The 57,671-nt window shown below is 38.9% G+C and carries 43 protein-coding genes and 1 riboswitch (1 of these 44 running past the window's edge); of the genes, 23 read left to right on the top strand and 20 right to left on the bottom strand.

The annotated features are described in order from the left end of the window. Positions 1 to 1,642, bottom strand: the 5' portion of a protein-coding gene (gene katG, locus H4J52_RS16270) for a catalase/peroxidase HPI (RefSeq protein WP_182225181.1). Its footprint begins 533 nt before the window's first position; the window shows 1,642 of its 2,175 coding nt (coding positions 1-1,642); its start codon is at positions 1,640 to 1,642; its stop codon lies off the left edge, out of view. 470 nt (positions 1,643 to 2,112) lie between these two features. On the opposite strand from katG, the gene H4J52_RS16265 reads away from it, so the two are divergent. From H4J52_RS16265 to H4J52_RS16245, 5 genes are all read left to right on the top strand, one after another. After that, the gene (locus H4J52_RS16265; protein WP_182178828.1) at positions 2,113 to 4,899 is read left to right on the top strand and encodes a hypothetical protein; all 2,787 of its coding nucleotides are present in this window, start codon (positions 2,113 to 2,115) and stop codon (positions 4,897 to 4,899) included. A gap of 161 nt (positions 4,900 to 5,060) precedes the next feature. Then, positions 5,061 to 7,769 (top strand): TonB-dependent receptor domain-containing protein, encoded by a 2,709-nt coding sequence (locus H4J52_RS16260; RefSeq protein WP_182225179.1) that lies wholly within the window; start codon positions 5,061 to 5,063, stop codon positions 7,767 to 7,769. A 294-nt stretch (positions 7,770 to 8,063) separates the two neighbouring features. Further along, a complete protein-coding gene (locus tag H4J52_RS16255) occupies positions 8,064 to 9,032 on the top strand; it encodes an alpha/beta fold hydrolase (protein ID WP_220461107.1) in 969 nt (322 codons plus the stop codon). Positions 9,033 to 9,188: 156 nt separating this feature from the next. Then, a complete protein-coding gene (locus H4J52_RS16250; RefSeq protein WP_182178833.1) occupies positions 9,189 to 9,815 on the top strand; it encodes a DUF998 domain-containing protein in 627 nt (208 codons plus the stop codon). A 72-nt stretch (positions 9,816 to 9,887) separates the two neighbouring features. After that, the gene (locus H4J52_RS16245) at positions 9,888 to 10,529 is read left to right on the top strand and encodes a DUF998 domain-containing protein (protein WP_182178835.1); all 642 of its coding nucleotides are present in this window, start codon (positions 9,888 to 9,890) and stop codon (positions 10,527 to 10,529) included. A gap of 72 nt (positions 10,530 to 10,601) precedes the next feature. On the opposite strand, the gene H4J52_RS16240 is transcribed toward H4J52_RS16245, so the two are convergent. Further along, positions 10,602 to 10,964 (bottom strand): DUF3718 domain-containing protein, encoded by a 363-nt coding sequence (locus H4J52_RS16240; protein ID WP_182178837.1) that lies wholly within the window; start codon positions 10,962 to 10,964, stop codon positions 10,602 to 10,604. A gap of 237 nt (positions 10,965 to 11,201) precedes the next feature. Between H4J52_RS16240 and H4J52_RS16235 the strand changes: the two genes are divergently transcribed. The 8 genes from H4J52_RS16235 to pntB all read left to right on the top strand — a co-directional run bounded on the left by H4J52_RS16235 (position 11,202) and on the right by pntB (position 19,572). Continuing rightward, entirely contained in the window at positions 11,202 to 11,993 is a 792-nt protein-coding gene (locus H4J52_RS16235; protein WP_182178839.1) for a DUF3450 domain-containing protein, read from the top strand. 11 nt (positions 11,994 to 12,004) lie between these two features. Further along, positions 12,005 to 13,399: a MotA/TolQ/ExbB proton channel family protein gene (locus H4J52_RS16230; RefSeq protein WP_182178841.1), complete on the top strand. Its 1,395-nt coding sequence runs from the start codon at positions 12,005 to 12,007 to the stop codon at positions 13,397 to 13,399. A 3-nt stretch (positions 13,400 to 13,402) separates the two neighbouring features. Beyond that, positions 13,403 to 13,933: a MotA/TolQ/ExbB proton channel family protein gene (locus H4J52_RS16225; protein ID WP_182178843.1), complete on the top strand. Its 531-nt coding sequence runs from the start codon at positions 13,403 to 13,405 to the stop codon at positions 13,931 to 13,933. A 26-nt stretch (positions 13,934 to 13,959) separates the two neighbouring features. Continuing rightward, complete coding sequence (locus tag H4J52_RS16220) at positions 13,960 to 14,373, top strand: biopolymer transporter ExbD (RefSeq protein WP_182178845.1); 414 nt, start codon at positions 13,960 to 13,962, stop codon at positions 14,371 to 14,373. A gap of 3 nt (positions 14,374 to 14,376) precedes the next feature. Next, positions 14,377 to 15,006: an energy transducer TonB gene (locus H4J52_RS16215; RefSeq protein ID WP_259366639.1), complete on the top strand. Its 630-nt coding sequence runs from the start codon at positions 14,377 to 14,379 to the stop codon at positions 15,004 to 15,006. A 10-nt stretch (positions 15,007 to 15,016) separates the two neighbouring features. Next, positions 15,017 to 16,366 (top strand): lipopolysaccharide assembly protein LapB, encoded by a 1,350-nt coding sequence (locus H4J52_RS16210; RefSeq protein ID WP_182178847.1) that lies wholly within the window; start codon positions 15,017 to 15,019, stop codon positions 16,364 to 16,366. Between the two features lie 255 nt (positions 16,367 to 16,621). Further along, positions 16,622 to 18,157: a Re/Si-specific NAD(P)(+) transhydrogenase subunit alpha gene (locus tag H4J52_RS16205; RefSeq protein WP_182178849.1), complete on the top strand. Its 1,536-nt coding sequence runs from the start codon at positions 16,622 to 16,624 to the stop codon at positions 18,155 to 18,157. 11 nt (positions 18,158 to 18,168) lie between these two features. Beyond that, the gene (gene pntB / locus H4J52_RS16200; protein WP_182178851.1) at positions 18,169 to 19,572 is read left to right on the top strand and encodes a Re/Si-specific NAD(P)(+) transhydrogenase subunit beta; all 1,404 of its coding nucleotides are present in this window, start codon (positions 18,169 to 18,171) and stop codon (positions 19,570 to 19,572) included. An 890-nt stretch (positions 19,573 to 20,462) separates the two neighbouring features. On the opposite strand, the gene H4J52_RS16195 is transcribed toward pntB, so the two are convergent. Continuing rightward, positions 20,463 to 21,479, bottom strand: coding sequence for a PEP-CTERM sorting domain-containing protein (locus H4J52_RS16195; RefSeq protein ID WP_182178853.1), 1,017 nt, complete (start codon positions 21,477 to 21,479; stop codon positions 20,463 to 20,465). Between the two features lie 642 nt (positions 21,480 to 22,121). Between H4J52_RS16195 and H4J52_RS16190 the strand changes: the two genes are divergently transcribed. The 3 genes from H4J52_RS16190 (at position 22,122) to H4J52_RS16180 (ending at position 25,598) form a co-directional block, all read left to right on the top strand. After that, positions 22,122 to 23,525 (top strand): sodium:alanine symporter family protein, encoded by a 1,404-nt coding sequence (locus H4J52_RS16190; protein WP_220460020.1) that lies wholly within the window; start codon positions 22,122 to 22,124, stop codon positions 23,523 to 23,525. Between the two features lie 78 nt (positions 23,526 to 23,603). Then, positions 23,604 to 24,923, top strand: a complete 1,320-nt coding sequence (locus H4J52_RS16185) for a DEAD/DEAH box helicase (RefSeq protein WP_182178855.1) — start codon at positions 23,604 to 23,606, stop codon at positions 24,921 to 24,923. 21 nt (positions 24,924 to 24,944) lie between these two features. Continuing rightward, on the top strand, positions 24,945 to 25,598 hold the full coding sequence (locus H4J52_RS16180; RefSeq protein ID WP_182178857.1) for a hypothetical protein: 654 nt from the start codon (positions 24,945 to 24,947) through the stop codon (positions 25,596 to 25,598). A 22-nt stretch (positions 25,599 to 25,620) separates the two neighbouring features. Here the strand turns inward: H4J52_RS16180 and H4J52_RS16175 are convergent, their stop codons facing one another. Then, complete coding sequence (locus H4J52_RS16175; protein ID WP_182178859.1) at positions 25,621 to 26,511, bottom strand: GGDEF domain-containing protein; 891 nt, start codon at positions 26,509 to 26,511, stop codon at positions 25,621 to 25,623. Between the two features lie 251 nt (positions 26,512 to 26,762). Between H4J52_RS16175 and H4J52_RS16170 the strand changes: the two genes are divergently transcribed. Further along, positions 26,763 to 28,730, top strand: coding sequence for a monovalent cation:proton antiporter family protein (locus H4J52_RS16170; protein ID WP_182225177.1), 1,968 nt, complete (start codon positions 26,763 to 26,765; stop codon positions 28,728 to 28,730). 31 nt (positions 28,731 to 28,761) lie between these two features. Here the strand turns inward: H4J52_RS16170 and H4J52_RS16165 are convergent, their stop codons facing one another. The 10 genes from H4J52_RS16165 to H4J52_RS16120 all read right to left on the bottom strand — a co-directional run bounded on the left by H4J52_RS16165 (position 28,762) and on the right by H4J52_RS16120 (position 39,503). Then, positions 28,762 to 29,913, bottom strand: coding sequence for a patatin-like phospholipase family protein (locus H4J52_RS16165; RefSeq protein ID WP_182178863.1), 1,152 nt, complete (start codon positions 29,911 to 29,913; stop codon positions 28,762 to 28,764). A 199-nt stretch (positions 29,914 to 30,112) separates the two neighbouring features. Further along, on the bottom strand, positions 30,113 to 30,472 hold the full coding sequence (locus H4J52_RS16160; RefSeq protein WP_182178865.1) for a DUF3718 domain-containing protein: 360 nt from the start codon (positions 30,470 to 30,472) through the stop codon (positions 30,113 to 30,115). A gap of 62 nt (positions 30,473 to 30,534) precedes the next feature. Then, positions 30,535 to 30,636: riboswitch (cyclic di-GMP riboswitch) on the bottom strand. Positions 30,637 to 30,887: 251 nt separating this feature from the next. Beyond that, entirely contained in the window at positions 30,888 to 31,544 is a 657-nt protein-coding gene (locus tag H4J52_RS16155; RefSeq protein ID WP_182178867.1) for a 3-oxoacid CoA-transferase subunit B, read from the bottom strand. Positions 31,545 to 31,565: 21 nt separating this feature from the next. After that, entirely contained in the window at positions 31,566 to 32,273 is a 708-nt protein-coding gene (locus tag H4J52_RS16150) for a CoA transferase subunit A (protein WP_182225175.1), read from the bottom strand. 65 nt (positions 32,274 to 32,338) lie between these two features. Continuing rightward, positions 32,339 to 33,259, bottom strand: a complete 921-nt coding sequence (locus H4J52_RS16145) for a hydroxymethylglutaryl-CoA lyase (protein ID WP_182178871.1) — start codon at positions 33,257 to 33,259, stop codon at positions 32,339 to 32,341. After that, positions 33,259 to 35,283, bottom strand: a complete 2,025-nt coding sequence (locus H4J52_RS16140) for an acetyl/propionyl/methylcrotonyl-CoA carboxylase subunit alpha (RefSeq protein WP_182178909.1) — start codon at positions 35,281 to 35,283, stop codon at positions 33,259 to 33,261. The genes H4J52_RS16145 and H4J52_RS16140 overlap by 1 nt, the downstream gene beginning before the upstream one ends. Before the next feature lie 34 nt (positions 35,284 to 35,317). Beyond that, positions 35,318 to 36,142, bottom strand: a complete 825-nt coding sequence (locus H4J52_RS16135) for an enoyl-CoA hydratase/isomerase family protein (RefSeq protein ID WP_182178873.1) — start codon at positions 36,140 to 36,142, stop codon at positions 35,318 to 35,320. A 10-nt stretch (positions 36,143 to 36,152) separates the two neighbouring features. After that, entirely contained in the window at positions 36,153 to 37,760 is a 1,608-nt protein-coding gene (locus H4J52_RS16130; protein ID WP_182178875.1) for a carboxyl transferase domain-containing protein, read from the bottom strand. 133 nt (positions 37,761 to 37,893) lie between these two features. Further along, the gene (locus H4J52_RS16125; RefSeq protein ID WP_182223397.1) at positions 37,894 to 39,063 is read right to left on the bottom strand and encodes an isovaleryl-CoA dehydrogenase; all 1,170 of its coding nucleotides are present in this window, start codon (positions 39,061 to 39,063) and stop codon (positions 37,894 to 37,896) included. A 26-nt stretch (positions 39,064 to 39,089) separates the two neighbouring features. Further along, positions 39,090 to 39,503, bottom strand: coding sequence for a MerR family DNA-binding transcriptional regulator (locus H4J52_RS16120; RefSeq protein WP_182178879.1), 414 nt, complete (start codon positions 39,501 to 39,503; stop codon positions 39,090 to 39,092). A gap of 297 nt (positions 39,504 to 39,800) precedes the next feature. Here H4J52_RS16120 and H4J52_RS16115 point away from each other — a divergent pair, with 297 nt between their 5' ends. Beyond that, positions 39,801 to 40,985, top strand: a complete 1,185-nt coding sequence (locus H4J52_RS16115; RefSeq protein WP_182178881.1) for an acetyl-CoA C-acyltransferase — start codon at positions 39,801 to 39,803, stop codon at positions 40,983 to 40,985. A gap of 584 nt (positions 40,986 to 41,569) precedes the next feature. On the opposite strand, the gene H4J52_RS16110 is transcribed toward H4J52_RS16115, so the two are convergent. The 6 genes from H4J52_RS16110 to H4J52_RS16090 all read right to left on the bottom strand — a co-directional run bounded on the left by H4J52_RS16110 (position 41,570) and on the right by H4J52_RS16090 (position 49,845). After that, positions 41,570 to 42,517 carry a GGDEF domain-containing protein gene (locus tag H4J52_RS16110; protein WP_259367874.1) on the bottom strand — a complete coding sequence of 316 codons (948 nt, stop codon included), beginning with the start codon at positions 42,515 to 42,517 and terminating at the stop codon, positions 41,570 to 41,572. 78 nt (positions 42,518 to 42,595) lie between these two features. Further along, entirely contained in the window at positions 42,596 to 42,817 is a 222-nt protein-coding gene (locus tag H4J52_RS20135; RefSeq protein WP_259367873.1) for a hypothetical protein, read from the bottom strand. Between the two features lie 591 nt (positions 42,818 to 43,408). After that, positions 43,409 to 44,305, bottom strand: coding sequence for an alpha/beta fold hydrolase (locus tag H4J52_RS16105; RefSeq protein ID WP_182178883.1), 897 nt, complete (start codon positions 44,303 to 44,305; stop codon positions 43,409 to 43,411). Between the two features lie 131 nt (positions 44,306 to 44,436). Then, positions 44,437 to 45,936: a winged helix-turn-helix domain-containing protein gene (locus H4J52_RS16100; protein WP_259366640.1), complete on the bottom strand. Its 1,500-nt coding sequence runs from the start codon at positions 45,934 to 45,936 to the stop codon at positions 44,437 to 44,439. 883 nt (positions 45,937 to 46,819) lie between these two features. Next, on the bottom strand, positions 46,820 to 48,616 hold the full coding sequence (gene recQ, locus H4J52_RS16095; protein WP_182178887.1) for a DNA helicase RecQ: 1,797 nt from the start codon (positions 48,614 to 48,616) through the stop codon (positions 46,820 to 46,822). A gap of 305 nt (positions 48,617 to 48,921) precedes the next feature. After that, complete coding sequence (locus H4J52_RS16090) at positions 48,922 to 49,845, bottom strand: AraC family transcriptional regulator (RefSeq protein WP_182178889.1); 924 nt, start codon at positions 49,843 to 49,845, stop codon at positions 48,922 to 48,924. A 193-nt stretch (positions 49,846 to 50,038) separates the two neighbouring features. On the opposite strand from H4J52_RS16090, the gene H4J52_RS16085 reads away from it, so the two are divergent. From H4J52_RS16085 to gmhB, 5 genes are all read left to right on the top strand, one after another. Continuing rightward, on the top strand, positions 50,039 to 53,419 hold the full coding sequence (locus tag H4J52_RS16085; RefSeq protein WP_182223400.1) for a methylmalonyl-CoA mutase family protein: 3,381 nt from the start codon (positions 50,039 to 50,041) through the stop codon (positions 53,417 to 53,419). Between the two features lie 112 nt (positions 53,420 to 53,531). After that, a complete protein-coding gene (locus H4J52_RS16080; RefSeq protein ID WP_182178893.1) occupies positions 53,532 to 54,566 on the top strand; it encodes an oxidoreductase in 1,035 nt (344 codons plus the stop codon). Positions 54,567 to 54,608: 42 nt separating this feature from the next. Further along, the gene (locus tag H4J52_RS16075) at positions 54,609 to 55,742 is read left to right on the top strand and encodes an enoyl-CoA hydratase/isomerase family protein (protein ID WP_182178895.1); all 1,134 of its coding nucleotides are present in this window, start codon (positions 54,609 to 54,611) and stop codon (positions 55,740 to 55,742) included. Positions 55,743 to 55,783: 41 nt separating this feature from the next. Next, positions 55,784 to 56,545 carry an SDR family oxidoreductase gene (locus tag H4J52_RS16070; RefSeq protein WP_182178896.1) on the top strand — a complete coding sequence of 254 codons (762 nt, stop codon included), beginning with the start codon at positions 55,784 to 55,786 and terminating at the stop codon, positions 56,543 to 56,545. Positions 56,546 to 56,663: 118 nt separating this feature from the next. Further along, entirely contained in the window at positions 56,664 to 57,200 is a 537-nt protein-coding gene (gene gmhB, locus H4J52_RS16065) for a D-glycero-beta-D-manno-heptose 1,7-bisphosphate 7-phosphatase (RefSeq protein ID WP_182178897.1), read from the top strand. Positions 57,201 to 57,671 lie beyond the last annotated feature (471 nt).

Genomic DNA, 57,671 nt, shown 5'->3' with positions numbered 1-57,671 from the left:
CGTCAAAGCCAGCCGCCTTTGCAGATTGCTCAATACCAACATTACCTGCTAAAACAATGACATCAGCAATACTTGCACCGCTACCATCTGCAATAGTTTCAAGCGACGCTAACACCTTAGCAAGACGCGAGGGTTCGTTACCTTGCCAATCTTTTTGCGGGGCAAGACGAATACGAGCACCGTTCGCGCCACCGCGTTTGTCAGAACCACGAAATGTTCGCGCGCTGTCCCATGCGGTAGAGACCATTTCGCTGATACTCAAACCACTTGCTGTTATTTTTTTCTTTACTGATTCAACATCATAACCAGTATCACCTGCTGGAACAGGGTCTTGCCAGATAAGATCTTCTTGTGGCACATCGCTGCCAATATAATTCGCTTTTGGCCCCATATCGCGGTGCGTAAGTTTAAACCATGCCCGTGCAAACACGTTAGAAAAGTATGCGGGGTCTTTAGAGAAACGCTCTGAAATCTCTCTATATGCCGGGTCCATTTTCATCGCCATGTCGGCATCAGTCATAATTGGATTTTGACGGACAGATGGATCTTCAACATCAACAGGTTTATGTTCTTCCTTAATATTTATCGGTTGCCACTGCCAAGCACCAGCAGGGCTATTTTTGAGCTCCCATTCGTGGTTGAGTAACATCGAAAAATAGCCATTGTCCCACTGAGTAGGATGTGTGGTCCAAGCGCCTTCAATACCACTTGTTATTGTATCGCGACCAACACCGCGTTTGGTTTTGTTGTTCCAACCTAAACCTTGTTCAGTGATATTGGCCGCTTCGGGCTCTTCACCTATTTGTGAAGCATCGCCATTGCCATGACATTTTCCTACGGTGTGACCACCGGCCGTTAGCGCAACGGTTTCCTCATCGTTCATCGCCATACGTTCAAACGTTACACGAATATCATGCGCTGTTTTAAGGGGATCTGGCTTACCATCAACACCTTCCGGGTTAACATAAATAAGGCCCATCATTACTGCCGCCAATGGGTTTTCTAAATCACGTTCACCCGAATAACGGCTTCCTTCACTGCCACTAGGAGCAAGCCATTCTTTTTCTGAACCCCAGTAGGTATCTTTTTCTGGATGCCAAATATCTTCACGACCAAAAGCAAATCCAAAGGTTTTTAAGCCCATAGATTCATAGGCAACAGTCCCTGCATAAGCAATTAAATCAGCCCAGCTCAGTTTGTTACCGTATTTCTTTTTAATCGGCCATAGTAAACGGCGCGCTTTATCTAAGTTAGCGTTGTCTGGCCAAGAATTAATGGGGGTAAAACGCTGATTACCTGTAGCTGCTCCGCCTCTGCCATCTGATATACGGTATGTCCCTGCTGCATGCCAAGACATACGGATCATTAGTCCACCATAATGTCCCCAATCAGCAGGCCACCAGTCTTGGCTATCGGTCATGAATGCGTGCATATCTTTCTTAAGGGCCGTGATATCAAGATCTTTTACGGTTTCTCTATAATCAAAATTGGCTCCCATCGGATTCGTTTTATTATCATGTTGATGAAGAATGTCTAGATTAAGCGACTTTGGCCACCAGCCCATATTAGACGTACTGCTTTGTGTGGCACCGCCGTGCATTACTGGGCATTTTCCACTTGTTGTTGTTTTTTTTTCATTCATATTCAATTTCCTTTTGTTAATCGGTACGGAACGGTCTTAGATAATAGTGAGAATAATACGATATGATGACGCTAAGTGATCACTTTGAAATACACCTAATCTTTTTAAAATACATCATAGTACATTCTGTAAAAACCGCATTTTTTCTTAGTGCGAGATGACTTAATAACGTATCTCATTCTGTTCGTTTATTAAACCTTATTTTTTCATAATTAAATGCGTTTATACCGGGTAAACATATGGGGAAAATGTTTCAGTTGTATGAAATGGGTTATTGGTTATAAAAGATAGTACGGCTTCTTCTTTATTATTTTATCTTTGCGGGTTATCCACGCATTAACACTTTTGCTTTGTAACACTTGTGTCATCTTTCTTAAATAAAAACTACATATTACTTCAACATTTCTGTCATTTAACCCCCGTAGGATAGCCGCAACTTTATTCTAATAATTTCTGCGGAGCAGACTAACATGCAAATGAATTCACTCTTTAAAATAAGTACGCTAGCTTGTGCTATTACTTTAGCCGGTTGTGGTGGTGGCGATATTAAACTCTCATCTGAAGTGAATAATTCAGTGGGTGATACGACTATTACTAACCCAACGCCTACCGATCCCGTAGTGACTGAATTACCGGGTAAGTCTAGTTCTGTGTTGGGACAAGATGTTTCAAATGCTTTAGGTTTTGATGTTGCTGTACAAGTACTTGATGGACAAATTAGCAGTGATATGACGTTAGTTGCCAGTGCCGACAGCAAGCCGGTATTTTATGCCATTAGTGGTGCATTAGAAGTGATGGCAGGAACAACGCTAACTGTAGAGCCTGGCGTTGTTCTTTTTGGACAATCAGGTGGTGATTATTTAGTTGTGCACCGCGATGCAAAAATAATGGCAGAAGGCATAAAAACTAAACCTATTATTTTAACTTCATTGCAAGATGTTAAAGGCGAAGAAACAACAGCAGGTCAATGGGGTGGTGTCGTTATTTTAGGTAATGCCCCTTCGAATAAATGTCCTACTGATGGCAGTGCATGTTCTCTTCAAATTGAAGGCGCAGAAGAAGGGGCTGTCTTTGGTGGCACAAACTGGGAAGACAATTCAGGTATTTTAAAATACCTTGTTGTTAAATATGCTGGGTTTGAAATTGCGCCCGACAACGAACTAAATGGTATAACGTTTGGTGGTGTTGGCTCAGGAACAACGGTTGATTATATTCAAGTACATTCAAATGCCGATGACGGCGTAGAATTTTTTGGCGGTGCGGTTAATGTTAAGCATTTAGTGTTAACAGCGAACAAAGATGACAGTATTGATTGGGATAATGGTTATAAAGGTATGCTGCAACATGTTTATGTAGAACATGCTAAAAATGCCGGCGAAGCAAACCGTGGTATTGAAGGTGATAACGATGGATCTTCTCCTGATAAAGAGCCACAGTCAGCGCCAATTATTGCTAATTTAACCATTGTCGGTAATAACTTTGACAGTGCAGATAAAGACTCAGAAGGTATTTACTTACGCGAAGGAACCGCAGCAAAAATATTTAACACGGTTGTAACAGGCACCAGTGAAATGGGTGAATGTTTAGAAATTGAAGGTGGTGCAACGAGCTCTGTAACCGTTAATAATGCTAACAGTGGTAAAATTGTTATGCAAAACAGTGTTATGGCCTGTAATAACAGTGAAAACTTCAAAAATGCTAAAGCGGAAGATGGCAGTGTTTTACTTGACCTTGAAGCATGGTTCAGTGCAGAAACATCTAATAGTATCAGTAGTTCTATTTTAATTAATGAAAACGGTATTCCTGATGCTAACTCGCCACTTGTTGCTGAAAATGCCGGACAAGATGTCGCTAATACACAAAATGCCTTTTTTGACTCCGTTGACTACATTGGCGCGTTTGACAGTGCTAACAACCCGGGTAACGATTGGCGTGAAGGTTGGGCCTTTGGTTACGGTGGTGGTGTAGTAACCGCTCAGGCAGAAACACAAGGTTGTCCTACTGGTACATCGGCAATTTCTTCAGTCAATGGCTCAAACATTACTTGTCAATTAAGCGGTGTTATTGCTAATAACTTAACGTTAACCGCTAATAATGTTTATGCCCTAAACGGCGCTGTTTTTGTTGGTGGCGATAAAATCAACTCAGCAACGTTAACCATTGAAGCGGGTACAACCATTTATGGCCGTTCAGGTAGCGATTACTTAGTGGTGAGTCGTGACTCAGAAATCCAGGCGAATGGTACCGCCTCAAAACCAATCACTTTTACGTCAAGTCAAGATTTGACGGGCGCTGAAACAGGTGCGGGACAATGGGGTGGTATTGTGCTTTTGGGTAATGCGACATCAAATAAATGTCCAACGGATGGCAGTGATTGTGCACTTCAAATTGAAGGTGCTCAAGATGGTGCCGTCTTTGGCGGCACAGACGATGCCGACAGCTCAGGTACATTACGTTATGTCGTGGTTAAGCATGCAGGTTATGAAATAGCACCAGACAACGAATTGAACGGTATCACGTTTGGTGGTGTTGGTTCTGGTACGAAAGTCGAATATATTCAAGTACATGAAAATGCTGATGATGGTATCGAGTTTTTTGGTGGCACCGTTAACCTTAAGTACGTGGTATTAACGTCTAACAAAGATGACAGCGTTGATTGGGATAATGGTTTTCGTGGCAATTTACAATACGTATTAGTTAAGCACGACCCACAAAATGGTGAAGCAAACCGTGGTATCGAAGGTGATAACGACGGTTCAACACCGAACAAGCTACCACAATCAAACCCAAGCATTGCCAACATGACCATTATAGGCAATACATTTGACACAGCCGATAAAGACTCTGAAGGTGTTTATCTTCGAGAAGGCACGAAAGCGCAACTGCATAACTTTGTTGTTACAGGTCCTGCGGGCATGGGCGAATGTCTAGAACTTGAAGCAGGTTTAACTGTAGACCAAGCAAAATCTGGTGGTACGGTAATGAGCAATTCTGTTATAGCTTGTGATGAAGCGTTTAAAGGCACAAAAGACTCTAGCGATACTGCTTTTGACTTAATGAGCTGGTTCATTAACGATAATACTGAAAACAGTACCGCTGCAAATACAAGTGCGGTACTAGAGGGCATTTTCACTATCGATACCACAACACCTAAAGACTTTACCGGTAACAGCTTTTTTGAAAATGCTGACCATGTAGGTGCGGTAACGAAAGCGAAAAACTGGACAGCAGGATGGACAGTAGGTCTTGAAGAATAATTAGACGTTGCAAGGCGAGCACTGTTTATTCCAATAATCAGTGTTCGCATTTTTATACCAGCATAACTAATCAACACTCAATCAACCTACCTGATGCAAGCGATTATCAAAGCAGAAAAAGCGTATCAAAAGCAAGCACAGAGACTCTATCGAGGTTAACGATGAATAAAGAATTAAGGCATAGCGCCAACAAACTAAAAGCAAAAAAAAATAATAATCGTTTTAGTTTAAACTGTTTAGCGCTAGCAATATTAACAAGCTTTTCAGCGACATCAGCAGTATCAGAGCAAACATCAGCAGAAGATGAGGCTATTGAAGAAGTTGTTGTTAAAGTAAGTCGGTTAAAAGGCACCGCTAGCGCTATTATCGCAGAGCGCCGCAATCAAGCCTTTATTGCTGATATTTTAGGCGCAGAGCAAATTTCACGCACCGGTGACAGTGATGCTGCAGCCGCGTTACGACGTGTTACGGGTGTAACATTAGTCGATGGCAAATTTATCTACGTACGTGGTTTAGGTGAACGCTATTCCAGCACACAATTAAATGGTGCCGCTGTACCTAGCCCAGATCCTACACGAAGTGTTATACCACTTGATTTATTTCCAGCGTCGATTATCGAATCTTTATCGGTACAAAAATCTTATTCACCTTCAATGCCGGCACATTTTGGTGGCGGCAATGTTGATATCCGTTTAAAGAGTATTCCAACAGATTTTCTTTTTAATATGTCGGGTAATGTTGGGGGAAATAGTGAAAACTTTGATGATGGCTACAGCTACAAAGGTGGCAGTGATGACTGGCGTGGCCAAGATGACGGCACTCGCGCAGCACCCAAAACATTACAAAAATTATGGAAAAATTACAGTCCATTAAAAAATCTTAGCCAAGATGAAAACCGTGCAATAGCGGCGCAGCTTAATCGTGATTACGATCCCGTTAAAGAAAATATCGAACCAGATTTTGGCCTTGATATTGCGATCGGTGACAAATTTGAACAGGGTAAATATCGTTGGGGTTATTTAACTTCTTTATCTTATGACAATCAATGGCAAGTAAGTGAATTATACGAAGGTCTAGATTTTCGCAATAACACTGACGATTCATGGAGTTTAGTACGAGGTTTTGACCAAGTTACCTCAACGGAGCATTCGGTGAAATGGTCAGGTCTGTTGAACTTAGGCGTAGAATACGACCGAGATCATCGCCTTGATTATAGTTTAATTGTGCTACGTGATACTGCCAACGAGATAAAAGACAAACTCGGTAATACCAATAACGTGTTACTGAGCGACGGCCTTCGCATTCGAGACAGTGATGTTAGCTACGAAGAGCGTGAGATGATCGCTAACCAGTTTCGTGGCACGCACAACCTGCCATGGCTGTGGAGCATAGGTTTTGATTGGAAATACTCAGACGCTCGTTCAAGTCGCTACGCGCCTGGTAATGTTTCTACGCGCTACATATTGAGTGACGAAAACGAAGATGGTGTGTTTGATCTTGCTAACGAAAGTAGTTTACGTAAGGCTTCAACTGCTACTCGTTATTCCTTTCAGGACTTGGAAGATAAAGTAGCAAACAGCGGTTTTAACCTGTCTTTGCCCGTGACATTTTCGCAATCAGAAGTAGAGCTTAAATTCGGTGGCGACTTTATTGAGAAAACTCGCGACGCTTTTTCGAGACGTATCGATGTAAATACCTTAGCCTTTAAGGAACTTAGTCTTAGTGGTAATAAAATGAATGATATTTTAACTGACGATATTATTCTTAATCATCCATTACAAGGCAGTGAAACGATTATTCGAGACACCTCTGTAATGGGCGATGACTATTATTCAGCACAAATGACTGATGCTTATTACTTTGAGGCTGATTGGTTTATTGACAATACTTGGCGTATCAGTGGTGGTTTTCGCTGGGAAGATTACCGTCAGGTTGTTGCTCCTTTAGACCCTGCAACGGGACGCTTTGATTTACCGTCTGAACCAACAGAAGCTGATTTAAAGAAACTATCCTTTACAGAAGATGATATCTATTCGGCGTTAGCGCTTACTTACATGATGAGTGATGAGGTTCAGTTTCGCTTGTCTTATGGTGAAACCACGATACGCCCAGATATTCGCGAAGTTGCTCCATCAACCTACCTTGACCCGTTAACCGGGTATCCTATTCGAGGGACTGCGGGGATAGAAACAACCGATATTAAAAACTACGATCTACGTTGGGAGTGGTACTTAAATACGGGAGAAAACTTATCCGTTGGTTTGTTCTACAAAGAGATGATAAATCCTATTGAATCAGTTCAATCACCAGGCCAAGATGGTCCGCCTCTTATTGTTATTGCAAATGCTGATGATGGTGAAGTTTATGGTGTTGAAGTAGAGTTCATGAAAGATTTTGCCTTTTTGGGTGATTTTGCTGGCATGAACGGCAACGATTTTTTCTTGTCGGGTAACGTGACCTTAAGTGACTCTGAAATAAATATCAACACGCAACGGGTTGTTGAACAAACTGGAGTTTCTGCAGCCATTACTAACCCCACACGCAGAATGACAGGTCATTCTGAATATGTGGTAAACATAAACTTAGGTTACGATGCACCCAACGGTAATCATTCAGTGACAGTGGCCTACAATGTCTTTGGTGAACGTATTATTATTCCAGGTATAGAAGGGCAAGACGACAAGTATGAACAACCTTTTCATTCACTTGACATGGTATATACCTACTATCCTACCTATTCAACAACGTTAAAATTCAAAGTACAAAACCTACTGGATGAAAGTAAAGAAATAGAGTTTTCTGACACTTTATTTCGTAGTGAAACGAAAGGCATTGCGTTTGATATTTCATTTAAGTGGGATTTCGATTAGTTAACATCCGTTGTTAATGAATAAAAAATGGCTATCAAGGTAATTTGATAGCCATTTTTATTGTTAGACAATAATTTTTTTGATCGTGTAAATATCTGCTCGTCTCCTTAAGTATTACTGAAATCACAATGTAAAATATTGATATTATTTATATTAACAATATGAGCATGAAATATATATGCTTACAATATAGTCATTACAGGCAAGTACCCACCGTATATGATTAGCTCATCAATGGTTTATCGAGAATCACTCGCCAGTTATTAATCAGGCTTTTTCATTAAGGAAGATAAATTGAAAAAAGTTGTAGAGCGAATCAGTACGAGTAGAAGAAGACTTCTAAAAAAAGCGACAGCGCTTGCTACTTTAGCGGTATCAAGCACTATGGTCAGCAATCGTGTTCAAGCAAGCGCACAAGAGAGTTGTGAACGTTCAGATACCAAAGATTTAAGTTACTTACCAAGCCCTAAACAAGCCCAAGCTACTGAAGGTGTATTGCCCTTATCTGGTGGCGCAGGACTTTACTATTGGGACACTGGCGGGGAAGGCCCTGCAGTAGTATTGTCTCATCCCGGTAGAGGAAGTGCGTTAACGTGGCCTTATCAGCAACCTGTTCTTTCTGCAGCGGGCTTTAGAGTTATTGCATACTCTCGACGTGGTTATTATGGTTCCCCAGCCGGTTTAGCTGCTGATACAGGTAACTATGCTGATGACCTTAATGCGTTAATTACTCATCTAAATATCGACAAATTTCATATTCTTGGTCTCGCCGCAGGCGGTTTTGCTGTTTCGGATTATGCGGTGTCATATCCTGAAAAACTGCTTAGCATGGTTATCGTTTGTAGCCTTTTTGGCTTATGGGACAAAAATATTGACGAACGTTTGGATTTTATTCTCCCTAAGAGCTTTGCGGGTTTACCGCCTGAATTTAAAGAACTGGGTGCTTCATATCGTTGGGCAAACCCTGAAGGTGTTCGTCAGTGGATTGATATGGAAGAAAAGTCGAGGGGGAATGGCGAAAGGCATGGTCAGCAAGCTAAAAGTAATATTACGTGGGAGAAAATGAGAGCGGGTAATATTCCTACTTTTTTTATTGCAGGTGGAGCTGACTTATATCAACCCCCTTCAATGATGAGGGCTGCAGCACGCGAAATACCTAACAGCCAGACTCTGGTGGTTGCAGAAGCGGGGCATGCTGTGCAGTGGGAACAACCAGCATTATTTAATCAGGCCGTTATCGCTTTTTTTAGAAAACACCAATAAATTTCAAATGGTTAGCGTGATTTTAGCCAAGACTTGATTTTTTCATCACTATAATATTTACCACCTTCTTTAATTTATTGATTTAAAAGTGGTATTTTTATGGCTTGATTTGTGCTCTCATAAAACAATTATTTTAAAATAAGGATGTTATAAATAATGTATGGCGTTAATAAGAAAAATTTACTGTTAACTTTGCCGATATTGAGTCTTTTATGGTTTACAGCAACGATCGTTATAGGTGGTCTGTTTTATCCTGGCTATAGCCATACCTCGCAGTTTATTAGTGAACTAGGCGCAACAGGCTCGCCGCACGGAAATTATGTTAATTATATAGGGTTCATGCCAACAGAGTTGTTCATGCTTGCTTTTGTATTGATATGCTTTTCTGTTATTCCTAAGACAAAGGTTAATTTTAGCGGATTGTGCTTTATTGGACTTTATGGGGGTACGCTCAGTGTTGCCGCTTTTTTCCCTTGCGATTTTGAATGCCGCCCTACAACACCATCACTGTCACATAATATTCATATGCTATCTGCGTTCCCGGGTTATTTATCTGGAATAGTATCCATGTTTGTTATTTCATCAGGTTCATCATTTTGGGCTAAATCTAAAACGTTTAAAATATTTAGCTATGGTATCGGTTTTTTATGTATCTATGCATTGTTGAATTTAGATCCTAAATTAGCTTTTGTTGGTAGTGTTCAGCGTAGCTTGGATCTCATGATATATTTGTGGTTTATCTATTTTGCTTATCATTTGAGAAAGTTCTTGTCTGAAAAATAACGCTATAGAGAACCGTTTACATTTTTACTTTATATCTAAATAAAAGTTGAGCGTTTATTATTTGCGTCCTTAATGGCACATAGCTATTTTACTGCAGTATGGAGAGAAACCATCAATAAACGTTGGCTTGTTATCGCTGTTATTATCAGTTATTTAATGATGTTATTTGGCGGTGCTGCACTCAAACCTGACTATTCTCACATTAGCCAATTTATTAGTGAACTTAATGCAACAGGTACTCCCTATGCAGGAATAGTCAGTTGGCTTGGCTTCTTTTTATTTGGTGTTCTAGCAAGCCTTTTACTTTTTGTTACTGCCGATAAAGCACCTGTTCGCGGCATTAGTCGCATAGGATACTGGTTACTTATTGCCGAGCCTATTGCTTACATGGGCTCAGCATTTTCTCCATGCGATTTTGGCTGCCCTGTTGATGGAGGTATGAGTCAATTGATGCACAATGCCCTTGCCGTGGCTACCTTCATATCAACATCACTTGGATTGTTCTTGCTTTCATTCACACCAAAAATCTCTGTTTTACAGCGAGTTTTTTGGGTGGTTTTGTCTTGTTTATGGCAAGTTTTATTTGTGTTGATGCTCGATGAAGCGATGCTAGAGATCCGTGGCCTGTTACAACGTATTGGGGAATGTGTTGTTTATAGCGTACTTTGTATTAGCGCTTGGCGACTATTAAGCGCTAATAAAGATTTATCCTAAGTCGATAACGCTAATTTAGGCTTTAAGGTACACGAATTTTAGTGGTTCTTTATGGCTTATAGTGAGTATTATTTAGCCTGATCTTTCTTTAGCTAAGGCACCTAATGTTGGCGAGGTGAGTATTAATTCATCAGCTAATTCACCTAATACTTTTTTTGGCAATTTTTTAATAATCATTTCACCAACATTATTAGCGTTGCTTGCTGCAGCAAAAAATAATATATTTTTACCGTTACAGGTTATATCATCAAAAATAGAGCGTATTTTAATACGTTGTGTTTTTAATAAAGAGCGGAATCGCCTCTTGTCGTCAGCGGCAACAAACTCACAAATGTTTTGAGCAACATTATAGGCCATTGCCTTAGGTGAGTATGATTGTGTTATTAAGAGTAATATTATTATTGAGGTTATACCTGCTGCGTTATATCTCATCATTCATTTATTCCTCAAAATTTGTCATTCACTAATTTTATTTTCTTCTAATAAGTGTAGTCGCTAATTTTTTAATTTCATTTTTATCCATTTTTATTTTCAATAACACTCTTCATTTAATAAATCGGCAATATTACTGAAACTTAATCGTCACATTTAGCCATTAACATAATCGACATTAATTTTAGGGGTAATCAAATAAAAACTGATTAACTCAAACAAAGGTAAAAAGGTTTTACTATGAAACTTTCAAAAATTGCACAAGCTTGTTTAATACTCAGTTTAAGCACAACCAGCTTAATTAGCCATGCAACCCCCTCTGCAGAAAGTAACGACAAACAACTGAGTCAAGTTGTTGATGCGGGAACACAAATCAACCAATCAGCAAGTCAATCTCAACAGCGTGTTAATACCATTAACGAGCAAATACAAACAAAGTTGCAACAATTTAAAACCATTAACAAGGAAATTGACGGCTTAACCGTTTATAACCAACAAATGAATACGCAAGTGGCAAACCAATTAAAAGAGCTTGACCAAATTGCGGTATCGATGGAACAAGTCAGCATCATAGAGCGCCAAATTTCACCGTTAATGGCCCGTATGATTGAAACACTCGAAAACTTTGTTGCTTTAGATGTGCAGTTTTTAACGACTGAGCGTAATCAACGTATCACCGACTTAAAAAGCATGATGGAACGTGCCGACGTTGCTATTTCAGAGAAGTTTCGCCGGGTACTAGAAGCTTATCAAGTTGAAGTTGATTACGGACGAACTATTGAAGCATACACGGGGTTAATTGATATAGAGGGTAGTGAACAAAATGTTGATTTCCTCAGAATTGGTCGGGTGAGTTTAGTGTATCAAACACGTGATGGAAAAAAATTAGGCTTATGGGATAATGCATCAAAGTCATGGAAACCCCTTTCAGCTCAATACCGTTTAGATATTAATAAAGGTTTACGCATCGCTCGTAAACAACTTGCCCCAGACTTAATTATTGTACCTGTTGTACAAAACTCGGCTGAATAAGGAATATCGCTATGAAAAAATTAACAACATTACTCTCGGCAATTACGTTGTCAGTGGTCTCTGTATTCAGTAGCCAAGTTATCGCTCAACAAGCAACAAACTTAGATGATTTATTGTCACAACTAGCGCAAGGTAAAATCGCGCAAAGTAAGCAGAATCAAAGTCGTGAAGCTGAATTTAATGCAAAGAAGAGCCAACAAATTCAATTATTGAATCAAGCCAGTCAGCAGCGTGACCAAGGCATTAATTTAAGTACTCAGCTCGAGAAGAGCTTTCAAGACAATGATGTAAAGCTTGGTGATAATACCGATGCGCTTAATAAACGTATGGGTGAATTAAAAGAGTTGTTTGGTGTTTTACAACAAGTTGCTGGCGATACGCGCAGTAAATTTCAAACGTCGGTTGTTTCAGCTCAAATTGCTGGACGTGGTGAGTTTTTAGATGAATTTGCACAAAGTATGGGCTCTTCTTCTAAGTTAGCTTCTATCGAAGAAATTGAACGTTTGTGGTTTGAATTACAACGAGAGATGACGCAAAGCGGCAAGGTACATAAATTTAGCCGCGAAATTGTTTTAGCGAATGGTCAAAAAAGCCAAGCTGATGTCGTTAGAGTCGGTGGTTTTAACTTGGTTTCACAAGGACAGTACCTTGAGTATATTGATGAAACAGGTGCTGTTGCTCAATTAAAGAGGCAACCCTCAAGCCGTTACTTATCAAGTGCTGATGAACTAACGTCAAGCACTGGCGACGTTGTTCCTTTTGCTTTAGACCCAACGGGTGGTTCAATTTTAGGATTATTAGTCCAGGCACCTGATATACAAGAACGTGTTGAGCAAGGTGGAGCCGTTGGCTACGTTATATTAGCGATTGGCCTTATTGGTTTACTGATCGCAATTGAACGTTTTATTACCCTTTTCTTTATTGGTGGTAAAGTTAGCCGTCAATTAAAAACGAATACCGCATCAAATGATAATCCGCTAGGTCGTGTGATGTTAGTTCAAGATAAAAACCCGAATGACAATGTTGAAACGTTAGAGTTAAAGCTCTCTGAAAGCATTCTAAAAGAAGTACCGGTATTAACAACAAGGCTTACTTTTATCAAAATAATTTCAGTTGTGGCGCCTTTAATTGGTTTATTAGGTACGGTTACCGGCATGATTAATACCTTCCAAGCGATTACGCTCTTTGGTACTGGTGACCCTAAATTAATGGCGGGTGGTATTTCTCAAGCTTTAGTTACCACCGTACTTGGTTTAGTTGTTGCGATACCTATGGTCTTTATTTCAACTTTACTTAATACGCGAAGCCGCGGCATTATTAATATTTTACAACAGCAAAGCGCTGGGATTTTAGCTGAACGCTCAGAAGGCTCAGCTAAAACAGCAACACCAGAGCAAGGAGCATAAATAATGATCCTCTTCATCGAAATGATGAATCGTATCCAAGCGTTCTTGGATACGGGGGGGCTTGTGCTAAGTGTTATTGCAGCTGTTATCTGTTTAATGTGGTTACTTATTTTTGAACGATTATTTTTCTATTTACACAGTTACAAAGCAGTGAAAAAAAATATCATTGGAAGTTGGTTTAAACGTACAGAAAGACATTCATGGAATGCTGAGCACATAAGAATCGCGCATGTTTCAAGAGCCACCGAAATGCTGAAAACGAATGTAACGTTAATTCAATGTTTAGTTGTACTGTGCCCGCTGCTTGGTTTAATGGGAACAGTAACAGGCATGATTGAAGTGTTCGACGTTATGGCTATTTCAGGTAGTGGTAATGCGCGTTCAATGGCTTCAGGTGTTTCACGCGCTACTATCCCAACAATGGCAGGCATGGTTGGTTCATTATCTGGGGTATTTATGGTGACTTGGTTGCAGCGTAAAACAAAACGTAGAACTGAGCAAATGCAAGATAGCCTTCCCATGGCTCACCAATAATTAGCACTTAAATAAGGAGAAGCGCTATGCGTTCTCAATTATCAAATATTTTACAAGAACAAGAAGAAGCCGAAGAAATTAACATGACACCGATGTTAGATGTTGTTTTCATCTTATTGATATTCTTTATCGTTACCGCCTCGTTTGTTAAAGAAGCCGGTATTGAAGTGAATCGCCCTGAAGCGGCTACGGCAGTAAAAAAAGAGCGTGCCAATATTTTAGTGGCGATTAGTGAAAAAGGTGAGATTTGGATTAACAAGCGCCGTATTGATATTCGAGCAGTTCAGGCGAATATAGAACGATTAAAGGCCGAAAACCCACAGGGTACTGTGGTTATTCAAGCGGATCAAAAGTCGACAACTGACACGTTAATCAAAGTCATGGACGCTGCTCGTTCTGCAGGCGTTTATGACGTTTCAATTGCTGCACAAGAGGGGTAGGTCATGGCAACCGTGATGAACACGCCAGCCCGTTATAGCATAGGTTTATTGCTTGCTGTTGTAATGACCTTTTTATTGTTATGGGGTATGCAAGCACTGATTTCGGGGGGAAATAACGCCTTAACAGAAGCACCTCGCGGTAATGTGCTTGACTTTATTCGTCTAAAAAAAGAGCCACAATTAACGACAAAGGAAAGAAAACCACAAAAGCCACCTGCGCCTAAAGCACCACCACCGCAGATGCAGCAACCACAAATGCAACAAGCCAACCCTAATGCCTTAAGTACAAGCTCTGGGTTTGGTGCTGACATTCAAACGGATCTAAGTTTAGCGGGCGGTTTAAGTTTAAGTGGCGGTGATGGCGACTATTTACCCATTGTAAAAGTCGCCCCTATATATCCACGTCGCGCGCAATCTCGTGGTATTGAAGGTTATGTTATTGTCGAATTTATAGTGACCAAGAATGGCTCTGTACGTGACGCTGTAGTGGTAGAAGCTAAACCAGAAAATATTTTTAACCAAGCTGCAATGGCTGCCGCATTAAAATTTAAGTATAAACCACGTGTGGTTGATGGTGTCGCCATGGAAGTTGCTGGCGTACAGAACAAAATTTCTTTCCAAATAGAAGGTTAAGGAGTCTGTAATGACTAAAATGACAACTTTAAAAAGAAAAGCGTTATCGTGCCTTTCAATAGCATTACTCTTTAGTGCCCCAGTAGTACTTAGCGAAAATATCGGTGGTAATATTGCTCAAGCCCAAGATCAAGTTAAAGCACAAGGCGAGTCAGCTAAAAAATCCACGTCAGTGAAAGTACCCGCAATGCGCAATCGTGTTTACACACAACTTGCTCGAGCACAAAAACTGGCTGATGAAGGTAATGGTCTCGAAGGGTTTGATGTACTTGACGAAGTACAAGAGCGTATTGGAAGTTTAAACAGCTATGAGCGAGCAATGCTGTGGAATTTCTATGGCTTTATGTACTACGGTAATGACGATGTGGCTTCAGCCATTGATAGTTTTGAAAAAGTTATCAAAGAACAAGCAATCCCTGAATCATTAAGGCTATCAACACTTTACTCGTTAGCGCAATTATCAATGCAAATGCAAAACTTTCCACAGTCTTTGATGTTTTTAGGATTATGGCAAGCAAGTAACCCGAAAGAAATGACCGATACTCAACAGGTATTATTTGCGCAGGTTTATTACCAAAACAAACAATATCAGCAGTCGCTCAACTATGTTTCAAAGGCGGTTGCACAGAGCTTCGCGGCCGATGAAATACCCAAAGAAAACTGGTTAGTCTTGCAACGTGCGAATTACTTTGAATTAAAGCAACCGATTGAAGTTACGCGTGTTATTGAAAACTTGGTTCGTTATTACAACAAGCCTAAATATTGGTTACAGCTTTCAGCCATGTACGGTGAAATAGGTGAGGAAGGTAAGCAACTTGCGGTGATGGAAAGTGCGTGGCAAGCTGGTTATGTGACTCAACCAACCGACATTATTACCCTCGTACAGCTTTATCGTTATCATCAGGTCCCCATTAAAGCGGCGAACTTACTCGCTGAAGCAATAGACAGTGGTAAAGTGATTGCTGAGGAAAAGTATTTAGATATGCTTGCCAAGGCATATATTGCTGCAAAAGATGATGAGAAATCTATTCCAGTGTTAATAAACGCTGCTAAAATTTCCGATACTGGTAAATTTGATGCCCATTTAGCCCAGGCCTATTTAAATTTAGAAAAATGGCAACTTGCTATAAAATCAGCGGATAAAGCACTTAACCGTGGCGGATTAGATTCAGAGACTAACTTAGGTAATATGTACTTAGTCAAAGGGATGGCAGCATTTAACTTACAACAATTTGAACAATCTTTATCTGCCTTTGAACAAGGAAAAAAAGTTAAAAGTTCGGCTAAAACCGCTAAACAGTGGTTTAAGTATGTAGAAAAAGAGCAAGCAGCAAAGCAAAAGTTAGCAATGCTAAACTAGTTTATCATTAGGTTTAGCTATACTCCATTGACACCATAGAGCCCCTCACAGATGAAAGTTATCTCGCAGTGAGGGGCTCTATATTTATTATAAAAATAACCATTATTATTTTTAGGTGTATGAAATTCATTCAATTGATGGTAAAACATTAGTCATAATAAATATATTATAAAATCCATAAGAAAAATAATATGTTGCAGCTTTACCTTAATTTACGTTGAAGTTTAAGTTGTGATCTTTTAAAAAAGGTGGCTTATGAATATTGGAATACCTAAGGAAACGTTAACGGGGGAAAACCGAGTAGCAGCATCGCCAAGCTCGGTAGTTGCTCTACTCAAACTTGGTTTTACTGTTTATGTACAAAAGGGGGCAGGAACAAAAGCAAGTTTTACTGATGAAGAATTTGCCGATGCAGAAGCTTCTTTAGTCACGAAAAAAATATGTTGGCAGTCAGATATTATTTTTAAAGTGAATGCTCCATCACTTGACGAAGTTGCGCAAATGAAAGATGGCGCACATTTAGTCAGCTTTATTGCCCCAGCACAAAGTCCTGAATTACTTGAAGCTTTACGGGAAAAATCAATCACCACTTTTGCTATGGAAATGGTGCCACGTATGACGCGTTCTCAGTCAATGGACGCCCTTAGCTCAATGGCTAATATTGCTGGTTACCGTGCTGTTATAGAAGCCACTCATCTTTTTGGTCGTTTTCTTACCGGGCAAATTACGGCTGCGGGTAAAATGCCTCCTGCCAAAGTGATGATTATTGGTGCGGGGGTTGCTGGTCTTGCGGCTATTGGCACTGCTGGAAGTTTAGGCGCTGTGGTTCGCGCTTTTGATACACGCCCTGAAGTAAAAGAACAAATTGAAAGTATGGGGGCAGAGTTTCTTGAATTAGATTACGAGGAACCGGAAGATACTGGCTCTGGCGATGGTTACGCAAAAGAAATGAGTAAAGCATTTATCGATGCTGAAATGGCACTTTTTGCTGAACAAGCCAAAGATGTTGATATTATTATTACTACTGCGATGATTCCAGGAAAACCTGCACCCAAATTAATTACAGAAGCTATGGTGCATTCAATGAAACCTGGCTCAATTATTGTCGATCTAGCAGCAGCGGGCGGTGGTAATTGTGCGTTAACGGTGCCGGGTAAAGTCGCTAATGTTAATGGTGTTAAGATTGTTGGTTATACTGATTTAGTGTCACGTTTACCGAATCAATCATCACAGCTTTATTCAAACAATTTGGTTAACTTAACTAAATTAGTTTGTCCAAATAAAGACGGCACCATTACGGTTGATTTTGATGATCAAGTTGTTCGCAACATGATTGTAGTCAAAAATGATGAAATTACCTTTCCACCTCCACCAATACAAGTCAGTGCTGCACCTGTTAAGCCTGCACCAATAAAAATCGAAGCCGTTGTTGAGGAAGTTCAACCAGCCTCACAAACTAAGAAGCATGTTTTTATGGGCTTGGGCGCTATATTATTTGCCTGGGTGGCCAGTGTTGCCCCTGCTGATTTCCTCTCTCATTTTACTGTTTTTGTACTTGCCTGTGTTATTGGTTACAACGTGGTATGGAATGTCAGTCATTCGCTGCATACGCCTTTAATGAGTGTAACCAATGCTATTTCTGGCATTATTATTGTTGGCGCTTTGTTGCAAATAGGGCAAGACAATATCTTAATACAAATACTGGCGGGAATTGCGGTGCTCATTGCCACAATAAATATTGTTGGTGGCTTTGTGGTGACCAAACGTATGTTAAAAATGTTTAGAAGATAAGGGGCGCATTGATGGAATTTTCTCAAGGGTTAATTAGCGCAGCTTATATTGTTGCCGCATTATTATTTATTTTTAGTTTGTCGGGGTTAAGTAAGCAAGAAACGGCTGAAACCGGCAATTGGTATGGCATCAGCGGTATGGCGGTGGCGTTAATTGCAACTATAGCTGATCCGCGTGTCGATAATGTTTTAGTGATATTTATTGCTATGTCAGTGGGCGCATTTATTGGTTTACATTTAGCTAAAAAAGTTGAAATGACACAAATGCCAGAGCTGGTTGCTATTTTACATAGCTTTGTTGGTTTAGCTGCTGTTTTAGTTGGCTATAACAGTTATTTTGAAATGGATCATTCATTAGCGTATAACCTAACCGACACCCAACAAATGGCGACCAACATCCATTTAGTTGAAGTATTCTTAGGTGTTTTTATTGGCGCGGTAACCTTTACGGGGTCAATTGTCGCTTTTGCTAAATTACGCGGTGTTATTAGCTCTTCAGCACTGATGTTGCCACATCGTCATAAGTTAAATTTAATAGCAGGTATTGTTACTTTAGTTTTACTTATTAGCTTTGTTCAAAGTGATGGCGCTATTAATCCACTATACATGATGACCTTTATTGCACTTGTCTTTGGTTGGCATTTAGTTGCTTCAATTGGCGGTGCTGATATGCCTGTTGTTGTCTCTATGCTCAATTCTTATTCTGGCTGGGCAGCCGCAGCCGCAGGTTTTATGCTTAACAACGATTTGTTAATTGTAACCGGCGCTTTGGTGGGGTCATCAGGGGCAATACTGTCATACATTATGTGTAAGGCGATGAATCGTTCTTTTATTAGTGTTATTGCCGGAGGTTTTGGTACCGATGTTGTTATCGATAACGATACTGATTATGGCGATCACATTGAAATAAATGCCGAGGCTGTGGCTGATATGTTATGTGGAGCTAAATCCGTTATTATTACGCCAGGTTATGGTATGGCTGTAGCGCAAGCGCAATATCCTGTTTATGAAATGACTCAAGCGTTAAAAGCGAAAGGGATAGATGTGCGTTTTGCTATTCATCCGGTGGCAGGGCGCTTGCCTGGGCATATGAATGTTTTATTAGCAGAAGCAAAAGTCCCCTATGATATTGTTTTTAGCATGGATGAAATTAACGATGACTTCCCTACAACTGATGTGGTTTTAGTGATTGGCGCAAATGACACGGTAAATCCAGCGGCTGCAGAAGATCCAACCAGCCCTATTGCTGGTATGCCGGTGCTAGAAGTATGGAATGCCAAACAAGTGATTGTCTTTAAACGTTCAATGAGTACCGGTTATGCTGGGGTTCAAAACCCATTATTCTTTAAAGAAAATACTCAGATGTTATTTGGTGACGCAAAAGACTCTGTAAGTGAGATACTTAAGTGTATTTGATGTATTTTTTTTGTTGTATGGAGATAAATTAAGTTACTAAATTAGGTATAAAAAAGCCAACTTAATTGTTGGCTTTTTATTGCTGTGAAGTTGCTTGATATTGCGGTGAGAGAAAGCATTGATTTCTTCAGAGGTTTATTTTATTTATCTAGATTGCATAGCTTAGAATTTCAGACATAAAAAAGACGCTCTAGGTGTCTTTTTATTGATATTAATGTTTCATTGTCTATATAAGCTTCTGGCGAATTCATAACCGCCAATTTCTCTTTATTGTCTAATTGGAAAATATCTAGTATCAGTGCCACCTAGTTGCATTTACCTAAGCTAACCAATTACATTTAACTCTGCCACAATAAGTTGATATTAAAAAAGATGTCATCTTTGGATGTTTTTAACACTGCTAACGCACACTTTTGCCACATTCGAGACATTAGTATTTGGAAATTTATATTGAAATTTTTGGTATGTTTTGATTTACAGTGGATATGGCTGAACAACCGCATTACTCAGGCAGATTCCTTATAGCGGTCGTACCTCATTCATGTATACATGTGTAGTTTGAAACTGATTTTTCACCAAAAATTTCTCAGTCTGAATGTGAACAAAGTGAAGTGGTCAAGTAATATTGGCCACAGTTTTGTAGCTTAACTCGTATCTTCTTTCTGACTCACTTGGACTTTAGCAACAGCATATTAAGAAGGTTTTTTTAGTTTCAAATACGATGTAGCTTAGTAACTTGCTGGTGTTCAAATATCTCTATAAAAACCATTTGTTAAATATCTTCCTGCGACCATTTGAAAAGCAGAGCTGTTCCAGACACACTCTCATCCCGATAACTCAATCAAAAGAACAGTTGTTGGCATTGCAGGCAATACCGACTTGTGGGGCTCTTACATGCGACGCCGGAACGCTACTCCAGCTAAACCAAACAGAAAGATTACGAGTGTTAAAGGTTCGGGGACGACTGTTTGGGCATACCCTTGCGGCACCAAATACTCAAAACGCGAGCCGTCAGACAAATCCTCTACAATCAGCGTACCGATTGTGGCGAGTGCATAGGTACCTAAGTTCATGGAACCAAGCAGGAAGTCACTGGTTTCGCCTGGCTCTATCACTAATTCCGAAATTTCTAGAAACAGATTGTCAACAGGCAGATCGTACATGAAGTCTTCGAGCGTAAAATTGGCGAGTGACAAGTCAGTGTAGATCTTGAAGTCGGTCATTAGGTACCGTAAGTTGAGCGAGGCGTCGGTGTTAAACAGTCGAAGGTGGGATTGTGTCAAATCTGAAAAGTCGAAAGCCTCGTCGTTGGTAAAGCCAGTCACTCTTTTTTTAAATTTCTTAGTCTTCGCTCGCTCTTTGGCACTATTATCCGTACCAAGCTCCAATGTCTCGGATTCAATGACCTTCCCATCTTTTGTGAATTCGACTTTGGTTACAATGTTAGACGCCAGCGGAAGGCCCACTGGGTTACCCTGAATCTTTACGTTAAAGTTATCAATTGATCTAGTATTTGCCGGTGCCGCAAAATTCAAGGTGTTGCTATCCACACCAGACACTCCGTCGAACCTGTCAGACGGATTGTTGGTTCGTGTATCTGAAGCGCCGCCGACATCTGTAACTTTATCAAAGAAACTCACATGCATGTCGTTGACACCAAAACTACTAGATGGCATTTGTATATGCATAGTTTTGATTAAACTGGCGGAAACGTTGAAGGATGTAACGGCAAGACCAAGCAAGAACGTGAGACTAATGAACCAATTACTAAACAATGGTTTTATGGGGGCAGCTCCTAGTGTAAATATCGTTGTCATTAAGTTGTTTTCTTTTTCCTTGCGAAGCAAGTTAAGTAAAGTGTCCATCAACGTTACTCTGAATATCTTTTTCTCTTCTAGGTTTGACATAAAATATTCCTTTATAGTTTTATAATGAGTTTAATATCAGTATGACTCCTGCTCAAATATCCGCTCTGACAAATATCAGTTCTGACAATAAAAGTACCCAAGTTGCCAACATGTTTTCAGGAAAGAACTACCCACAATTTCTGTGGTTACTTGGAGTAACTCTTAATCGTGCAATGAATTTTTTAAGTCAATCGCTATTGCTTAGCTAAATTTTTTATTATCCAATCTGCCAACGGTATAAATAAAAAAGCATCAAACTTAAAGAGTAGATAGCTTTGGAACGTCCGCTAAACTGAGGGTTATAAAGTTAGCTGTCGATCTGCCTAGGTCAACTAAGGGCGTACAGTCGACCTCGCCCAAGACAAACAATTACAATATTTTTATTTCGCTTTGCGCACAAAGTGATCATTTTTATTAGTGGCAAACCTAATGTTATTAAGTGGTAACAGTAAATGTTATTTGGTGATGCAAAAGACTCTGTTGAAAAAACATTTAAAGCGCTGTAATTAACTTTACATTGAGTAACAAAAAACCAGTGATCGTTCACTGGTTTTTTTTGCTTAGCACTAATAGAGTCTAACGCTACTATTACTTTGTTTGTTATGATAATTAACAACAATATGAAACGATGAGAAAGATACTTTGATAGAACAATGGTTAGGAACAATCAACGGTTATTTATGGGGAAGTATCCTTATCTATTTACTGACTGGTTGCGGTATTTGGTTTACTTGGCGATTAAAATGCCTACAAATAACTCATTTTACACATATGTTCACGTTACTTAGGCTTAGTCGCAAAACTGACAGCCATGGTATCTCTTCTTTTCAAGCCCTATGTACATCCCTTGCTGCTCGTGTGGGTACAGGAAACTTAATGGGGGTTGCGGTTGCTATAACCTTAGGTGGCGCTGGCGCTGTTTTTTGGATGTGGCTTATTGCTTTAGTAGGCATGGCAACTGCTTTTGCAGAAAGTGCACTCGGGCAGCTTTATAAAGAGAAAGATAGTAATGGAAATTTCCGTGGTGGTCCTGCTTATTACATGAGTAAAGGGCTAAAAAATAAAAAGCTTGCCGTGACTTTCTCTCTGTGTTTATTTTTTGGTTATGGGTTTGTTTTTAGTTCAGTGCAAGCACATTCAATTACCAGTGCCTTTGATGGTTCATTTGGTATCAATCCGTTATTTACCGGTATTGCTATTACGATAGCGACCGCTTTTATTGTTTTTGGCGGTTTGAAAAATATCGCACGTTTTGCGGAAATAACCGTACCTTTTATGGGGCTTGCTTATTTATTGGTGTGTCTAGCGGTAATATTTTTAAATATTGAAAAAATTCCTGCCATTATCAGTGACATAATTGCTTCTGCTTTTGGCTTAAAAGAAGCAGGAAGTGGCTTGGTGGGCGCAGCCATTGTGCAAGGGATAAAACGTGGGCTCTATTCTAATGAAGCAGGGATGGGGAGTTCACCTAATGCCGCCGCCGCCGCAGTTCCTTATCCTCCACACCCTGTTTCACAAGGTTATATACAAATGCTTGCTGTGTTTTTTGACACGATTGTTATTTGCTCTTGTACCGCTTTTCTTATTTTATTGTTTAAAGAAACTGGCAGTGATGCACAAGGAATACAATTAACTCAGCAAGCGTTAGCTTATCAAGTGGGCGCATGGGGTAGTGACTTCATAACTATTGCTATTTTACTGTTTGGTTTTACTTCAATTGTTGCCAACTTTGCCTATGCTGAAAATAACTTGAAGTATTTAAAGATGGATAATCCGTTAGGGCATTGGTTTTTACGCTGTGGATTTTTGGCGATGTTGATTTTTGGTTCGGTAGCGAGTTTACCACAAGTTATTGCTTTAGCAGATTTATCAACAGGGCTTATGACAGTTGTTAATGTCACGGCTTTATTACTCTTGTCAAAAGTTGTGGTGAGTATTACTCAAGACTATCACCAGCAACATAACCAAGGAAAATTGCCAAGTTATAAGCCAAGTGAAAGTGAGCATAGTCGATTTAATTTAACGAAAGGTATTTGGCAAAAATAGTCTGATGAATAATCTTTAATCTATGCTAGAATGCGCGCCTTAATTTTTGGTTTCGTTTTTTTTGATAAGTGGTGATATATGAGTGTTGATGCAATAGGGTTGTCGGCTGAACTATTAAAGGCAGTTAAAGCCTGTGGTTATAAAACGTTGACGCCTGTTCAGCAGCAAGCTATACCGCTTATTCGTTCGGGTGTTGACCTGTTAGCGAGTGCGCAAACAGGTACCGGTAAAACCGCGGCTTTTAGCTTACCTATACTAGAAGCTTTAGCTAAGATCCCGAGTGATAATAATTCATCAAAAACCATTCGTGCACTTATTTTAACACCAACGCGAGAGCTTGCTCAGCAAGTCGCTCGTAATATCGAAAGCTACAGCGAATTTTTACCGCTAAGCTGCGGTGCCGTTTATGGTGGTGTAAATATGCCTCCACAAACTAAAATGTTAAAGCAAGGTGTTGATGTACTTGTTGCTACACCCGGTCGTTTACTTGAACACTTAGTGGCGAGAAATGTTGATTTATCACAAGTTAAATTTCTTGTTTTAGATGAAGCTGACCGTATGTTAGATATGGGCTTTTTAAATGATATTCAGCAACTCATTAGTGTTATTAAGCAAAAACATCAAACGCTAATGTTTTCAGCCACTTTTTCAAATAAAGTTAAAACACTGGCTAAACAAGTTTTACATACACCAAAAACGTTGGAAGTATCTCGCCAAAACTCAACGTCAGGTAAAGTTAAACAATCTGTTTATTGGGTTTCAGAAACGCGTAAATGCGAATTACTCTCTGAATTGATTGGTGTGAATAACTGGAAGCAAGTGCTTGTTTTTGCTGGTACTAAAGAAAGTGCCAATATACTCGCTAAAGAACTAAAGCTTGATGGTATCAAATCAGCATTGTGTCATGGTGATAAAACTCAAGGCGCAAGAAACAAAGCCTTAGAACAGTTTACGGAAGGAAAAGTACGTGTTTTAGTTGCTACAGATGTGGCTGCACGTGGTTTAGATATTCCAGACTTACCGTACGTTGTTAACTTTCATCTACCTTACCTTGCAGAAGATTACGTCCATCGTATTGGTCGTACGGGCAGAGCAGGGAAGTCAGGGACGGCAATTTCGTTAGTTAGCCCTAAAGATGAGCAGTTTTTAGAAAATATCGAAGCGTTAATTGGCCGTACTTTTGAGCGTACTATTGTTCCAGGTTATGAACTAGAACGTCCATTACCCGCTCAATATGCTGAGAAAGAAGATAAGCCATTAAAGAAAAGCCGCTATAAAGCGACTCAAGAGAAAAACCAATTAATTGCGCGTAAAAAAGAAGAAAGTAAACCTTCATCTATACGACGTGCAAAAGTGGCAAAAAAAGCCAAACCAGCACCTACGGGCAAACGTAGATAATTCATTAGTTAAGTAGTACTTATGGCATATACCTTAGTTGACATACCTTTTGAGCAACGCCATGAGTGCTGGTTTTGTGGTGAGCCATCAGAATTAACTTTTGGCTTCCCACATCAATACTTTCTCGTCTTTGACTGCTCTCATCCTCCTTTATCGGTACCTAGCTGCCGTGAATGCACTTCTTTAGCAAGAAAGGCAAAGCAACATTCTATTTGGGCTGTTGGTAATAATGTGAAACGCTTTTTAGCGCAAACTTATCAAAAAGATTTAGCGATTGGCAGCAACTGGACTAAAGAAGAGCTAGCCGATAGTGAGTTTGAAACGGGCAACTTTGTTGGTTTTCAAAAAAGTGCTTGGATGATGTATGAAATTGCCAAACAACGCTTGAATTACCAAGGGTGGATATTGTCACTTGAAGGGGTTGAATTAAATGTCGATTACATTGGCACTGAGTTTATCTTTGACGGTGTCACTTATCCAAGTGTTGATATTGCGATTGAACACTTTATTGAGACCTATGATTTATCGGCAGAAATTTTTAAAGCCGCACTCTCAGTTGTCGGTATGCATAAATTTAGCAAGGCGGTAAAGTTTTGCCGCTTACTTATTGGTAGAACGCCAGAACAACAGAAGCTGGCGTTACGCTATTTTAAAGAAGATGAGAAGTTGGGCTAATTTTTCTTTTAACTTATTGCTTCTAAACTAAACTGAGTTTATGGTCTTTAAATATCTTTCTTTGGTAAAGGGCTTTGTCGGCACGTTTAAAGAAGCTTGTTTGTGTATCCATTGTGTTCATAAATGTGTGTCCTAAACTACAGCTCACCTGATAGTTTGATAATAAAGAATCCCGATTCATTGCGCTATATATCCGCTGTTCAATAGCCATTAACGAAACAAGCGTGGCATCTTCAACAATAATTGAAAATTCATCGCCACCAAAACGAAATAAACTATCTGAGTCACGAACACTTTCTTTAAGCGCTAAAGAAAACTGTATTAAGACTTCGTCACCAATATTATGGCCATAAGTGTCGTTAATCAATTTAAATTTATCAAGATCACAGACAATTAAACCCACTTTACTGTGTTGGCGGTTCGCATGGTGCATGGCACGTCTTAACTGTTCATCAAAACACCGGCGGTTATTTAACGAGGTTAACCCATCTTGCATCGCTAACTGCAGTGCCTCTTGATAGCGTAAGGCATTATTTAACGGATGAATTAAATACTGATGTAATTGGTTAAGTATTTTAAAATTGGTAATACTTATCGGCGAATTAATCGCATAAGTTAACGTGCCAACGAAATTTTTGTTCAATTTCAATTCAAATACACGCTCATTTTTACCTTGCCTACTTCCTCTTATTGATGCATTAATGTCACCTTTTTTAAAATATAATCCTGAAAAGTTGACATACTTAGCTACTTCCACCGCAAAAATATTGAGTAAGCGATCAAGCTCTAATGAGGTTTGGAGTTGTTCCATCAACGCTAGCTTTCTATTAGAATTGTCATGGTCAGGACTATCGAACACTTTAAAAGCGTTAAATTTAAAATTCTGATTATCTACTAAATTTAATGTCTGCATATCGTCACCTGATTAATTTATCAATCAGGGTTAAGCAATTTTTATACCTAAAGTTTGTTTTATTTGTTTTTTTTTAGTGTATTGATATTAAATGAATTTATATTAAGAAAATCTGTATCGATTTTTTGACAAATGATTACTGGCAATGAGTTGCCGCTGTCAAACTACTGATAATTGTTTTAGACTCAAAGATTAATGATATATTTCTTATAAACTTATTATCGATGTGCATTATAAAATAAGGATTTTTTGTGACAGGTCATTTTGAACTCTTAGCTATTCTCTCAAGTGCTGTACTTATCGTTTGGCTATTTCGTCGTTTACATTTACCAGCCATTTTAGCCTACTTAGTCGCAGGTATGCTGGTTGGTGATCATGGCTTATCGTTGGTGCAGGACCAAGTTGACTACGATCACTTCGCTGAGTTGGGTATTGTCTTTTTACTTTTTACCCTAGGTTTAGAATTCTCATTACCTAAATTAATTGCAATGCGTCATTTAGTCTTAGCGGTTGGCAGTTTACAAGTGGGTATATCGTTAGTTTTTTTTATGGGCATTGCTTTATTCTTCGGTCAGACATTTGCGAGTTCCTTTGTGATAGGTGGAATAATTGCACTTTCTTCTACGGCTATTGTTATTCGACAATTGAGTGAGACAGGAGCAATGAAACGAAAGTCGGGTCAGCTGTCTGTGGCTATTTTGCTTTTTCAGGATGTTGCCGTTGTACCCTTATTAATTATTATTCCTATGCTTGCTCAAGAATCAGATACTTCGATGGCTGTAGAGCTTCTGATTGCTTTAGTAAAAGGTATATTTGTTGTCACTTTATTAATGTTTGCGGGTAAGTGGCTTTTACCACGCTTATTTAATTTAGTTGCACAAGTAAGGACAGATGAGTTGTTTGTTTTAACAACGTTGCTGGTAACCTTAGTCGCTTCTTCATTAACACAATGGTTTGGCTTATCAATGGCTTTAGGGGCTTTTCTTGCAGGGATGATGCTGGGGGAAAGCAAATATAAATATCAGCTTGAAGCTGATATTCGTCCCTATCGAGATATTTTACTTGGGCTGTTTTTTGTTACCGTCGGCATGAAGCTTGATATTGTTATTGTCTACACTTCACCCTTTATCATTCTCAGTGTTATGGTGAGTTTTATGGTAGTGAAAATACTTATTATTGCCTTTCTAGCACAACGAGCGGGAGAAGCGTCTAAAGATGCATGGGCGGCAGGTTTTATGCTAGCACAGATGGGGGAATTTGGTTTTGTGCTTATTGCCCTAGCCAATCAGGTTAAATTATTACCCGTTGAAACCGCTTCTATTTTATTAGGTGCAGGGGTTTTGAGTATGGCGATAACACCTTATATGATTAACAATGCCCGCCGTTGGTCGTTGCTGCTCAGTAATGAAAAACCGATAGAGACCGATCATTTGACTGAACTGCCCGAGCAAACAGAATTAAGTGATCATGTGATTATTTGTGGTTTTGGCCGTATTGGTCAAACTGTGAGTCGGTTTTTAAAACAAGAATCTATCAAATTTGTTGCTATAGATATAGACCCCTTACGCACATCTAAAGCAAGGGAAGCCGGAGAGAATGTACTCTTTGGTTCATCAAGACAAACTGAATTGCTACAAGCGGCTCATTTATCACAAGCTAAACTGGTCGTGATCGCTTTTGGCGAAGATAAGCAGTCGCTTGAGGTTATTCAAAAAGTTAGATCAATGTCACCTGATGTTCCAATTCTCGTACGCACTCGAAATGACGACCAACTTCAAGCATTACAGGAAGCGGGGGCTAATCAAGTTGTTCCAGAGAGTTTAGAGGGGAGTCTTATGCTTGTATCACAAGTATTATCGTTAACAGGCGTTCCTTTCTCTCGTATTATACGCCGCGTACAAAAAGAGCGTAAAGACCACTACAGCCATTTACATGGCTTTTTTCAAGGTGAGCACACAGACATGAGCCCTGAAGCAATGGACCGTATTGAATTTGCGAATGCCATAATACTGACCGAAAATTCTTTTGCTATTGGTCACTCAATAGCATCACTGAATTTATCAACAAAAAGGGTCACAGTGGTGGCGCTTCGCCGTAATGATATTGAAACAGAGCAACCAGATGGAGCCACTATCCTTCAAGCACAAGATACATTGATTGTTCGTGGTAAGCCTAGACGAGTAGAACGAGTTGAACGATTTTTGCAAGAAGGTGGCTAACGTGACTTTTAAGAAAATATAACGAACACTTTTATAGCGACAAAAATTTTCGAATTGCTGTTTCTTGTTCCATTGCATCTTCAAAGCCTAACTTAATTAATTGGCGGCAATAGTTTTTTTCAAATAACAAATAACTCACAATACTCGACTCTGAGTCATTAGAAATACCTACGCTACGTAATAATAAACGTATAGAGAGTGGCAAGTCTGAAAAATAATCTACGGCGATGGCGTTAAAGTCATGACTTGGATTGATCAGAAAAGATGATATAGGTTTCAGGCCATCTTTTTCTTTTCTCACTTTGGGCGGTATAAGCTTTATTGTTTCGTTAATTCGCTCTAAGCGTTCTATGTCACTGTGCAAAGTATCTGAAAAAATAGTATCAAGTAAATGACCGGCAACAGTCGATGTTGTTGGTGGATGAGGGTTGTTTACTTTGCTATGAAGTGGGGCTTTAGGTTGATCAACACCAATAATAAAGAGGTTTTCTCCACCTAAATGTATAGCTGGACTTAAGGGAGAAAGCTGATGTATAGAGCCATCACCATAATGCTCTTGGCGAATTTTTATCGAAGGAAACACCAATGGGATAGCGGCAGAGGCCATTAAGTGTTCACTGTTAATTTGACAAGGCTCACCCCGACGTTTAGCCCGAAACCATGGTGAAATAGACTCTTCTGATTGATAAAAACTGATTGAATCCCCATTACTATAGCTTGATGCAGTAATAGAAACCGCTGATAAGTAACCGCGTATAATATTGGCGTCGATGCGCTTAAAATCAACAACCATATTTAGCATGTCACGAAGTGGCGCATTATTTAGTAAGCTGCGCGCACTTTTATTCGCATAATCAGCTTGGAAACTAGCGAGCATGCCTTTAGCTAAATGAGAAAAAACTCTTATACCGTCGCTATGATAAACCCTACTGGTATTAATGTTTTTCCAGACCCATTCAAGTTTCTTTACCCCTAGATGAAAGCATGACGAGTAACATGCCAATGCTGTGGTATTGATGGCACCAGCAGAAGTACCACATATAATAGGAAAGGGGATACCATGATTTCTTGGAACAAATTTGGATATTGCGGAAAGCACGCCTACTTGATAAGCCGCTCGGGCTCCACCACCAGTAAGGATTAAAGCATTCTTACTGTCTTTATAGTTTCTCTTGGTTAACATGTAAATCGCAATTTTATTAATATGAGTTTAGTTTAATCAGTTTCATAGCGGTGTGCTAGGGCTTAGTGAGTGAAAAATAGATTTGAAAGAAAATAGAGGAAAAAAAACCTGCAGAAGCAGGCTTTTTAAATGACATAGAATTATTATCTAGTAAAACTGTACACTTGGTTTAACAAATAACGTCTACTAAAGAATAAGTTTAGCTGCTAACACGTTCGTTAGCTGCGTCTATCAATGGTTGCGATCCGGCTTGCAAAATAGTTAAGTTAGCTGAAACAATTCTCTTTGGTAATTTTGAAATCATCAAAGAACCTGTTTTAACTGAACCCTGAGACGATGCAAACGCCAACAGATTCTGTCCATTACACTCAATACCTTTAAAGATACTGCGAATTTTTAATCTATTCGTTTTTAAAAATGTACGCATGCGTTTTTTGTCGTCCGCAGCAACATACTGACAAATGCTTTGTGCAATGCTAGATGCTTGTGCTTTCGGCGCCGATACAACAGACGTTAATATTAAAACAGTGATGGTAGAAGCTAGTAATAATTTTTTCATTTTAGTAACCTTTCAATAAATTTAGTTAGTAAAGGAAAAAACCACGGGATGTACCTGTATAACGAGGTGACTCCGCTGTCATAGGATATACATTATAAAAACATAAATCCCTTAGACCGGTGGTTTTGCGTAACACGATTTCACGTGTTTTGCCTTTTCTTTGTCTCTTTTAGTATTGCTAATTGAGTAATTAAATGCAACACAAATGTACAAAATTGTAAGAATGAGTAACTATTTATTTAAAATTAATTATTTTTTATGATTATATTATTACTAATAAAATAGGAGCTTAATAAAAATTATTTCTTTTATTTATAAAAATAGCGATTTTTTAACTTAGGTGAAAATTTGATAACAAAAAAGAGAGTCATGTCTCTTTTTTGTTTTTCTCTGGTAAACAGGTAGTGTTCAATGGTTAAAATTTCATTTCAGGAACATTATTGGGCACAATTAATTCACCTTCAGTGAGTTTTATAATTTCTTCAACACTCACACCAGGTGCGCGCTCTACTAAATGAAATTTACCGTCTTTTATTTCAATAAAAGCTAAATCAGTCAGTACTCTTTTAATGCAGCCTTTACCGGTTAATGGCAAAGTACACTGAGAGAGTAATTTTGACACGCCATGCTTTGATGCATGGGTCATGGTCACAATAATATTATCAGCACCAGCCACTAAGTCCATTGCACCGCCCATACCTTTTATGAGTTTACCGGGGATCATATATGAAGCGATGTTACCGTTTACATCAACTTCAAAAGCGCCAAGTACGGTCAAATCAACATGGCCACCACGGATCATCGCGAAAGACTCTGCGCTATCAAAGACAGAAGCGCCTTTTGCCATAGTAACTGTTTGTTTACCGGCATTAATTAAGTCGGCGTCAATCTCATCTTCAGTGGGAAATTGTCCCATGCCAAGTAAGCCATTTTCAGACTGCAACATAACTTCTATTCCTGCTGGAATGAAGTTAGCAACGAGTGTTGGAATGCCGATACCTAAATTAACGTAATAACCGTCTTGTAACTCTTGTGCCACGCGTTGTGCTAGTTGTTCTCTTGATAAAGCCATGATTAAATCTCCAAAATTATTTTATGACTGAGCAATACGAACAGTGCGTTGTTCAATGCGTTTCTCAAAGGACCCTAAAATAAGGCGGTCAACGTAAATGCCAGGGGTATGAATTTGGTCAGGGTCTAATTCACCTGGTTCAACGATTTCTTCAACTTCAACAACAGTAATTTTACCTGCTGTTGCTGCCATGGGATTAAAGTTTCGTGCTGTTTTTCTATAAACCAAGTTACCGTAACGGTCTGCTTTCCATGCTTTAATAATAGCAAAGTCGCCTTTAACAGCAGGTTCAAGGATATACATTCTTCCCTCTATTTCACGCTCTTCTTTACCTTCAGCTACAGGCGTCCCGTAACCTGTTGCTGTAAAAAAAGCGGGTATCCCAGCACCTCCGGCTCGCATTTTTTCTGCGAGTGTCCCTTGTGGTGTCAGTTCTACTTCTAATTCTCCATTCATCATTTGGCGTTCAAACTCAGCGTTTTCACCCACATAAGAAGCAACAATTTTTTTGATTTGACGGTCTTGCAGTAATACACCCAAACCAAAATCATCAACACCACAATTATTTGAAACAAGTGTTAACGCTTTAGTACCTTTACGTTTTATTTCACTAATTAGGTTCTCTGGAATACCACATAAACCAAAGCCACCTGAAATAACAGTCATACCGTCTTCAAGTCCTGCCATCGCTTCTTCGTAGCTTGATACTACTTTGTCAAATCCGGCCATTATTCAATCCTCATTAAATTGATATCTGCAGTGTATTTATAATACACTGCTATTTTTTATTATATTTATGCTTGTGCGCGATACGCATTAGACACTTTAGATGAAGGTGTTTTACCTAATTTATCACTGATAAACCAACCAGCACGTACTAATTTATCTAAATTGATACCCGTATCAATATTCAAACCATTCAATAAATAGACAACATCTTCAGTAGCAACATTACCAGAAGCGCCTTTAGCATAAGGGCAACCACCTGATCCGGCAATGGCACTGTCAATAACAGCAATGCCATTTTGTAAAGCAGTGTAAATGTTAGTTAACGCCTGACCATAAGTATCATGAAAATGAACGGCTAGCTTAGCTTTTGGTACAAGGGCACTTACCGCTTGCAGCATTTTCTGTACGCTCATCGGAGTACCAACACCAACCGTATCGCCAAGCGATATTTCGTAACAGCCCATCTTGTAAAGTTTTTCAGCAACTTCAGCGACTTGCTGTGGATCAACTTCACCTTCATAGGGACAGCCAACCACACAAGACACATAGCCACGTACTGGTATATTCGCTTGTTTTGCTGCGGTCATTATCGGTTCAAACCGTTCGAGACTTTCGGCAATAGAACAGTTAATGTTTTTCTGGCTAAAGGCTTCAGAAGCGGCACCAAATATGGCAACTTCATTAGCACTTACCGCAACAGCTGCTTCAAAGCCTTTCATATTAGGAGTGAGAGCTGCGTAAGTGACACCTTTTTTTCGCGCTATACCATTGAAAACATCACTCGATGTTGCCATTTGTGGCACCCATTTCGGTGAAACAAAGCTGCCACTTTCAATGTAAGTGACACCGGCTTCGCTGAGCAAATTAATCAAGGTTATTTTATCTTCTGCGCTAATTTGTTGTTTTTCATTTTGTAAGCCGTCACGTGGGCCAACTTCAACGATTTTTACTTGTTTAGGTAATTCATTCTTAGCAAAAGAGCTCATTATACTTCCTCTGGCGTAAAAGCAAGTAACTCACTGCCGCCATCAACCATGTCACCTTCGGCGTAAAATAAGGTCTCAATGGTACCGTCTTCAGGGGCTCGAATGGTGTGCTCCATTTTCATCGCTTCCATGATCATCAATGGTTGGTCTTTAGCGACTTTATCACCGGCGTTCACTAACACGCTGACCATAGTACCGTTCATGGGTGCTAGTAGGCCGCCATGATTATCATCAGCATTATTGTCGCCGCAATCAGGCTTAATGTTAATAAAGTTAAAAACACCGTTTTGACGATATAAACTTATTTGGTCACCTGAGCTCGAGATATTATGGGCGATGGTGGCTTGGCTGCGATAGCCGTCAATACTTACATGCAATGTATCGCCTTCAATTCTACCTTGGCAATCAACGGTGCGACCACTGACAGAAATTAAATAATAACTCCGATCACCCTGACGCTTTTGTTCAACGGTAACGGGGTATTCAATGTCGTTATGGGCAAGTACTACTTGGTGATTATGTGCTTCGTTAGAGCGCCATGCCGAGGTGTTATTCCAAGGAGAAAAAGGATCAGTGGTTGTCGCTGCTTTTAGTTTCGCTTGTTCAGCCAATGAAAGCACTAAATAAAGTGCTGCCATGGGTAATTCGTCAGCTAATGATTGCTCGTTATCGTGAAATATTTCACTGTCATATTTTTCAATAAAACTGGTATCTATTTCTTCATTGATGAAAGGTTTTGATGTAGCAACATTATAAAGAAAATCAATATTGGTCGTTACACCTTTAATACGGTATTCCGATAAAGCTTTTGTTAAACGTTGCAATGCTTTTTCACGATTCTCATCCCAGACAATCAGTTTGGCGATCATCGGATCGTAAAAGACACTTACGTCATCTCCTTGACGAACTCCCGTATCAACACGAACATGCGCGCTTTCTGCTGGTGGTTGTAAAAAGTCTAGTGTCCCCGTAGCCGGTAAGAAATCATTATTTGGGTCTTCAGCGTAAATACGCGCTTCAAAAGAATGACCATTAATCACTAACTGCTCTTGAGTTTTTGGTAAAACTTCACCAGCAGCAACTCTGAGCTGCCATTCTACTAAGTCTTGGCCGGTGATCATTTCAGTCACTGGATGTTCAACTTGTAAGCGGGTATTCATTTCCATAAAGTAGAATGAACCGTCAACGTCGAGTAAAAATTCGACCGTGCCCGCGCCTTGATAACCGATAGCTTGGGCAGATTTTATCGCTGATTCACCCATGGCCTTACGCAATGCTTCACTCATTTTGAAAGCTGGCGCTTCTTCAATAACTTTTTGATGACGGCGTTGCACTGAACAATCACGTTCAAATAAATAAACAGCATGTTCATGGTTATCACAAAAAACTTGGATTTCAACATGGCGAGGTTGTGTTAGATACTTTTCAACCAGCATTCTGTCATCACCAAAGGACGACATTGCTTCTCGCTTAGCGGAAGAAAATCCTTCACTAAATTCAGCTTCGCTCCACACTTGACGCATGCCTTTACCACCACCACCGGCGGTCGCTTTTAATAAAACAGGATATCCCATATCGTCGGCCGCTTTTTTAATAACAGCTTCCGATTGGTCGTCGCCATGATAGCCAGGTACTAAAGGCACATTGGCTTTTTCCATAATGTTTTTAGCGGCTGATTTTGACCCCATCGCTTCAATGGCAGCAACAGGAGGACCAATAAAAACAATGTTTTCATCACTACAACGGCGACAAAAATCAGCATTTTCTGAGAGAAAACCATAACCTGGATGAATCGCTTGAGCGCCTGTACGCTTTGCTGCATCAATCACTTTTTCAGATAATAAGTAGCTTTCACGAGAAGGCGAAGGGCCTAGATAAATAGCTTCATCAGCCATGTTGACATGAAGCGAGTCGGCGTCGGCGTCAGAATATACTGCAACGGTTAAAATACCCATTCTGCGGGCTGTTTTGATTACACGACAGGCGATTTCACCACGGTTGGCAATAAGAATTTTGGTAAACATTTTAGCTGTTTTAGGTGTTAATGGAGACATGTTTTTATCCTTCACTCGTCGGTTCTTTTAGCCAGCTTGCTGGTCGTTTTTCAAAAAAAGCAGTTAAGCCTTCTTGGCCTTCATCTGAAACGCGAATTGACGCGATACGTTCACTGGTCATGCTAAGTAATTCAAAATTAATGTCTTGATAAGCCACATCCAAGGCAAGTTGCTTTGCTTGACGAACGGCTTGCGGGCCATTACTTAATAAGGTAGTCACCATATTGTTTACTGTATTTTCTAATTCGTCGACACTCACTATTTCATCAACTAAACCTAACTGTTGCGCTTTGTCAGCAAAAAAACGTTCTGCGGTTTGAAAGTATCGACGACTCGCTTTTTGGCCAATCGCATTAACAACATAAGGGCTGATCGTTGCTGGAATTAAACCCAATTTAACTTCACTAAGACAAAAGCTGGCTTTGTTGCTGGCAATAACAATGTCACAACAACTTGCTAGACCTACCGCGCCGCCAAAAGCAGCACCTTGAATTTGGGCAATGGTTGTTTGTGGCAGAAAATTTAGCGCTCGTAACATCTGAGCAAGTGCATTCGCATCGCTTAAGTTTTCTTCATAAGAATAGCTAGCCATGCGTTTCATCCAACCTAGGTCAGCGCCTGCAGAAAAGCTTTTACCCGTTGATGCCAAAATCATCACATGAATATCGTCACGTGTGGCTATATTCATAAAAATCACCGTTAATTGGGCAATGATTTTGTCATCAAAGGCGTTATGTTTATCAGGGTTATTTAAGGTAACTGTTGCTACCCCATAACGGTCTACGTTAAGTAATACGTGACCCGTATTGATATCTGGTAATGGTGTCATAGTTCTCAGCCTACATTCTAAAGATACCAAATTTGGTATCCTCAATCGGTTTGTTTAGGGAGGCTGAAAGGGCGAGACCTAATATTTGGCGAGTATCAGCAGGGTCAATAATACCATCATCCCATAAACGGGCTGACGCATAATAAGGGTGACCTTGGTGCTCATAAGTATCAATAATCGGTTGTTTGAAGTCGGCTTCTTCTTGCTCACTCCATTGCTCACCTAATTTGTCTTTTTGATCGCGCTTAACTTGTGCCAAAACGCCAGCCGCTTGTTCGCCGCCCATGACTGAAATACGGGCGTTGGGCCACATAAATAAGAAACGAGGATCGTAAGCTCGGCCACACATACCATAGTTACCCGCGCCAAAACTACCACCTATTAATACGGTAAATTTTGGGACTTGTGCGGTTGCAACGGCAGTCACCATTTTTGCGCCATGCTTAGCAATACCACCAGCTTCATATTGCTTACCAACCATAAATCCGGTGATGTTTTGTAAGAAAACTAAAGGGATTTTTCGTTGCGCGCACAACTCAATAAAGTGAGCGCCTTTTTGTGCTGATTCGCCAAAAAGAATACCGTTATTCGCGATTATACCTACAGGGTAGCCAAAAATGCGAGCAAAGCCACACACTAAGGTTGTACCATAAAGGGCTTTAAATTCATCAAAATTACTGCCATCGACAACACGGGCGATAATTTCACGAATATCGAATGGCTGGCGAGCATCTTTGGGTACAACGCCATATATTTCTTGTGCGTCGTAAGCCGGCTCAACAATAGGCTGAATATTCATCGTGACGGGTTTAATACGATTTAAATTCCCTACAACATTGCGGGCAATTTCTAAAGCATGGTGGTCATTTTGAGCATAATGGTCAGCGACACCAGAGGTGCGACAATGTATATCAGCCCCCCCTAAGTCTTCAGCGCTAACAACTTCACCCGTTGCGGCTTTTACCAACGGAGGACCCGCTAAAAATATGGTACCCTGTTCTTTAACGATTATCGACTCGTCTGCCATTGCTGGTACATAAGCACCACCTGCAGTACAAGAACCCATAACAACAGCAATTTGTGGTATAGCTTGTGCAGACATATTCGCTTGATTAAAGAAAATACGACCAAAGTGTTCTTTATCAGGAAATACTTCATCTTGGTTGGGAAGGTTAGCGCCACCAGAGTCGACCAAATAAATACAAGGTAAGTTATTTTCTTGTGCAATCGTTTGCGCACGGAGATGTTTCTTAACGGTAAGCGGGAAATAGGTTCCACCTTTTACGGTGGCATCGTTTGCAACAATAACGCACTCTTGTCCACCGACTCGGCCAACACCGGTGATAATACCTGCAGCAGGGACATCGGCGTCATAAACGTCATAAGCGGCAAGTTGAGATAATTCTAAAAATGGTGAGCCTGCATCAAGTAGCGCATTAACACGGTCGCGCGGTAATAATTTACCACGTGATAAATGACGTTCCCGACTGCGCTGTCCGCCACCCAGTTTTATTTGTTCAAGTTTTACTTTTAGATCATCGACTTGAACTTGCATATGTGCAGCGTTTTCAATGAATTCAGGGCTGCGTACATTTATTTTTGAAATTATTTTAGCCACGATATTTGCCTTTATTATAGAGGTTTATCAGTAAGAACATCAGGTTTAATGCTGCAAGCTTAGATGAAAGTAGTGCGGCTCTCATCTATTTCTCTTTCTATTGAAAGAGAAATATTGCTTGCAGGTTATTACGTTATTTAGACTCAGCGAATAACTCTCGACCAATGAGCATGCGACGAATTTCAGAGGTACCTGCGCCAATTTCATATAATTTAGCATCACGTAACAAACGACCTGCTGGAAATTCGTTGATGTAACCATTACCACCGAGTAATTGAATCGCATCTAAGGCCATTTTTGTGGCTAACTCTGCGGCAACTAAAATAACACCCGCAGCATCTTTACGGGTAGTTTCGCCACGATCTGCCGCTTGTGCACATAAATAAGCATACGATTTAGCTGCATTCATTTGAGTGTACATATCAGCAACTTTGCCTTGAATTAGTTGGAACTCACCAATAGATTGACCAAATTGCTTACGGTCATGAATATAAGGAACAACTAAGTCCATACACGCATCCATAATCCCTAATGGACCACCCGTTAAAACAATACGCTCGTAATCAAGACCAGACATTAAGACACGAACGCCTTTGCCTTCTTCACCTAAAATGTTTTCTGCAGGCACTTCACAATCTTGGAAAACTAATTCACACGTATTTGAACCACGCATACCTAGCTTGTCTAATTTTTGATGACGAGAAAAACCGGGGGAGTCACGCTCAACAATGAAAGCGGTAATGCCCTTTGAGCCTGCTGAGGTATCAGTTTTTGCATAGATAATATAAACATTGGCATCAGGACCATTGGTGATCCACATTTTGTTGCCGTTTAAAATGTACTTGTCACCTTTTTTATCAGCGCGCAGCTTCATGCTTACTACATCAGAACCTGCGTTGGGCTCACTCATCGCCAATGCGCCAATATGTTCACCACTACAAAGTTTGGGTAAATATTTAGCTTTTTGCTCATGCGAACCGTTTTTGTTTAATTGGTTTAAACAAAGGTTAGACATTGCGCCGTAACTTAAACCTACCGACGCAGAAGCACGTGAAATTTCTTGCATCGCGACCATATGCTCTAAATAACCTAAACCAGAACCGCCATACTCTTCGTCAACGGTCATACCGAGTAAGCCTAATTCGCCAAATTTGCGCCATAAATCATTAGGAAATTCATTATCAATATCTATTTGTGCTGCGCGTGGCGCAATTTCGTCACGAGAAAATGCGTTAACCGAATCGCGGATCATCTCGACGGTTTCGCCTAGATTAAAGTTTAAAGATGAGAAGGTAGAAATCATGTTATTTCCTTAGCTTAGTGAGCTACTTATAGGTTATTAGTTAAGTTTTTATTGTCGATAGCTGATAATGTCGTTAAACAGCTTTCTTCTAAATTTGTTAATTCCATTAACACAACTTTGATATCATCAAGTTGCTGGTATAAATCTGATTTTTTCTGTTCAATAATGTCCATCATTAATGTTAACTGGCTGGCACTGGTATTATCTAAATCGTATAACTCAAAGATACGTCCTGTTTCTGCTAATGAAAACCCTAAGCGTTTTCCGCGTAGAATTAACTTTAGTCGAACTTTATCTCTTTGGTTATAAATTCGAGTTTGTCCTTTACGGGTAGGAGCAAGCAAGCCTTGATCTTCGTAAAAACGAATACTTCGAGTTGTTATATCAAACTCTTTAGAAAGATCACTGATTGAAAAAGTCTGTGCTTTGGGTTCTGCCATGAAAAACTCTACATTTATGTTATGTAGTCACCTTACAGGAAGTTTACGTTAACGTAAAGTGGAGGCTTTTTTCATCGATGATACATGGAATATATTGTCAATAATTTACACGTTAATTAAAAATAACCAAGCCATTATCGCGATTCAAATGCCCCCTAAGCCTTAACTCAGTTAATTGATTTAATCTCACCAAATCATTGCATGTTCAATTAAAGTTTACGTTGGCGTAAACGTCAAATATAAGTTATGGTAATGGGCATTAATTTATCCTTTTTTATTTTTATGTCGGAGAGCTTCATGTCTACTACAGATCCTATTGTTATTGTTTCAGCGTCTAGAACCCCTATGGGTGGTTTTATGGGCGGACTATCTGCTGTTACTTCACCGGACTTAGGTGCAACAGCTATACGTGGTGCACTTGCTGCGGCAAATATAGCTAATGATCAAGTTGATGAAGTGATCATGGGGTGTGTTCTGCCTGCTGGCTTAAAACAAGCGCCTGCTCGTCAAGCAGCATTAGCAGCTGATTTAGCATTATCAACAGTTTGTACCACCATTAATAAAGTGTGTGGTTCAGGTATGAAAGCGGCAATGCAAGCACATGATTCATTAATGGCAGGTTCTATCGATGTTGCTGTTGCCGGCGGTATGGAAAGTATGACTAACGCCCCACACCTTTTACCCAAAGGGCGAAGTGGCATTAAAATGGGGCATGGCCAAATACTTGACCACATGATGACTGACGGTTTAGAAAATGCTTATGACGGTATTGCTATGGGTTGTTTCGCACAAGAAACTGCTGATGACGCTGGTTTTACTCGTGAAGATATGGATGAATACGCAATTCGTTCATTAGCTCGTGCCAATGCAGCAATTGCCGCTGGCGCTTTTGAAAATGAAATATCGCCAGTAACCATTAAATCTCGTCGTGGTGATTCGGTATTCGCTATCGATGAACAACCAGGCAATGCACGTCCTGATAAAATACCTTCACTTCGTGCTGCTTTTAAAAGAGACGGTACAATTACTGCTGCAAACTCTAGCTCAATTTCAGACGGTGCCGCTGCATTAGTGATGATGAAGCAATCGACTGCAGAAAAACGTGGTTTAACCCCTTTATGTAAAATTGTCGCTCATGCAACGCACGCACAAAAACCTGAAGAGTTTACTGTAGCACCTGTTGGCGCAATGAATAAAGTTTTAGCAAAAGCAAACTGGACGGCTGCAGATGTTGATCTGTGGGAAATTAATGAAGCATTTGCCATGGTTACTATGCTAGCGATTAAAGAGTTAGCCTTAGATGTTGAAAAAGTCAATGTCAATGGTGGCGCTTGTGCACTGGGTCATCCTTTAGGTGCTAGTGGTGCTCGTATTATGGTAACGTTAATACATGCATTGAAAAACAAAGGTTTATCAAAAGGTTTAGCCTCTCTTTGTATTGGTGGTGGTGAAGCTACAGCGATTGCGGTTGAAATGTTTTAGGCCATTAAGTTCGCCGTTATTTTAGGTAATGCTGATAAAAATTATACTTGTAAAGCCACTATGTTAAGGCATAGTGGCTTTTTTATTAATGCTCAATTGATTGCACAGATTTTTTTTGAACAAAGATAAGTGTAAAGCTAAATAAAGATCGAAACAAAAATCCCATGCAAGCCTAGTCATGCCGTTGAGTAAAAATGTGCTTTTGTGAGTAAAGATAGAAACAAATGTGGCAGTAAGTTTTATTTATTAAAAAAGTACCAATAAACACTCCAAATAAAGTTTGAACCTGGCTACAACTGGCATAAGTGAACCTTAATAATCATTCGAAACATATTATGAAATAACTTTATTAACGTCTTCTGCGCATCGCTGACATTAGCTGTTGGCTATTCTTTAGGTCAACTCTTAGCCATAAGCCGACATTAAACCTTTGCAAATTAAGGAGCATGTTTAGGCTAATATTAGCCAAGATTTTCTGCTCACTTGTGGGGATGTTTTAAGCTCATACATGCCAGTGGACTTCATTCTAAAAGACAAGTTGGATCTTTCTTCGGATCATTATAAAGTCATTTTATCCTCAAAACTTAACTCACAATGCTAGGAATAAACCCCTTATCTGTTATAAAGATATTCCTACCAGAAGCTTTAGCGGTATATAAATGCTCATCAGCTCTTTTTAGCGCTGCTTTAAAGTCTTCATCATTACTGACTCTGGTATAACCAATACTTACGGTGATATTTTTGTCTTCAGGTAGAAATGAGAAATTTAGTAAAGCGATAGATTGTTGTAATCTTGAAGCTAGCTTATGCATTGCCCCCTTATCCGCACCGGGAGTAATGATGGCAAACTCTTCACCACCTATTCGGCCTAATGTGTCTTCTTTACGTAAGCAATTACTCATTGCTTGGGATACTTGTTTAAGTACTTTATCTCCAGCATCATGACCATAGATGTCGTTAATTGCTTTAAAATGGTCTAAATCTAACATCATCACACCGACATCATAAGATAACCGCCGTGAACGGCTTAATTCTTCGTTTGATGCTTGAAGAAAAGCGCCTCTATTATTAATACCTGTTAGGCTGTCAGTATATGCGAGCTTTTCTAGTTCTGCAGTACGCTCAGCTACAATTTTTTCTAACCCTGTAGTGTGCTTATGTACCTGTTGTCCCATATCATTAATAGCTGATTTAAGCTTAACCATCTCGTTACTACTACCTTTGTGAGCCTCTAATGTTAGCGGACTGAATGATGATTCTGGCTTAAAACTATTTAACCAGTTAGATATTTCATTCAAATGGCGGATTACCAGGTTATGGATGATAAAGAGGATAAAAATGGAAACAAAAAAGGTCTTAATAAACTGAGAGATAAGAATGATGAGGAAGTCATCTTTGATTCTCCGTTTTACTATGTCGGTATTAATTTGATATTCAAAAGTCCCTACATTAAAAGTTCGACCCGAAAATTCAAATTGTAGATCGATCGACGTTTGATGAGCCTCTATATCTTTTTCACCTAAAAAGGACAATGTCTCCCCATTTTCATCCTTGATAGTTATAGATTTTAAAAGGCCAACCCGCATCAAATATGTACTTATATCAATAACTTATTGAGTATTTAGTTCCCAGATAGCCCTAGCTAAAGAGGGTGCGTTTTTTTTAGTCATTTGTTTAGATATTGTTTGTAATTGTTCTGTTTCTTTTTGATAATTCAGTGATAATTGAGCAGCTGTAATTATTACGGTAAATAACCCACTAAATAACAATATTCGAATCAATAATACTCTTGATAAACGACTGGTATTTATTAATTTTGAGAGAAATGCCACACTACGTCCTTATAACAGCAATCGGTAGAAAATAGTAACACTCTAATAGATTACGAATAATGTCAATTATTTATACTAACAAATAGATTTTGATGGATAATCTACTGCCGAAAGGTAATACGATAAAGCACTCTCATGTCATAAAGTTAACGTTCATTTGATAAAGTATCTATAACTGCTGCTCTGGCTTTTTTGACTATCAGGATGAAGGTAGTTCAAGGTTTGTGGTCACCAAAAAAACTTTGTTCTTAACGTCCGTTATCGTATCTTTGTTAACATTAAGCTAGTGATCATTAGAGACTTCTTCAACTTAGCCATAAGCCGACATTAAGCCTTTACAAATTCAGGAGCATATTTAGGGCAAGATTTTCTGCTCACTTGTGGGGCGGGTTTAAGTTCATTACTACCTATGGCATTTTATTTCTAAACGGCAACTTGGACCTATTGCAGCCGTTAGTTTGCTCTATTTTCACCAAAGACTGAACTTAATAATGCCCCCAAAGATAGAATGATACAGCTTTATAAACCTCATCGAGGGATAGTTAAAGCAGGTGTTAGCAATAGATGAATTAGCTCAATATGCTTATCCTTTCATTTTTCCAGTTTTGTTAATAAATAATTAATTTCATTTATGACAATTTCAGGCTCATATTTATGAATGTAATGTTCGGGTGTTTTAGCAAAAGTGATTTTGGTATTGCTCGACAAGTTTTGTATTCCCGCCAAGTCAGATGAGTATGAATTTTTAATACGCTCCCATACTGCTGGATTCCAGCCATCAGGTACATTCTTTTCAGGCTCCCAAATAGCATCTCTGGCCCACAGTAATACGTAAGGCTTTTCACCAAATCCATCACTATTTGCTATGAGCTTTGAGCTAGTTCTCATATTGATCTTCTCATTGTTTACTGGAGGGCCTTGCCAACGCGCTAACTCCTCCTCCATTTTCTTTTGTGTTTCCGCATCATAGTTATCATTCTCAGGATCCCACTTGTTTATGTGGCTTTTAAATTGACCGTATAACGATGGGTCTACAAGGAGAATAGCCGCAACCTTTTCAGGATAAAGATGATTAAATAATTTAATTGGATAAGCACCGTAAGAATGTCCCACCATCAAATAAGGTGATTGGATACCTACTTTTTTCAACAAAAGATTTTGATGCTCAACAATCGTTCCTAAATCGTAATGCCCAATGGATTTGTCACTTTGACCTAAATTAGCTCTGTCATAGATACATACTTGATTTTTTTTATAGAGTGACTTTATTACAGCTTCCCATTCACCATTAGAGACAGAACCACCGAAACCACCATTAATGATAATTGAGGGAGAGCCCTTGCCAAAGCACTCGATGTAAATATTTATTTTTCCAATATTAACAGACGTTGTAATATTTGGCTTAATTTGCTCTTTACTATATGTATATGTATATGCATTAAAAGCAATAACAAAAATACAAATTAAATATCCCATCTTTCTAATCATTACATTTTTCCTCATGAGTACTGGTAAGTTTCATCATTATTAATCGCTGAATTTGATGGCCTCTTTGTCTCATAAAAGTACTAATCAAAACTACAATAAGTTTCTATAATTTTCTAAAGTATTTGTTTTTATTAATTAAAACCTTGCTCTTTTATTCTTTTGAAATAATTAAGCTGCGACGATAATTCACGAGTAGTAGCAATGTTAATTGCTTGATCTATGGCTGCGGTAAATTTCTTTTGCTGGTTTTGTATCTTAGCAAGACTAGCCAAATTCGCCCAAGATTGAGACTCTCCCACAGGACAGTGCAATACTTGATGATATTGTTTTCCTTCATTATAAAATGCTTCGGCTAATTCATAATTTTCTTTGTTAACGGCAAGGTTTCCTTGTATATTTTTAATGTGGGCCATTAATAGCCAATCATTATTCTCTTTGGCTGTTATCAGTGCTTTTACCGCAACATCTGCTGATTTGTAATCGTTATAAGTCACATAATGATAGAGAGCTTTTGAATAAAGTAAGCGAGTTATTTCATCTTTATCTTTTAGTTTTTGAGCTATCGGTAACGCAATATCTATACGCTCAGCAGCTTGTTTGAATAACTTCAAACGAAACAAATTTCCTACTAATATGCGTTGAGCTGTTAAGTTTTCAGGATTGTTAAGCACAATAGTCTCTAATATTGGATTGGCCAATTGGAAATTCCCTTCAAGATGTTTGTCGATAGCGCTGCTAAGCAGTGCATTGTTGAAGTCTGCTTGGTAGGCGATTTCCAATGGCAAAATTTCATCACCTAGTTGCTTAGCAATCAAAAGACTGAACTCATCAATTAATAACTGCAAGTTTTTGTTTAAAAGCACGCCTTTTTTTAACCGCTTTCTATAATTAAAAACATAACTCAGCTGATAATCATGCGGCACTCCGGAAAGTTTAGAAAAGACAATCAACTCAGCGCCTGATACCCTAAAAATTTGTTGAATGTCCTTTGATAAAAGTTCCTTAGATGATGCATTAGCTCGTTTTAGTACTTCCAGTACATAATCAGCTTGTAATACAAGGTGGTCGTTAGAATTAGGAAGTCGTTTAATAATCTGGTCCATCATTCCGAGTCTGATCCAAGAATGATCGTTACCGTCTATTTGGTTTTGCGTAGGTAAAATAACGATAGAACCACTGATGTTTTGCTGCGCAAGTTGTACGTCATTTGAAGCATCAGGTTGATGTCTATTAAGCATAATTGAGGCGAATAATAAGGCTAGCATGCAAAGTGCTAATAATGTCGTTTTTTTATTTCTGGCAAATGGTTTTTTAGTCTCTTTAATCTGCACATCAGGCAACCAAACATAGCCCTTCTGGGGAATAGTTTTAATTACTTCGTTGTTAGGAAATAACTGCCTAATCTCATTTATAGACTGAAAAATCACTTGTTCGCCAACAACAGCACCCGACCACACAGATTCAAGCAAGGTTTGCTTATTAATAGGCTTTCCTGAGTTTTCCAAAAGAAAAATCAATAGCTGACAGGTTTTGGGACGAATATTAAGGTTTACGTTATCGGAATTTTTAACCGTTAACCCTTGAATATCTATTTCGTGTTTAAGTGTTTGGTAAATCAAATGGGCTCTCATTTAAAATTAAGCTCATACTGGATTAAGTATGTTTGGTGAGTATTTAATTATATTACATCTAGTTAATTTAAATAAAGCTAACAGAAACGTTAATGTAAGCATAGTAATAAGAAGGTACTTATAACTTAATGAGGGTAAGTTTTGGGTACTTCGAAAATAGTTTGATCGAACGTTCCCAGCCTAGCTCGAAAAACAAAAAGATGCATATCGATTAATGTCTGCAATGTCGCTTACCTGTCCTTAATGTTTAGTGCCTCTATAATCGCTTTGGTGGCATTTTTGCCAGTCAGGTTATTCGATTAATTGGTAATATTTATAGCCAAACAATACATATTTATATCTGTGAGGAACGTCCGCTAACGTATCTAAGTGATCTCTAGGTAGTTTGATTTTTGGTTATAAATAACGTCAGCTTTGATTCCTTCAAAAAAAGTGCAAAAAAAGCTGACACTTTTAAATAATCACCTATATTTAGCTCACAGAAAAATCCTAAAATAAAAATCAGTCTAATGTCCGGTTTCGTATCAAAGTGAACATAAAACAGGGATATTTTGACCAGTGAATTAGGTCAGGTTTGTGGCTACTGCCCTTAGAGTTATATTTTAGAAGTTAGCTATTTCAACGTTTAATTAAATCTTTTGAAAGGTATTTTCGGCGCGCAAACGTAATAATTCCAGTTTCCAATTTTATTTAACGGTTTGCATCTTTATCTTACTTCTACAGTTATTCATGTATTCCCTTTCAAGTGTGAGATTATTTAGCTTTATATACTTTAACTAAAAAAGCCCCAACATAAAAATGCTGAAGCTTTATTTAATATTAGTACTTCTATCTTTATTCGTTAGTTTACAACTTTATTCAGAACCCACAATAAGCGTTTTAGCTAGTGTAGTAGTGCGATAATTTTTTCACCATAAAGCTCAGATTTTGTTTTACCTATACCATTAACGTTTAATAGTTGCGCTGAGTTTTTGGGATTAACTCTGGCTATATCCATTAAGGTAGCGTCATGAAAAATAACGAATGATGGTACATTTCTCTCTTTTGCCCATAATGCTCTTTGTTGCTTGAGCTTTTCAAATACGGTTTCTTCTTGTGCTGATAAATGGCTGGCATTAGGTTGTTTTGATTTTCGCGCAAGCTTTGCCTTACCGTATTCTTTTACTTTGAGTTGTATGGTCAGTTCGCCTTTTAATAAAGGTCGAGATTTTTCAGTAAGTTTTAAAGCGCCATATTCCATTTCTACGGCTAAATATCCCATTGAAATGAGTTGCCTAAACACCGTTTGCCATTCCTCTGCTTTGTGCTCTTTACCAATACCATAGGTAGAAAGTTGTTGGTGATTAACCTGGATAACTTTAGGGGTTTGCTTACCTAGCAAGACATCAATTTGATGGCCTACGCCAAATCTTTGGCCCGTTCGATAAACGGTTGAAAGTGCTTTTCTAGCGGCAGCAGTGCCATCCCATGTTATGGGTGGATTCAAACAGTTATCACAATTTCCACAAGGCTCAGCTAACGTTTCACCAAAATAATTGAGTAATACTTGCCGGCGGCAAGAGCACACTTCGCAATAACCAAGCAGGGCATCAATTTTACGTTGAGTTATAAACTTGAACTGTTCATTACCACTACTTTGACTTGTCATTTGTTTTAGCTTAATAACATCTTGCATGCCATACGCTAACCAAGTATTGGCGGGCATACCATCACGGCCTGCTCGGCCAGTTTCTTGGTAGTAGGCCTCGATACTTTTAGGCAAATTTAAATGGGCAACAAACCTAACATCGGGTTTATCAATACCCATGCCAAAGGCAATGGTGGCAACGATTATTATGCCGTCTTCTCTGAGAAAACGTTGTTGATTGCTATCTTTAATATTATTGGCTAAACCTGCATGATAAGGCAAAGCAACTTTTCCTTGTTCACTCAGCCATTGAGCTGTGGCCTCAACAGATTTTCTTGAAAGACAATAAACGATACCGGCATCATTGTTATGTTCGGTATTGATAAATTTAAGGAGTTGTTCTTTGTTATTTTTTTGTTCACTGATCCGATACTGAATATTGGGTCTGTCAAAACTATGAACAAAGATTTTAGCGGCCGTTAAATTTAATACTTGAACAATTTCATCTCGCGTTTTCATATCTGCTGTCGCTGTTAAGGCAATTTTAGGCGTATGTGGATATCGCTGGCTGATAATGGACAGCTGTTGGTATTCAGGTCTGAAGTCGTGACCCCATTGTGAAACACAATGTGCCTCATCAAAGGCAAAGAGTGCAATGGTTATATTATCAATAAGCTTTAGAAAATAATCACTCAATAGTCGCTCTGGCGCAACGTACAATAAGTCGACATTGCCTGATCTTATTAGCTGCTCGACACGACTTTGTTCTTCATGGTCTTGGGATGAATTTAAAAACTCTGCTTTTACGCCTTGTAGTTTTAGCGCATCAACTTGATCTTTCATTAACGCTATTAGTGGCGACACCACTATGCCTACGCCATCACGAACTATCGCTGGTATTTGATAGCATAATGACTTTCCACCACCGGTTGGCATAAGCGTAAAAACATCTGCGCCACTGATTAATTCACTAATTATTTTCGCTTGCTGATGTCGAAAGTCAGCGTAACCAAAGGTACTTTGTAAAACTGATTTTGCCGTATTGATATCCATATTGATTTCCTTTTTAACGCTAGACAAGTCAGTGAAATTAAATAGCATAGATTAAGTGAAGTTAAGTGGTGAGCATTAAATAGCGGGTTAAAAGTTAAGTATCGCTGATGTTATCGCGTAACCTTGAGTATAGCAGCCAATGATTATTTACTTTTAACGAGCAAACCTATGATAAAGGTATCATCAACGCGGTTACAAATGAAGACGAGGAAAATGAGTCTACTATAAATTACGCTTGGCTATTATGGTCAACAGTTAGCTATTGGCTAAATACATTGCTAATACTCGTACTTCTATTGATGTTTTTAAGCACTGTGACGAGAGTCACGATATTGCTTAGGTGACATTCCGAGCGACTTTTTAAATAGGCGTGAAAAATAGTAAGGGTCGCTATATCCCAAGCTCTCACTAATATCTTTAATAGTCTGTGAGCTATTATCAAGCTCAGAGCAGGCGCGTTGAATTTTCATATTAATAAAGTGCTGTATTGGTGATGTGTCGGTGAGTTCTTTAAACTTCTTTGAAAAATGAAATTTAGACAGCTGACTGTAATGCGCTAATGTATCCAAACTCAATTCTTGATGAAGATTATTGCGCATTAAACGTTCGACCGCATCAATATCAAAAGTAGAACTGTTATTAAAGTCAGTTAAACGCAACTGTAATGCCAAAAAGCTTAAGGTTTGCTGTAAAATATGTACCGCGTGAATAACATTAGTAGCGGTATAGCCGCGGCGACCTAGCGCTAATAAATTGTCAAAATCTCGGATCACTTCATCTACATTCCCAACGTGTGCGAGACCATCATCCATTTTCATTAATAAACGTTCGGCAAAATTATTGGCGAGATCGCCTTTAAAATTTAACCAATAGACTTTTCCTGATTTGTTTTTAATTTCACTGTTATTTTCTGTGTGGACGGCGGTAAATTTAAAACTCGCATTGGCTGGTATAATAACAAGATCGCCCGATTTAACTTCTCTGACTTTGTTTTTATAGTCTAGAGTTGCGCTAGTCGATTGACAATAAAGTAAGCTGTGATGGTCACTGTTTTTTTTATTTATTTGATAATTAATATCTGAATGCTTCCCAAGCGATAACGGATAAAGACTGGAGGTTAGCGGATGAACTTGCAGTTTTTTCAATAAAAAAACGGGAATAAGTAAACGAATATCATCAATGATAGTTGCTGTTTTTATCGGCTTTGCTGACTTCGATTGTTGAAGCATAATGAATAAGCTACGCGTTTTTATTTTATAACAAGATAGTCCATCAAATTAACAATAAAATCAATGTTAATACCATTTCCTTTATGATTTAATATTATTAATAAAAAATATAAATAGCCATTCAGCACTAAAAATTACACCTACAAATATTACACCTCTAAATGGTGAGTAAGTTAATAAAAGAGAATTTAAAATGACAACTGAAAGATACCAACTCAAGAATAAAATTAGAATTGTCACTGCCGCATCACTTTTTGATGGACACGACGCTGCTATTAATATCATGCGCCGAATTTTACAATCAAGTGGTGCAGAAGTTATTCATTTAGGTCATGACCGCAGTGTAGAAGAAGTGGTTAATACTGCAATTCAAGAAGATGCTAACGCTATAGCAATGACCTCTTATCAAGGGGGACATAATGAATATTTTAAATACATGTACGACTTACTTAAAGAACGAGGTTGTGAACATATTCGTATAGTAGGTGGTGGCGGTGGCGTTATATTGCCAGATGAAATTAAAATGCTGCAAGACTACGGTATTACCCGCATTTATTCTCCTGATGATGGCCGCGCACTGGGTTTATTAGGTATGATTGATGACATGCTAGAGCGCTGTGATTTCAAAACGGGCGTTAATGTTAAAAAAGATGATGTTGCTAATTTAAAGAAAAATGACAAACAAGCCATTGCGCGTTTAATTTCAGCGGCTGAAAATGCGCCAAAAGAAAATAAAGCCGCTTTAGAAAAAATTCGTAAAATTGCCTCAGCAAGTAAAACACCGGTATTAGGTATTACTGGTACCGGTGGTGCGGGTAAATCTTCGCTGGTTGATGAATTAATTCGTCGCTTTTTAATGGCAACAGCAGACAGCAAAATTGCCATTGTTTCGGTTGACCCGTCTAAGCGTAAAACGGGTGGTGCATTACTCGGTGACCGAATTCGTATGAACGCCGTCAATAACGATCGTGTTTATATGCGTTCGTTAGCTACGCGTCAGTCAAACTTGGCTTTGTCTGTTTATGTTAATGACACTTTAGAAATTTTAAAAGCGACCGATTTTGATTTAATTATTCTAGAAACCTCGGGTATTGGTCAGTCAGATACCGAAATTGAAGAACATTCAGATGTTTCTTTGTATGTAATGACGCCAGAGTACGGTGCGGCAACACAATTAGAAAAAATCGATATGCTCGATTTTGCTGATATTATTGCGCTCAATAAGTTTGATAAACGGGGCGCTTTAGATGCACTTCGTGATGTGAAAAAACAATATAAACGTAACCGTGGTATGTTTGAAGCCGGTGATGATGAAGTACCAGTATATGGCACGATAGCTTCACAATTTAACGACCGTGGTATGACTGAATTATATAATGCGGTGATCACAGCATTAAACACTAAAGCGGGCTTAATTGTTGGCGACATTCTCTCTACCGAAGGTACATTAGCCAATAAAAGTAGCGTGATCCCAGGTAACCGTATCCGTTATTTATCTGAAATATCAGAAAGTAATCGCGGTTATGATGCTTGGGTTGAAAAACAAACAACGGTTGCACAAAAACTTTACGGTATTCATCAAGCTATTGAAACAGCGAAAGAAACAGATACAGAGGTTTCTGCTGATTTAGTGACACAACTCGAAGCGTTATATTCACATGTTGAGTTAGATTTAGATCCTAAAAACAAAGTATTGCTTGAGCAATGGGCGTCTAAAGTTCAGCGTTATAAAGACCCTGAATTTAAATTTAAAGTGCGTGATAAAGAGCTATCCATAGAAACTCATTCTAAATCATTATCAGGTTCAGATATTCCAAAAATTAGTATGCCTAAATATCAAGGTTGGGGCGATATTTTAAAGTGGAATTTACAAGAGAACGTACCGGGTGAATTTCCGTACACTGCTGGTTTATTCCCATTCAAACGTGAAGGTGAAGACCCTACACGTATGTTCGCAGGTGAAGGTGGCCCGGAACGAACTAACCGTCGTTTTCATTATGTTTCAAAAGGTATGCCGGCGAAACGTTTATCAACAGCATTCGATTCAGTAACTTTATACGGTAACGATCCGGCTATTCGTCCTGATATTTATGGGAAAATAGGTAATGCTGGTGTCTCTATTTGTTGTCTAGATGATGCAAAAAAATTGTATTCTGGTTTTGATTTAGCTCATACAATGACCTCAGTTTCAATGACCATTAATGGTCCTGCACCGATGTTATTAGGTTTTTTCTTGAATACCGCTATCGACCAACAATGTGAGCGTTTTATTACTGAAAATGGTTTAGAAAAAGAAGTTGCGGCAACAATCGCTAAAATTTATAAAGACAAAGGCTGTGAACGCCCAAGTTACCAAGGTGAATTGCCTGAAGGCAACGACGGTTTAGGCTTGATGCTAATTGGTGTAACAGGCGATCAAGTTTTACCTCCTGAAGTCTATCAAGCGATAAAGGCTAAAACGTTAACGCTAGTTCGCGGTACAGTTCAAGCCGATATATTAAAAGAAGATCAAGCGCAGAATACGTGTATATTCTCTACTGAATTTGCGCTGCGTTTAATGGGCGATGTACAAGAATACTTTATTGAAAAAGGTGTGCGTAATTTCTATTCAGTGTCTATTTCTGGTTACCATATCGCCGAAGCTGGCGCGAACCCAATTACTCAGTTGGCGTTAACCCTAGCGAACGGTTTTACTTTTGTAGAATATTATTTGAGTCGTGGTATGGACATTAATGAATTTGGTCCTAACTTATCGTTTTTCTTCTCAAACGGTATCGACCCAGAATATGCGGTAATTGGCCGAGTGGCTCGTCGTATTTGGTCGAAAGCGATGAAAAACAAATATGGCGCGAATGCCCGTGCACAAATGTTGAAATACCATATCCAAACATCAGGTCGTTCATTGCATGCTCAAGAAATTGATTTCAATGATATTCGTACTACGTTACAAGCGCTTTACGCGATAAACGATAACTGTAACTCTTTGCATACCAACGCTTATGATGAAGCGATTACTACGCCAACCGAAGACAGTGTTCGACGCGCGATGGCGATTCAATTAATTATCAACCGTGAATTAGGCCTCTCGAAAAATGAAAACCCTATTCAAGGGGCCTTTATTATTGAAGAGTTAACCGACTTAGTCGAAGAAGCAGTATTAACTGAGTTTGACCGTATTAACGAACGCGGTGGTGTACTTGGCGCAATGGAAACCATGTATCAACGTGGTAAAATACAAGAAGAAAGTATGTATTATGAACACCTAAAACATTCAGGTGAATACCCCATTATTGGTGTAAATACTTTCCTTAGTTCAACGGGATCACCAACCGTTGTTCCTGAAGAAGTTATTCGCGCAACAGAAGAAGAAAAAACTTATCAAATTGATATGTTAGCAAGTTTAAATAAAGCTAACGAAGCAGAAGTAGAAGTCTTACTTAAGCGTTTACAAACAGCCGCTATTAACCACGAAAATATTTTCGAATTAATGATGGATGCTTGTAAGGTTTGTTCATTAGGGCAAATAGTTAATTCATTATTTGAAGCGGGTGGACAGTATCGTCGCAACATGTAATTAAACGTAAATAAGCGCCTTATTAGATTAAAGTATAATAGTGTTAATACATGACTTATGCTTTGATCTTATTTCTTTGTACATTTTTTTAAAAATTGGAATTGGAATAATTATGTCGACTATATTAGCTGAATTACCCACAAAATTTACGGCCTTTCGTATCCATCAGACACAAGACGGAGATAAGAAAAAAATCACCAGTGGCTTTGAACAGATTAGTATTGATGACTTAACCGAAGGCGAAGTGGTGATTAAAGTTGCTTATTCAGATATTAATTATAAAGATGCCCTTGCAGCTACCGGTAAAGGACGAATTTTACGCACATCCCCTTTAGTCGGTGGTATTGATTTGTCTGGTGTTGTGATCACCTCTATTGATGAACGATTTAAAGCGGGCGATAAAGTGCTGGTATGTGGGGCTCAATTATCTGAACTTTACGATGGTGGTTACACCGAGTATGCGCGAGTAAAAGCTGATTCAGTCGTTGCATTACCAACAGGGATGAGTTTACGTGATGTGATGGCATTGGGTACTGCAGGATATACGGCAGCACTTGCCATTCAGCGTATGGAAGATAATGGCCAAATTCCTGAACGTGGACCGATTGTCGTCACTGGTGCTACTGGTGGTGTTGGTAGTTTTGCGATTAACATGTTGTCAAATATTGGTTATGAAGTAATTGCTTTTACCGGTAAGACAGAACAAGAAGAGTATTTGAAAGCGCTAGGCGCAAGTAAGCTGATTAGTCGCCATGATGTTGAAATGGGCAGCAAACCACTTGAAAATGCACAGTGGGGCGGGGCAGTTGATAGTGTCGGTGGTGACACGTTAGCTTGGCTAACACGCACTACCAATGTGTGGGGGAATATTGCTTCCATTGGTTTAGCGGGTGGTTATAAATTAGAGACCACGGTAATGCCATTCATCTTACGCGGTGTAAGTTTACTTGGGATCAACTCTGTTGAAATGCCAATATCAGTGCGCACTCAGGGGTGGAAGCGTTTAGCGACCGATCTTAAACCATCAAAATTAGCGCTAATTGCACCCACAACTATTTCTTTTTCCGAGTTACCTAATGCGTTTGACGCTTATGTTGATGGAACTGTAACCGGTAGAACGGTTGTAGAAATTGATGGAAGCTTATAACTTTTTTATTTTGGCTCTCGTTAACGATATAAAGTGATATATATGCAGCAATCTCCCGTTATTTTTTCAGAACAGTTAGCCGTAAATGGTAAAGTTATTGCTATTGCAGAGCTCAATGCAACAAAAGCATTAAATGCATTAAGTTTACCGATGATACTTTTACTTACACAACAATTGAATCGCTGGCAGAGTAACGATTCAATTGCTGTGGTTATTTTAAAAGGTGCAGGCGATAAAGCCTTTTGCGCAGGTGGAGATGTTGTTAGTCTCTACCATCATTTTAAAAATGAAAGCTTTCCTATAAACGATGAAAAAATAGTTGCTTCAAAAGCAATTGATTTTTTTCAACAAGAATATCAGCTTGACCAACTTATACACGACTACACAAAACCTATTTTAGCATGGGCTGATGGTTATGTTATGGGTGGAGGCGTTGGTTTAATGGCTGGTGCTAGTCATAGGGTGAGTACTGAAAAAACATTGATGGCAATGCCAGAAGTTACTATTGGTTTATATCCTGATGTTGGCGCAAGTTGGTTCCTTAATAAAATGCCAGATAATATTGGTTTATTTTTAGGGTTAACGGGAGCAATGTTTAATGGTGTAGATGCTCAATATTTAGGACTTGCAGATTATCTTATTAATAGTAATACAATAGATGATATTGTAGAGCAGTTACTTAAAACTAACTGGAATAGAGATAGTCAAAACCATAAGCTGCTAAATAATATATTATCTCCTTTAGCCATTGCAGAGAAAAATCAACCTGAATCACTTATAGTAAAACATCGAGTTATAATAGCTGAGTTAACAAAAGCTGATAATGTTTTTGAAATATACCAAAATATTATCGATTGTGATTTGAGTGGTGATAATGAAGAGCTATTCGACAGTCAATGGCTTGAGCAAGCACAAAAGAAAATACAAAATGGCAGCCCATTAAGTTGTGCCCTTATTTATCAACAACTAAAACAGAGTGAAAATTATACATTAGCACAATGTTTTAAAAGCGAATTAAACTTGTCTTTACGCTGTTGTCAGCAAAAAGAATTTTCAGAAGGGGTTAGGGCTTTACTTGTTGATAAAGACAGAAACCCACAGTGGCGTTATAAAAACATTAACGATATTGATGATAAAATAATAGAGTGGTTCTTTGTACCACTTTCTATAAAATAAGCACATTTAAAAATATATAAGCATAAGCACTGAGGGAAAAAATGAATTTAACAAATAAAACGATCGTAATTACAGGTGGCGGGCAAGGCCTAGGTCGTTCAATGGCCATCAGTTTAGCAAAGAATGGCGCAAAATTAGCCTTGATAGACTTGAACGAAGAACTATTGCAAGAAACTGTAAAGCTTATTGAAGTGGCCGGTTCATCTGCAAAATATTATTTAGCGAATGTAACCAATGAAAGTGAAGTAGAGGCAATCTTTAGTCAAATTAATAGTGATTTTTCAGGTATTGATGGCTTAATTAACAACGCTGGTATATTACGTGACGGCATGTTTGTTAAAGCTAAAGACGGTGTAGTTGCTAAAAAGATGTCATTAGATCAATTTCAATCAGTGATAGATGTTAATTTAACAGGTGTCTTCTTATGTGGTCGCGAAGCTGCCGTTCATATGATTGAAGGTAAGCGAAAAGGTGTGATCATTAATATGTCATCTATTGCAAGAGGCGGTAACATGGGGCAAACCAACTATGCCGCATCTAAAGCTGGCGTTGTCGCGATGACGGTTACGTGGGCAAGAGAACTTGGACGTCATGGCATTCGAGTTGGTGCTATTGCTCCAGGTGTTATTCGCACCGCGATGACCGATGCAATGAAACCAGAAATGCGCGATCGTTTAGAAAGTATGAAGCCTGTTGGTCGTTTAGGTGAGCCGGATGAAATAGCACATACCGTTAAGTACATTTTTGAGAATGAATTTTTTACAGGTCGAGTCGTAGAAATTGATGGCGGTCTTTGCATGTAAGCTTTAAATGCTTATGATGTTTTCGGAATAAGCGTTAGTAAAGGCGAACATATGTTCGCCTTTTTCAATTAACATAATAAATTACCTATTTACAAAAGTTACATACAAGAAACTGATTATGAATAAAGCACTATTTTTAGATCGTGATGGTATTATTAATGTTGACCATGGTTACGTTTATAATAAAGAAGCGTTTGAGTTTGTTAAAGATATTTTTGAAGTTAGCCTAGATGCACAAAATAAAGGTTATGAAATCTTTGTTATTACTAATCAGTCGGGTATAGGTCGAGGTAAATATACCGTTGAGCAATTTGAGCAGTTATCCATGTGGATGGTTGATGAATTTAAGGCGAAAGGTATTACCATTTCGTCAGTCTATCATTGTCCGCATCATCCTGAAAAAGGGCTAGGAGCATATTTAAAAGTGTGTAACTGTCGAAAGCCTGAACCCGGTATGATCCTATCTGCTGCAAAAGAACATAACCTGGATTTAGCAAAGAGTGTTTTTATTGGTGATAAAATTTCAGATATGCAGGCGGCTGAGCGTGCTGGTATTGAAAATAGAATATTACTCGCGGGTCAATATAGCGATAATGAGTCGATAATAGCACATCGTATCAATAGCCTTATCGAAGCTAGCCTATATATTAACTGAATAGTTCAATAAGTAATCGAAAAAGAGTTTATTTCAAAGTTATGACAAAAAAGGGTTGACGCCCAGCGAGAAATGTCTAGAATGCGCTCCAGTTCCAAGGGGTCCAGTTAAAACGAACCACGAAAGGGCTGTTTTGATAAGTTATCTACATCACTTTAGAGTAAAGTAGTTAACTTAATGTTTTATAGGTAAGGTTTGAATCTTCGAAAAGAACTTCAAATTAAATTAAATAAAACGTTGACATCGAAACTGAGTTGCGTAGAATACGCATCTCGCTTCAGGCAAGGCCTGCAGCAACGAAGCAAAGCGAATGAGATTTTGTTTCGGTTAACTCTTAGAGTTAACGTTCTTTAACAATTAGTTATCATGCAATTTGTGTGGACACTCACATTACATTGATTTTACATAGTCGGTTCTTAATTCTCTCACGAGAGGCAAGGAAAGACGTAAAACAGTTTAATAATGATGTCA

The sequence above is a fragment of the Colwellia sp. MB02u-14 genome (assembly GCF_014076915.1).
In the GTDB taxonomy this organism is placed as follows: Bacteria; Pseudomonadota; Gammaproteobacteria; order Enterobacterales; family Alteromonadaceae; genus Colwellia_A.
Note: the sequence above shows the minus strand (reverse complement) of the source record. Positions and strands in the feature narration are given on the sequence as shown.

What these genes read in the sequence shown, in the direction of transcription:
- H4J52_RS16265 (WP_182178828.1), top strand. Translation starts at nt 2,113, where the DNA reads ATGCAAATGAATTCACTCTTTAAAATAAGTACGCTAGCTTGTGCTATT.
- H4J52_RS16260 (WP_182225179.1), top strand. Translation starts at nt 5,061, where the DNA reads ATGAATAAAGAATTAAGGCATAGCGCCAACAAACTAAAAGCAAAAAAA.
- H4J52_RS16250 (WP_182178833.1), top strand. Translation starts at nt 9,189, where the DNA reads ATGTATGGCGTTAATAAGAAAAATTTACTGTTAACTTTGCCGATATTG.
- H4J52_RS16245 (WP_182178835.1), top strand. Translation starts at nt 9,888, where the DNA reads ATGGCACATAGCTATTTTACTGCAGTATGGAGAGAAACCATCAATAAA.
- H4J52_RS16240 (WP_182178837.1), bottom strand. Translation starts at nt 10,964, where the DNA reads ATGATGAGATATAACGCAGCAGGTATAACCTCAATAATAATATTACTC.
- H4J52_RS16235 (WP_182178839.1), top strand. Translation starts at nt 11,202, where the DNA reads ATGAAACTTTCAAAAATTGCACAAGCTTGTTTAATACTCAGTTTAAGC.
- H4J52_RS16230 (WP_182178841.1), top strand. Translation starts at nt 12,005, where the DNA reads ATGAAAAAATTAACAACATTACTCTCGGCAATTACGTTGTCAGTGGTC.
- H4J52_RS16225 (WP_182178843.1), top strand. Translation starts at nt 13,403, where the DNA reads ATGATCCTCTTCATCGAAATGATGAATCGTATCCAAGCGTTCTTGGAT.
- H4J52_RS16220 (WP_182178845.1), top strand. Translation starts at nt 13,960, where the DNA reads ATGCGTTCTCAATTATCAAATATTTTACAAGAACAAGAAGAAGCCGAA.
- H4J52_RS16215 (WP_259366639.1), top strand. Translation starts at nt 14,377, where the DNA reads ATGGCAACCGTGATGAACACGCCAGCCCGTTATAGCATAGGTTTATTG.
- H4J52_RS16210 (WP_182178847.1), top strand. Translation starts at nt 15,017, where the DNA reads ATGACTAAAATGACAACTTTAAAAAGAAAAGCGTTATCGTGCCTTTCA.
- H4J52_RS16205 (WP_182178849.1), top strand. Translation starts at nt 16,622, where the DNA reads ATGAATATTGGAATACCTAAGGAAACGTTAACGGGGGAAAACCGAGTA.
- pntB (WP_182178851.1), top strand. Translation starts at nt 18,169, where the DNA reads ATGGAATTTTCTCAAGGGTTAATTAGCGCAGCTTATATTGTTGCCGCA.
- H4J52_RS16195 (WP_182178853.1), bottom strand. Translation starts at nt 21,479, where the DNA reads ATGTCAAACCTAGAAGAGAAAAAGATATTCAGAGTAACGTTGATGGAC.
- H4J52_RS16185 (WP_182178855.1), top strand. Translation starts at nt 23,604, where the DNA reads ATGAGTGTTGATGCAATAGGGTTGTCGGCTGAACTATTAAAGGCAGTT.
- H4J52_RS16180 (WP_182178857.1), top strand. Translation starts at nt 24,945, where the DNA reads ATGGCATATACCTTAGTTGACATACCTTTTGAGCAACGCCATGAGTGC.
- H4J52_RS16175 (WP_182178859.1), bottom strand. Translation starts at nt 26,511, where the DNA reads ATGCAGACATTAAATTTAGTAGATAATCAGAATTTTAAATTTAACGCT.
- H4J52_RS16165 (WP_182178863.1), bottom strand. Translation starts at nt 29,913, where the DNA reads ATGTTAACCAAGAGAAACTATAAAGACAGTAAGAATGCTTTAATCCTT.
- H4J52_RS16160 (WP_182178865.1), bottom strand. Translation starts at nt 30,472, where the DNA reads ATGAAAAAATTATTACTAGCTTCTACCATCACTGTTTTAATATTAACG.
- H4J52_RS16155 (WP_182178867.1), bottom strand. Translation starts at nt 31,544, where the DNA reads ATGGCTTTATCAAGAGAACAACTAGCACAACGCGTGGCACAAGAGTTA.
- H4J52_RS16150 (WP_182225175.1), bottom strand. Translation starts at nt 32,273, where the DNA reads ATGGCCGGATTTGACAAAGTAGTATCAAGCTACGAAGAAGCGATGGCA.
- H4J52_RS16145 (WP_182178871.1), bottom strand. Translation starts at nt 33,259, where the DNA reads ATGAGCTCTTTTGCTAAGAATGAATTACCTAAACAAGTAAAAATCGTT.
- H4J52_RS16140 (WP_182178909.1), bottom strand. Translation starts at nt 35,283, where the DNA reads ATGTTTACCAAAATTCTTATTGCCAACCGTGGTGAAATCGCCTGTCGT.
- H4J52_RS16135 (WP_182178873.1), bottom strand. Translation starts at nt 36,142, where the DNA reads ATGACACCATTACCAGATATCAATACGGGTCACGTATTACTTAACGTA.
- H4J52_RS16125 (WP_182223397.1), bottom strand. Translation starts at nt 39,063, where the DNA reads ATGATTTCTACCTTCTCATCTTTAAACTTTAATCTAGGCGAAACCGTC.
- H4J52_RS16120 (WP_182178879.1), bottom strand. Translation starts at nt 39,503, where the DNA reads ATGGCAGAACCCAAAGCACAGACTTTTTCAATCAGTGATCTTTCTAAA.
- H4J52_RS16115 (WP_182178881.1), top strand. Translation starts at nt 39,801, where the DNA reads ATGTCTACTACAGATCCTATTGTTATTGTTTCAGCGTCTAGAACCCCT.
- H4J52_RS16105 (WP_182178883.1), bottom strand. Translation starts at nt 44,305, where the DNA reads ATGATTAGAAAGATGGGATATTTAATTTGTATTTTTGTTATTGCTTTT.
- H4J52_RS16100 (WP_259366640.1), bottom strand. Translation starts at nt 45,936, where the DNA reads ATGAGAGCCCATTTGATTTACCAAACACTTAAACACGAAATAGATATT.
- recQ (WP_182178887.1), bottom strand. Translation starts at nt 48,616, where the DNA reads ATGGATATCAATACGGCAAAATCAGTTTTACAAAGTACCTTTGGTTAC.
- H4J52_RS16090 (WP_182178889.1), bottom strand. Translation starts at nt 49,845, where the DNA reads ATGCTTCAACAATCGAAGTCAGCAAAGCCGATAAAAACAGCAACTATC.
- H4J52_RS16085 (WP_182223400.1), top strand. Translation starts at nt 50,039, where the DNA reads ATGACAACTGAAAGATACCAACTCAAGAATAAAATTAGAATTGTCACT.
- H4J52_RS16080 (WP_182178893.1), top strand. Translation starts at nt 53,532, where the DNA reads ATGTCGACTATATTAGCTGAATTACCCACAAAATTTACGGCCTTTCGT.
- H4J52_RS16075 (WP_182178895.1), top strand. Translation starts at nt 54,609, where the DNA reads ATGCAGCAATCTCCCGTTATTTTTTCAGAACAGTTAGCCGTAAATGGT.
- H4J52_RS16070 (WP_182178896.1), top strand. Translation starts at nt 55,784, where the DNA reads ATGAATTTAACAAATAAAACGATCGTAATTACAGGTGGCGGGCAAGGC.
- gmhB (WP_182178897.1), top strand. Translation starts at nt 56,664, where the DNA reads ATGAATAAAGCACTATTTTTAGATCGTGATGGTATTATTAATGTTGAC.